Annotated in this window: 54 protein-coding genes, 1 riboswitch and 1 other annotated feature (2 of these 56 cut by a window edge); of the genes, 49 read left to right on the forward strand and 5 right to left on the reverse strand. The window is 39.2% G+C overall.

Going from position 1 to position 57,671, the window contains the following annotated elements:
• Window positions 1–47: the start of a glutamate 5-kinase gene (proB, locus tag FGQ66_RS09375; protein WP_005876906.1), read on the reverse strand. 760 nt of this gene lie to the left of the window's left edge; 47 of the gene's 807 nt are visible here — the first part of the coding sequence; its start codon is at window positions 45–47; the stop codon falls past the left edge of the window.
• Between the two features lie 206 nt (window positions 48–253).
• On the opposite strand from proB, the gene FGQ66_RS09380 reads away from it, so the two are divergent.
• The 12 genes from FGQ66_RS09380 (at window position 254) to FGQ66_RS09435 (ending at window position 10,674) form a co-directional block, all read left to right on the forward strand.
• On the forward strand, window positions 254–787 hold the full coding sequence (locus FGQ66_RS09380; protein ID WP_081135688.1) for a dCTP deaminase/dUTPase family protein: 534 nt from the start codon (window positions 254–256) through the stop codon (window positions 785–787).
• 47 nt (window positions 788–834) lie between these two features.
• A complete protein-coding gene (radA, locus tag FGQ66_RS09385; protein ID WP_138302266.1) occupies window positions 835–2,205 on the forward strand; it encodes a DNA repair protein RadA in 1,371 nt (456 codons plus the stop codon).
• Between the two features lie 36 nt (window positions 2,206–2,241).
• Window positions 2,242–3,387, forward strand: a complete 1,146-nt coding sequence (locus FGQ66_RS09390) for a PIN/TRAM domain-containing protein (protein WP_005876901.1) — start codon at window positions 2,242–2,244, stop codon at window positions 3,385–3,387.
• 235 nt (window positions 3,388–3,622) lie between these two features.
• Window positions 3,623–5,083, forward strand: coding sequence for a glutamate--tRNA ligase (gene gltX / locus FGQ66_RS09395; RefSeq protein WP_005876899.1), 1,461 nt, complete (start codon window positions 3,623–3,625; stop codon window positions 5,081–5,083).
• Window positions 5,080–5,322: a binding site (T-box leader), on the forward strand. (Overlaps the previous gene by 4 nt.)
• Before the next feature lie 82 nt (window positions 5,323–5,404).
• On the forward strand, window positions 5,405–5,941 hold the full coding sequence (gene epsC / locus FGQ66_RS09400; protein ID WP_081135691.1) for a serine O-acetyltransferase EpsC: 537 nt from the start codon (window positions 5,405–5,407) through the stop codon (window positions 5,939–5,941).
• Window positions 5,938–7,350, forward strand: a complete 1,413-nt coding sequence (gene cysS / locus FGQ66_RS09405; protein WP_138302267.1) for a cysteine--tRNA ligase — start codon at window positions 5,938–5,940, stop codon at window positions 7,348–7,350. The genes epsC and cysS overlap by 4 nt, the downstream gene beginning before the upstream one ends.
• Window positions 7,347–7,742, forward strand: coding sequence for a Mini-ribonuclease 3 (locus FGQ66_RS09410; RefSeq protein WP_005876893.1), 396 nt, complete (start codon window positions 7,347–7,349; stop codon window positions 7,740–7,742). Before cysS ends, FGQ66_RS09410 begins: the two co-directional genes overlap by 4 nt.
• Window positions 7,735–8,598 carry a 23S rRNA (guanosine(2251)-2'-O)-methyltransferase RlmB gene (gene rlmB / locus FGQ66_RS09415; RefSeq protein WP_081135696.1) on the forward strand — a complete coding sequence of 288 codons (864 nt, stop codon included), beginning with the start codon at window positions 7,735–7,737 and terminating at the stop codon, window positions 8,596–8,598. The genes FGQ66_RS09410 and rlmB overlap by 8 nt, the downstream gene beginning before the upstream one ends.
• 3 nt (window positions 8,599–8,601) lie before the next feature.
• Entirely contained in the window at window positions 8,602–9,132 is a 531-nt protein-coding gene (locus tag FGQ66_RS09420; protein ID WP_005876890.1) for an NYN domain-containing protein, read from the forward strand.
• A gap of 76 nt (window positions 9,133–9,208) precedes the next feature.
• A complete protein-coding gene (locus FGQ66_RS09425) occupies window positions 9,209–9,787 on the forward strand; it encodes an RNA polymerase sigma factor (RefSeq protein WP_005875103.1) in 579 nt (192 codons plus the stop codon).
• A gap of 113 nt (window positions 9,788–9,900) precedes the next feature.
• Window positions 9,901–10,146: a Veg family protein gene (locus tag FGQ66_RS09430; RefSeq protein ID WP_005875105.1), complete on the forward strand. Its 246-nt coding sequence runs from the start codon at window positions 9,901–9,903 to the stop codon at window positions 10,144–10,146.
• A gap of 93 nt (window positions 10,147–10,239) precedes the next feature.
• On the forward strand, window positions 10,240–10,674 hold the full coding sequence (locus FGQ66_RS09435) for a GNAT family N-acetyltransferase (protein ID WP_081135701.1): 435 nt from the start codon (window positions 10,240–10,242) through the stop codon (window positions 10,672–10,674).
• A gap of 122 nt (window positions 10,675–10,796) precedes the next feature.
• On the opposite strand, the gene mscL is transcribed toward FGQ66_RS09435, so the two are convergent.
• Window positions 10,797–11,270, reverse strand: coding sequence for a large conductance mechanosensitive channel protein MscL (gene mscL / locus FGQ66_RS09440; protein WP_081135704.1), 474 nt, complete (start codon window positions 11,268–11,270; stop codon window positions 10,797–10,799).
• 218 nt (window positions 11,271–11,488) lie between these two features.
• Between mscL and yfmF the strand changes: the two genes are divergently transcribed.
• From yfmF to rny, 7 genes are all read left to right on the forward strand, one after another.
• Entirely contained in the window at window positions 11,489–12,757 is a 1,269-nt protein-coding gene (yfmF, locus tag FGQ66_RS09445) for an EF-P 5-aminopentanol modification-associated protein YfmF (protein WP_005875109.1), read from the forward strand.
• Window positions 12,750–14,042, forward strand: a complete 1,293-nt coding sequence (gene yfmH / locus FGQ66_RS09450; protein WP_138302268.1) for an EF-P 5-aminopentanol modification-associated protein YfmH — start codon at window positions 12,750–12,752, stop codon at window positions 14,040–14,042. Before yfmF ends, yfmH begins: the two co-directional genes overlap by 8 nt.
• A 231-nt stretch (window positions 14,043–14,273) precedes the next feature.
• Complete coding sequence (locus tag FGQ66_RS09455) at window positions 14,274–15,161, forward strand: RodZ domain-containing protein (RefSeq protein ID WP_138302269.1); 888 nt, start codon at window positions 14,274–14,276, stop codon at window positions 15,159–15,161.
• Between the two features lie 788 nt (window positions 15,162–15,949).
• Complete coding sequence (gene pgsA, locus FGQ66_RS09460; RefSeq protein ID WP_005875113.1) at window positions 15,950–16,528, forward strand: CDP-diacylglycerol--glycerol-3-phosphate 3-phosphatidyltransferase; 579 nt, start codon at window positions 15,950–15,952, stop codon at window positions 16,526–16,528.
• A 323-nt stretch (window positions 16,529–16,851) separates the two neighbouring features.
• Window positions 16,852–18,099, forward strand: a complete 1,248-nt coding sequence (locus FGQ66_RS09465; protein ID WP_115234856.1) for a competence/damage-inducible protein A — start codon at window positions 16,852–16,854, stop codon at window positions 18,097–18,099.
• A gap of 104 nt (window positions 18,100–18,203) precedes the next feature.
• Window positions 18,204–19,244 carry a recombinase RecA gene (gene recA, locus FGQ66_RS09470; protein ID WP_005875116.1) on the forward strand — a complete coding sequence of 347 codons (1,041 nt, stop codon included), beginning with the start codon at window positions 18,204–18,206 and terminating at the stop codon, window positions 19,242–19,244.
• A gap of 367 nt (window positions 19,245–19,611) precedes the next feature.
• On the forward strand, window positions 19,612–21,168 hold the full coding sequence (rny, locus tag FGQ66_RS09475; protein ID WP_005875117.1) for a ribonuclease Y: 1,557 nt from the start codon (window positions 19,612–19,614) through the stop codon (window positions 21,166–21,168).
• 34 nt (window positions 21,169–21,202) lie between these two features.
• Here rny and proC read toward each other — a convergent pair whose 3' ends face one another.
• Window positions 21,203–22,006, reverse strand: coding sequence for a pyrroline-5-carboxylate reductase (gene proC, locus FGQ66_RS09480; RefSeq protein ID WP_081135001.1), 804 nt, complete (start codon window positions 22,004–22,006; stop codon window positions 21,203–21,205).
• Between the two features lie 176 nt (window positions 22,007–22,182).
• On the opposite strand from proC, the gene mprF reads away from it, so the two are divergent.
• The 9 genes from mprF (at window position 22,183) to thiT (ending at window position 33,196) form a co-directional block, all read left to right on the forward strand.
• Window positions 22,183–24,756 carry a bifunctional lysylphosphatidylglycerol flippase/synthetase MprF gene (mprF, locus tag FGQ66_RS09485; RefSeq protein ID WP_138302270.1) on the forward strand — a complete coding sequence of 858 codons (2,574 nt, stop codon included), beginning with the start codon at window positions 22,183–22,185 and terminating at the stop codon, window positions 24,754–24,756.
• A gap of 169 nt (window positions 24,757–24,925) precedes the next feature.
• Window positions 24,926–25,774: a 4-(cytidine 5'-diphospho)-2-C-methyl-D-erythritol kinase gene (ispE, locus tag FGQ66_RS09490; protein WP_005875124.1), complete on the forward strand. Its 849-nt coding sequence runs from the start codon at window positions 24,926–24,928 to the stop codon at window positions 25,772–25,774.
• A gap of 430 nt (window positions 25,775–26,204) precedes the next feature.
• Window positions 26,205–27,143 (forward strand): metal ABC transporter substrate-binding protein, encoded by a 939-nt coding sequence (locus tag FGQ66_RS09495; RefSeq protein ID WP_081135007.1) that lies wholly within the window; start codon window positions 26,205–26,207, stop codon window positions 27,141–27,143.
• 17 nt (window positions 27,144–27,160) lie between these two features.
• Window positions 27,161–27,841 (forward strand): metal ABC transporter ATP-binding protein, encoded by a 681-nt coding sequence (locus FGQ66_RS09500; RefSeq protein WP_081135010.1) that lies wholly within the window; start codon window positions 27,161–27,163, stop codon window positions 27,839–27,841.
• Complete coding sequence (locus tag FGQ66_RS09505) at window positions 27,814–28,638, forward strand: metal ABC transporter permease (RefSeq protein WP_005875130.1); 825 nt, start codon at window positions 27,814–27,816, stop codon at window positions 28,636–28,638. The genes FGQ66_RS09500 and FGQ66_RS09505 overlap by 28 nt, the downstream gene beginning before the upstream one ends.
• A 166-nt stretch (window positions 28,639–28,804) precedes the next feature.
• Window positions 28,805–29,623 carry a pur operon repressor gene (gene purR, locus FGQ66_RS09510; RefSeq protein WP_005875132.1) on the forward strand — a complete coding sequence of 273 codons (819 nt, stop codon included), beginning with the start codon at window positions 28,805–28,807 and terminating at the stop codon, window positions 29,621–29,623.
• 343 nt (window positions 29,624–29,966) lie between these two features.
• The gene (gene glmU, locus FGQ66_RS09515; RefSeq protein WP_005875134.1) at window positions 29,967–31,340 is read left to right on the forward strand and encodes a bifunctional UDP-N-acetylglucosamine diphosphorylase/glucosamine-1-phosphate N-acetyltransferase GlmU; all 1,374 of its coding nucleotides are present in this window, start codon (window positions 29,967–29,969) and stop codon (window positions 31,338–31,340) included.
• 93 nt (window positions 31,341–31,433) lie between these two features.
• Window positions 31,434–32,402 (forward strand): ribose-phosphate diphosphokinase, encoded by a 969-nt coding sequence (locus tag FGQ66_RS09520; protein WP_005875136.1) that lies wholly within the window; start codon window positions 31,434–31,436, stop codon window positions 32,400–32,402.
• A 20-nt stretch (window positions 32,403–32,422) separates the two neighbouring features.
• Window positions 32,423–32,526, forward strand: a riboswitch (TPP riboswitch).
• Window positions 32,527–32,614: 88 nt separating this feature from the next.
• Window positions 32,615–33,196, forward strand: coding sequence for an energy-coupled thiamine transporter ThiT (gene thiT, locus FGQ66_RS09525; RefSeq protein WP_138302271.1), 582 nt, complete (start codon window positions 32,615–32,617; stop codon window positions 33,194–33,196).
• 201 nt (window positions 33,197–33,397) lie between these two features.
• Here the strand turns inward: thiT and FGQ66_RS09530 are convergent, their stop codons facing one another.
• The gene (locus tag FGQ66_RS09530; protein ID WP_138302272.1) at window positions 33,398–34,174 is read right to left on the reverse strand and encodes a hypothetical protein; all 777 of its coding nucleotides are present in this window, start codon (window positions 34,172–34,174) and stop codon (window positions 33,398–33,400) included.
• A gap of 287 nt (window positions 34,175–34,461) precedes the next feature.
• Here FGQ66_RS09530 and FGQ66_RS09535 point away from each other — a divergent pair, with 287 nt between their 5' ends.
• The 19 genes from FGQ66_RS09535 (at window position 34,462) to FGQ66_RS09625 (ending at window position 53,854) form a co-directional block, all read left to right on the forward strand.
• Window positions 34,462–36,174 (forward strand): patatin-like phospholipase family protein, encoded by a 1,713-nt coding sequence (locus tag FGQ66_RS09535; RefSeq protein WP_138302273.1) that lies wholly within the window; start codon window positions 34,462–34,464, stop codon window positions 36,172–36,174.
• Window positions 36,144–36,362 (forward strand): YdbC family protein, encoded by a 219-nt coding sequence (locus tag FGQ66_RS09540; RefSeq protein WP_016177758.1) that lies wholly within the window; start codon window positions 36,144–36,146, stop codon window positions 36,360–36,362. The genes FGQ66_RS09535 and FGQ66_RS09540 overlap by 31 nt, the downstream gene beginning before the upstream one ends.
• 18 nt (window positions 36,363–36,380) lie before the next feature.
• Complete coding sequence (locus FGQ66_RS09545; RefSeq protein WP_138302274.1) at window positions 36,381–37,271, forward strand: YicC/YloC family endoribonuclease; 891 nt, start codon at window positions 36,381–36,383, stop codon at window positions 37,269–37,271.
• Window positions 37,272–37,288: 17 nt separating this feature from the next.
• On the forward strand, window positions 37,289–37,573 hold the full coding sequence (locus FGQ66_RS09550; protein WP_005875141.1) for a hypothetical protein: 285 nt from the start codon (window positions 37,289–37,291) through the stop codon (window positions 37,571–37,573).
• A gap of 305 nt (window positions 37,574–37,878) precedes the next feature.
• Window positions 37,879–38,493, forward strand: a complete 615-nt coding sequence (gmk, locus tag FGQ66_RS09555) for a guanylate kinase (protein ID WP_005875142.1) — start codon at window positions 37,879–37,881, stop codon at window positions 38,491–38,493.
• 4 nt (window positions 38,494–38,497) lie between these two features.
• Window positions 38,498–38,803, forward strand: a complete 306-nt coding sequence (gene rpoZ / locus FGQ66_RS09560) for a DNA-directed RNA polymerase subunit omega (RefSeq protein ID WP_113846349.1) — start codon at window positions 38,498–38,500, stop codon at window positions 38,801–38,803.
• Window positions 38,804–39,112: 309 nt separating this feature from the next.
• The gene (gene priA / locus FGQ66_RS09565; protein WP_138302275.1) at window positions 39,113–41,521 is read left to right on the forward strand and encodes a primosomal protein N'; all 2,409 of its coding nucleotides are present in this window, start codon (window positions 39,113–39,115) and stop codon (window positions 41,519–41,521) included.
• 13 nt (window positions 41,522–41,534) lie between these two features.
• The gene (gene def / locus FGQ66_RS09570; protein WP_005875145.1) at window positions 41,535–42,026 is read left to right on the forward strand and encodes a peptide deformylase; all 492 of its coding nucleotides are present in this window, start codon (window positions 41,535–41,537) and stop codon (window positions 42,024–42,026) included.
• Complete coding sequence (fmt, locus tag FGQ66_RS09575; RefSeq protein WP_081135031.1) at window positions 42,019–42,960, forward strand: methionyl-tRNA formyltransferase; 942 nt, start codon at window positions 42,019–42,021, stop codon at window positions 42,958–42,960. The genes def and fmt overlap by 8 nt, the downstream gene beginning before the upstream one ends.
• Window positions 42,960–44,318, forward strand: coding sequence for a 16S rRNA (cytosine(967)-C(5))-methyltransferase RsmB (rsmB, locus tag FGQ66_RS09580; protein WP_113846347.1), 1,359 nt, complete (start codon window positions 42,960–42,962; stop codon window positions 44,316–44,318). Before fmt ends, rsmB begins: the two co-directional genes overlap by 1 nt.
• A gap of 12 nt (window positions 44,319–44,330) precedes the next feature.
• Window positions 44,331–45,071, forward strand: coding sequence for a Stp1/IreP family PP2C-type Ser/Thr phosphatase (locus tag FGQ66_RS09585; RefSeq protein WP_005875151.1), 741 nt, complete (start codon window positions 44,331–44,333; stop codon window positions 45,069–45,071).
• Window positions 45,068–47,128: a Stk1 family PASTA domain-containing Ser/Thr kinase gene (gene pknB, locus FGQ66_RS09590; RefSeq protein WP_081135036.1), complete on the forward strand. Its 2,061-nt coding sequence runs from the start codon at window positions 45,068–45,070 to the stop codon at window positions 47,126–47,128. The genes FGQ66_RS09585 and pknB overlap by 4 nt, the downstream gene beginning before the upstream one ends.
• Before the next feature lie 312 nt (window positions 47,129–47,440).
• Window positions 47,441–48,331, forward strand: coding sequence for a ribosome small subunit-dependent GTPase A (gene rsgA / locus FGQ66_RS09595; RefSeq protein ID WP_113846346.1), 891 nt, complete (start codon window positions 47,441–47,443; stop codon window positions 48,329–48,331).
• Window positions 48,332–48,343: 12 nt separating this feature from the next.
• Window positions 48,344–48,994 carry a ribulose-phosphate 3-epimerase gene (rpe, locus tag FGQ66_RS09600; protein WP_113846345.1) on the forward strand — a complete coding sequence of 217 codons (651 nt, stop codon included), beginning with the start codon at window positions 48,344–48,346 and terminating at the stop codon, window positions 48,992–48,994.
• A gap of 1 nt (window position 48,995) precedes the next feature.
• On the forward strand, window positions 48,996–49,631 hold the full coding sequence (locus tag FGQ66_RS09605) for a thiamine diphosphokinase (RefSeq protein ID WP_113846344.1): 636 nt from the start codon (window positions 48,996–48,998) through the stop codon (window positions 49,629–49,631).
• A 144-nt stretch (window positions 49,632–49,775) separates the two neighbouring features.
• The gene (mreC, locus tag FGQ66_RS09610) at window positions 49,776–50,630 is read left to right on the forward strand and encodes a rod shape-determining protein MreC (RefSeq protein WP_138302276.1); all 855 of its coding nucleotides are present in this window, start codon (window positions 49,776–49,778) and stop codon (window positions 50,628–50,630) included.
• A gap of 3 nt (window positions 50,631–50,633) precedes the next feature.
• On the forward strand, window positions 50,634–51,143 hold the full coding sequence (gene mreD, locus FGQ66_RS09615; RefSeq protein WP_005875162.1) for a rod shape-determining protein MreD: 510 nt from the start codon (window positions 50,634–50,636) through the stop codon (window positions 51,141–51,143).
• A 217-nt stretch (window positions 51,144–51,360) separates the two neighbouring features.
• Entirely contained in the window at window positions 51,361–52,902 is a 1,542-nt protein-coding gene (locus tag FGQ66_RS09620; protein ID WP_053108604.1) for a C40 family peptidase, read from the forward strand.
• A 481-nt stretch (window positions 52,903–53,383) separates the two neighbouring features.
• Entirely contained in the window at window positions 53,384–53,854 is a 471-nt protein-coding gene (locus tag FGQ66_RS09625; RefSeq protein ID WP_138302277.1) for an NUDIX hydrolase, read from the forward strand.
• A gap of 637 nt (window positions 53,855–54,491) precedes the next feature.
• Here FGQ66_RS09625 and FGQ66_RS09630 read toward each other — a convergent pair.
• Entirely contained in the window at window positions 54,492–56,294 is a 1,803-nt protein-coding gene (locus tag FGQ66_RS09630; protein ID WP_005875165.1) for a M3 family oligoendopeptidase, read from the reverse strand.
• 121 nt (window positions 56,295–56,415) lie between these two features.
• Between FGQ66_RS09630 and FGQ66_RS09635 the strand changes: the two genes are divergently transcribed.
• On the forward strand, window positions 56,416–56,919 hold the full coding sequence (locus FGQ66_RS09635) for a VanZ family protein (RefSeq protein WP_016177748.1): 504 nt from the start codon (window positions 56,416–56,418) through the stop codon (window positions 56,917–56,919).
• 83 nt (window positions 56,920–57,002) lie between these two features.
• Window positions 57,003–57,671, forward strand: the 5' portion of a protein-coding gene (locus tag FGQ66_RS09640; protein ID WP_138302278.1) for a YebC/PmpR family DNA-binding transcriptional regulator. 57 nt of this gene lie beyond the right edge of the window; the window shows 669 of its 726 coding nt (coding positions 1–669); it begins with the start codon at window positions 57,003–57,005; the stop codon falls past the right edge of the window.

The following is a 57,671-nucleotide window of genomic DNA, read 5'->3' on the forward strand; positions in this document are numbered from 1 at the left end:
CCGACTTTAATAACAATTCGATTGGCTTTGATAACTTCTTTTCGCATGTGACACCTCTATAATTATTTACACTGATAGATTTCGTTCTATTCTACTTGTTTTGTACCATAAAGTCATGTTAAAAATCTAATTTTTTCAGTAGAAATGGTGATTTTCTTCAGCATAACAGAATTTCATGAAGAATTTTTAAAGAAGAGCTTTTGTTCCAATGAATATGTTAAAATAAAAATAGTTTATTCTGGGAGGAAATTCGGTGAAAAAAAGAGGATTTGAAGTTATATCAACTTATGCAGAGCAACAAATAAACTTGCCAAAAAGAGCCACACATCATGCTGCAGGCTATGATTTTGAAGCGGCAGAAGAAATTGTGATCCCAAGTGTATGGAAAGCGGGACTAAAGCAAGGAATGGCAGCAATGACTGAGGTATTGAAAAATAACATGGTGGCAGACGAAGAGAAAAAAATCAAACCCGTACTCGTGCCAACGGGTATCAAGGCATACATGGGGGAAGAGGAGTTCTTACAGTTAGCGAACCGTTCAAGTAATCCGTTAAAACGCTTTTTGATCTTGACCAATGGTGTGGGTGTGATCGACAGTGACTATTACAACAATGAAGCAAATGAAGGACATATCATGTTCCAGTTCACCAACTTCGGCTTCAAAGATGTAGTCATCAAAAAAGGTGAGCGGATTGGTCAAGGAATCTTCCTACCGTTCTTAAAAGCAGATCAAGATCAGACGGAAAATGCCCGTCAAGGCGGTTTTGGTTCATCCAACCAACATTGATTTAAGGTAGAGTTAAATTTAAAAAGATAATTTAAGGAGGCGAGACGATGGCAAAAAAAGCAAAAGTGCAATTTGTCTGTCAGAACTGTGGGTATGTTTCGCCTAAATTTTTAGGGCGATGCCCGAATTGTGGAAAATGGAATACGATGGTGGAAGAAATTGAGCAGGATACTAGCGATCGCAGAACTAGGACGAGCTTAACTGGTGAAAAAGCGAAGCCAACTAAAATTGCGGAAGTCATCCCCAAAAAAGAATCACGGGTAAAAACGAAACTTGCTGAATTGAATCGAGTATTAGGCGGCGGCGTTGTTCCAGGATCAATGATCTTGATCGGTGGAGATCCAGGTATCGGGAAATCGACGTTGTTATTACAAGTTTCACAACAACTTGCAGACATTGGTGGTAAAGTATTGTATGTATCTGGTGAAGAAAGTGCTGAGCAAATCAAGCTACGTGCGGAACGTCTAGGATCAATCAACACGGAATTTTATTTATACGCAGAAACAGATATGAATGAGATCAGCCGAGCAATTGAACAAATCTCTCCTGATTATGTCATTATTGATTCCATCCAAACAATGACACAACCGGATATCACGAGTGTAGCAGGTAGCGTGAGTCAAGTGCGGGAAACGACTGCAGAATTATTAAAAATTGCCAAAACGAACGGTATCGCTATTTTTATCGTTGGACATGTCACAAAAGAAGGGTCGATTGCAGGTCCAAGAATGCTCGAACACATGGTAGATACGGTTCTTTATTTCGAAGGAGAACAACACCATAGTTTCCGTATTTTAAGAGCGGTGAAGAATCGATTTGGTTCGACAAATGAAATTGGCATTTTTGAGATGCACGAGCATGGACTGGAAGAAGTGGCGAATCCTTCGCAGATTTTCTTAGAAGAGCGCTTAGAAGGCGCAACCGGTTCAGCCATCGTGGTGGCGATGGAAGGCACTCGTCCTATTTTAGTAGAGATCCAAGCGCTTGTGACACCCACGATGTTCGGAAACGCAAAACGAACAACGACTGGCTTAGATTTTAACCGAGTCTCACTGATCATGGCTGTCCTAGAAAAAAGAGCAGGCTTATTGTTGCAGAATCAAGATGCTTACTTAAAAGCGGCTGGTGGGGTAAAATTAAATGAGCCGGCCATTGATTTAGCTATTGCGATCAGTATTGCTTCGAGTTACAAAGAAAAAGGGACACAGCCAACAGAATGCTTTATTGGCGAAATCGGTTTGACTGGTGAGATCAGACGGGTAAGTCATATTGAGCAGAGGGTCAAAGAAGTACAGAAATTAGGATTTACAAAAGTGTATCTGCCAAAAAATAATCTTGGCGGATGGCAACCGCCTCAGGGAATCGAAGTAGTGGGCGTAGCCACATTAGCTGAAACATTAAAACGTGTGTTTCGCTAAAATCAAAAATCAAATGAATGAAATGGAGGAACGAATATGCAAAAACGTGTCATCACCTTGTTGATGGTCATTGTCGGCGCAAGCTTAGGGATTTCCTTTTTACCTACGGCTTGGCAGACAGTTGGTCAACAATCAAATGGATGGCTGAATAATACATTTACCAATAGCCTGTTAGGCGCACTTATTTTCTTTCTATTATCTTTGCTATTGGCAAAACATATTTCAGCTGTAATCAAACAGATCGAAGAAAAATTAAGTGAAGTGAGCTTGACCTATCTCTTATTTGGAGCGATCGGGGCAATCATCGGGTTAACATTAGGTGTGATTATTTCAACGCCACTGTACAATACGAATATACCAGTTGTTAATAGTGTCTTGCCGATCTTATTGATGGTCATTTTAGGCTATCTAGGCTTGAGAATGGGGACGACTCGGATCGATGAGTGGAAAAAAATCTTTGGGCCCCGAAATAAAAAAACGGAACAAGAAACAGCTAGCGAGGTAGAAAGTCAGCTATTAGAACGCAAACAAGGTGAAAACTTCCATAAATACAAAATCTTGGATACCAGCGTGATCATTGATGGACGAATCTATGACATCACGAAAACGGGCTTTTTAGAAGGCACATTGATGATCCCGAATTTTGTCTTGTATGAATTACAATATATTGCCGATTCAGGAGATAGCTTGAAGCGAGTACGTGGACGTCGCGGGTTAGATATTTTGAATGCTTTGCAAAAAGAAGAAGGAATATCTGTTGAAATGTATGATGGGGACTTCGAAGATATCACAGAAGTGGATAGTAAATTAATCAAATTAGCTAAATTACTAGACGGTGTGATCGTAACCAATGACTATAACTTGAACAAAGTCTCTGAATTTCAAAATGTCCCAGTTTTGAACATCAATGCGTTAGCAAATGCAGTTAAACCTGTTGTGATCCCAGGGGAAAACATGAATGTATTGGTAGTTAAGGCAGGAACTGAACGTCAGCAAGGAGTAGCTTATCTTGATGATGGTACGATGGTCGTTGTTGAAGACGGGCAGCATTATATGAATGAACACATTGAGGTCGTTGTAACGAGTGCGTTGCAAACTGCGGCTGGTCGAATGATTTTTGCTAAGCCAGCTCATGCTGGACGCGGGATCGACAACAAAAAAGAAACAGAAAAAAGTAAATAAGCAAAAATAATCGATAAAAATAGCCAACTGGTAAGGAATTTCAACCAGTTGGCTTTACTATTTACCTTATAAAAGGTAAAATTTGGCTGAGTGGCTTTTATTTTTTGTCGAAAAGCCTATAAAGAATTATGGAACAATTAAATGAAATAGCCTCTTGCTAAATCGTTTTGTTCATTTGTTCGTAAATGAATCAGCCCATAGCTCTTAAAGACTAGTTTGAAAGAAGAGGAAGAAAATGACGAAAGTACGCGTACGCTATGCACCAAGTCCAACCGGGCACTTGCATATTGGGAATGCTCGAACAGCATTATTCAATTATTTGTTTGCCCGCCACAATGATGGAGATTTTATTATTCGTATCGAGGATACAGACCAAAAACGAAACATTGAAGACGGTGAAAAAAGCCAGTTGGAAAATCTAGCTTGGTTAGGGATGGATTGGGATGAATCTCCTGAAAATCCTGGAGAATATGGTCCGTATCGTCAATCAGAAAGAAAAGAAATCTATCAGCCTCTAATTGATCAATTACTTGCAAGCAATCGTGCTTACAAGTGCTATTGTACAGAAGAAGAATTAGAAGCAGAACGTGAAGCACAACGCGCACGAGGAGAAATGCCACATTACGCTGGTACTTGTGCCAACCTTACACCTGAAGAACAAGCAAAAAAAGAAGCTCAAGGTTTAGAACCTGTAATTCGTTTCCGTGTTCCTCGTAACACAGAATACAAATTCACGGACATGGTCAAAGGCGATATCTCATTTGAATCAGATAATATCGGTGGCGACTACGTGATCCAAAAACGTGATGGCATGCCTACTTACAACTTCGCTGTAGCGGTAGATGACCATTTGATGAAGATCACACATGTTTTGCGTGGAGACGATCATATTGCGAACACACCAAAACAATTGATGGTCTATGAAGCGTTTGGCTGGACACCACCAACTTTTGGCCACATGACCTTGATCATCAATACAGAAACAGGGAAAAAACTAAGTAAGCGTGATGAATCGATCCTTCAATTCATCGAACAATATCGTGAACTAGGCTACTTACCAGATGCAATGTTCAACTTTATTGCTTTATTGGGGTGGTCACCAGTTGGAGAAGATGAACTATTCAACCAAGCAGATTTGATCAAAATGTTTGATCCAAACCGTTTGAGTAAGTCTCCAGCAGCGTTCGATGCTAAGAAACTACAATGGGTCAATAACCATTACATCAAAGAAATGGATTTAGATAAGCTAACAGATATGTGTCTTCCTTATTTGATTGCTGACGGACGTGTTCAAGAAAATCCTGATGAAAAAACAATCGAATGGGTGAAAAAGATCGTTAGTCTGTATCAACCTCAAATGAGTTATGCAGCTGAAATCGTGGATATGTCTGCATTGTTCTTCAATGAACATCCTGTATTGAATGATGCAGCGAAAGAAGTATTGGCTGGCGAAACAGTTCCAACCGTTCTGACAGCTTTCAAAGCGCAATTAGAACAAATGGAAGTGGTGGATGCACCAACAGTCAAAGCTGCAATCAAAGCAGTTCAAAAAGAAACAGGTGTGAAAGGGAAAAATCTATTCATGCCAATTCGTGTCGCTGTTTCTGGACAAATGCATGGTCCAGAATTACCAGAAACGATCGAATTGCTTGGACGTGAAAAATCCTTAGCACATTTAAATCAAGTTATAGATTAAACACGTTGAACAGAAAGAAGTAGGTAATCGTTGATTTCAAGAGAGGCGACGGCTGGTGAAAGTCGCTAATCAATTTTTACTGAAATGCCTCTGGGAGTGGTCTTGACGAACATTGAATCAGAAGAGTTTTTCGCTTCTTTCAGTAAGGTAGTCAGGGACGTAAACGCGAACGTTATCCGTCAAAGGTAATCGTGTTTGATTATAAAGAAAAGTGGAACCACGCAAGTAGCGTCTTTTAATAAGGAAACTTATTTAAAGGCGCTTATTTGTTTTTCCAAAAGAAAATACATACACACAAAGTGAAGGAAGGAGTGACAACAGATGGGGTGGTTTACCCGTGCCGTAGAGGCAGCCAAGAAAAATGATCCAGCTGCACGTTCGACTTTAGAAGTAGTATTGACTTATCCAGGCTTCCACGCATTGTTTTGGCACCGAGTCTCTCACTACTTATATGAGCATCGACTTTATTTACTGGCAAAAATCAACGCACAATTCTGGCGTTTCATAACAGGGATCGAAATACATCCTGGTGCAAAAATTGGACGAGGTGTGTTTATTGACCACGGGATGGGCATCGTGATCGGCGAAACAGCAGAAGTGGCTGATGACGTGGTCCTTTTCCATGGGGTTACTTTAGGTGGTACTGGAAAAGAGACAGGAAAGAGACATCCAACCATCAAACAAGGTGCGATGCTTTCTGCGAATGCGCAGATATTGGGGCCGGTCACTATCGGTAAGAATGCCAAAATCGGCGCAGGAGCAGTCGTTTTGAAAGATATTCCAGATGATGCAACAGCTGTTGGTATCCCTGCAAAAGTGGTACGGATCAAAGGTGAAAAAGTGAGGAGATCAGAATGATAAAGATTTATAATACATTAACTAGAAAAAAAGAACTATTTACACCAATCAACGAAGGGAAAGTGGGGATGTATGTCTGCGGACCGACAGTATATAACTACATCCATATCGGCAATGCACGTAGTACGATTGCTTTTGACACGATCCGTCGTTATTTTGAGTATCGAGGCTATCAAGTCGACTATATCTCCAATTTTACAGATGTCGATGATAAGATCATCCGTGTGGCAAATGAGTTAGGCGTGACAGCGCCAGAAGTAGCCGATCGTTTTATCCAGGCGTTTGAAGAAGACACGCAAGCATTGAATGTGGAGCCAGCGACACTCCATCCCCGTGTGATGGACCACATGCCTGATATTATCTCATTCATCCAAACGCTTGTTGAAAAAGGATATGGGTACGAAGCAAATGGGGATGTCTATTACCGTACAAGAAAATTCACATCTTACGGAAAACTAAGTGACCAATCCATTGATGAATTAGAGATCGGTGCAAGTCAACGTACTGGAGAAGAGCAAAGTCAAAAAGAAGACCCTCTTGATTTTGCCCTTTGGAAAAAAGCGAAAAATGGAGAGATCTCTTGGGATTCCCCATGGGGCAAAGGACGTCCAGGCTGGCATATCGAGTGCTCTGTCATGGCAACAAAACATCTTGGTGATACAATTGATATCCATGGTGGTGGACAAGATTTAGAATTCCCTCATCATGAAAATGAAATTGCACAAAGTGAAGCAAAAACAGGCAAGAAATTTGCCAATTATTGGATGCACAATGGCTTCGTGACGATCGGTGAAGAAGACCAAAAAATGAGTAAGTCACTAGGCAACTTCATTACAGTACATGAACTGATCCAGACAGTTGATCCGCAAGTAATCCGTTTCTTCATGGCAACTACCCAATATCGTCGACCGATTCGTTACAGTGAGATGACAATGAAAGAAGCAGCGACGAACTTACAACGGTTAAGAAATACGTTCGATAATGTTCAATTCCGTTTGCCAACGGCTATAGGACATTTAGAAGCAGATGCGCATCTTTTAGTGGAATTAGACCAGATCGAGCAGCGTTTCATTGAAGAAATGGATGATGACTTCAATTCAGCTAACGGGATCACTGTAGTATATGAATTAGCGAAATGGTTGAATACGTACTTAGAAAAGAGTGAAGTTTCTGCTGCAGTATTAGAAAAAGGAAAAGCTTTATTTACACAATGGCTATCGATCTTTGGTATTTTATTTACCTCCGTTGAATTATTGGATGAAGAAATCGAACAGTTGATTGAAGAACGGACACAAGCAAGAAAAAATCGTGATTTTGCCCGTAGTGATGAAATCAGAGACTTATTAAAAGAAAAGGGGATCTTGCTTGATGATACACCGCAAGGGACTCGTTGGAGAAGAGAAGCATGAAAGATTATACACAATTAAATGGACTAGCCTTAGCTTATGTAGGCGATGCTATCTATGAAATCTATGTCAGAGATTACTTGGTCGAGCAAGGAGAAACCAAGCCCAATAAACTCCACCGCGCAGCTACAAGCTATGTTTCAGCGAATGCGCAAGCTTATTTGATCAAAAAAATGTTAGAAGAACAGTTAATGACGGCAGAAGAGGAAATCTACTACCGTAGAGGAAGAAATGCCAAAAGTCACACAAGTGCGAAAAATGCAGATATTGCTACTTATCGGATTGCAACAGGTTTTGAAGCATTGATGGGGTATTTGCATTTAACAAAACAAACAGAACGAATGGAAGAATTGATTCGTTGGTGTATCCAGAAAGTCGGTGAAAAAAATGAGTAGAGAAAAAAACGAGCGCAACTACACAAAACGCAATAAAAAAAATCAACAAAAGTCACCTAAATTTGTACAGAATAAAGCAAGCAGACCCGAGTCAGTGATGAAATCAGCAGAAGAGGAATCACTAGAAGATAATTTTATTTTTGGGCATCATGCGTCGGTTGAAGCTTTACAACAAGGACGTGGCAACAAGTTGTTCCTTCAAGAAGACGCCCATGGAGAAAAAATCGATGAGCTAAAAACAATTGCTAAAGAGCAGTCAGTTCCAGTTAAATGGGTACCAAAGCAAAAATTGGATACTTTGAGTGATCATGGTGTACATCAAGGGATCGTTCTAGCCATCACGCCTTATGAGTATCTTTCACTGGATCAATTACTGATACAGGCAAAGGAGAAGACAGAAACGCCGTTCTTCTTGATTTTAGATAGTATTGAAGATCCACATAATTTTGGATCTATATTACGAACAGCAGATGCTAGTGGAGTAGATGGAGTAATCATTCCAAAGCATCGTGCAGTAGGAATCACCCCTATCGTAACAAAAACCTCTACAGGAGCTGTCGAACACGTGCCAGTTGCCAGAGTGACAAATCTTGTTCAAACGGTCCAACAGCTCAAAGAAGAAGGATTCTGGGTATTTGGTACCGATATGGATGGAACAAACTTCCAAAAATGGAATGCGCAAGGTTCAATTGCATTAGTCATTGGTAATGAAGGACGCGGCATGAGTCCAGGTCTAAAAAAAGAGATGGACGAGCTATTGACGATCCCGATGGTTGGACACGTACAAAGTTTGAACGCCAGTGTCGCAGCAGGTCTTTTGATGTACCAAGCTTTCTCTCAACGACAGGGGGAATAAGCGATGAAAAAACAGCTGTTGATCGTAGATGGATATAACATGATCGGCTCTTGGCCTGAGTTAGTGGCACTAAAAAAACAAGATAAAATGGCGGATGCCAGAGAAGCGCTCCTTCACCGATTATCTAATTACGCAAAATATGAAGGAATCGAAGTAATTATTGTTTTTGATGCACAACTAGTTCCAGGTATCCAACAAAATTACAAAAAATATCAGCTAGAGGTAGTATTCACAAAAGAAGATGAAACTGCGGATAGCTATATCGAACGAATCGCAGGCAAACTAAATGATCGATTGACCCAAGTGACAGTGGCTACCAGCGACTTGGCAGAACAATGGATGATTTTTTCGCAAGGTGCTCTACGAACATCTGCATATGAGTTGTATAAAACGATCAAGAAGACGGAAAAAAATATAGCTCAAGATAATATAAATATGCGTTTTGTGGATTTTCGTCGGAACTCTCCTTGGAATGACGAACAATTAGCAAAACTGTCCCAAAAGTTAGACGATTTAATGCGAAAAGATAAATAACATTGTTATATAGCCAATTACCACGTGAATTGATGATAAGATTCCTCCATAATCGAATGTATGGAGGAATTATTTTATGTCTGAGGAGTTATTGCATGCCGCACGTAACGGTGATGAGGAAGCATTTGCTACCCTGTATCAAAAATATTTTCCACTTTTATTGCGTTTAAAGAATATGTATTATTTACGGAATTACGTTTATGAAGATTGGGAACAAGAAGCAAGGATAGCTTTGTACCAAGCTTTGAAAACTTATGAAAATAACAAGGGTGTTAGTTTTGGGAGCTATTATAAAAGTATTATCAGTAATCAGATCTATTCATTATTGAGAAAGCAAAATGCGTTGAAACGCAGAGATCAAAAAGATGAGATTTCGATTGATCAAAAAATCGAGACGGAAGGTCCAGATTTTTTAGCTGAGATCACGATGCAAGAACCGTTAGCAGTCCAGCATTTGTTGCTGCATGAAGCGATTGAAGACTGCCACATCAAATTTTCAAAAAAGGAAGCAAAAATATTCTATTACTATATGCAGGGAGCAGATTTTACGGAAATGGCAGAAGCGCTTTCTATGGATATCAAACAAGTAAAAAGTGCATACAGTCGAGTGAAATTTAAAATAAAACAACATTTAAAAAAATATAATGAGGAATAATTCATCAAATTATTAATGTTATTTTTATTTGTTTTTATTGCTTTTCTTTTTTTTGTATGGTAAACTTGAAAATTTTTAAAACGTGTGGTATACTGGTAAATGAGGTGAACTGTATGCCAACAACTTTAGCTACAATCAAAAAAGATTTAGAAGGTCGTATCGGCAGCCCGATCATGCTGGTTGCTCAGACAGGAAGAAAGCGTCAAACAGAACGCCGAGGCGTTTTAACAGAAACCTATCCTTCAGTATTCGTTGTTGATTTGGATCCTGAAGAAAATTCTTTTGAACGAGTATCGTATAGTTACTCTGATGTACTTACTCGAACAGTCGAAATCGAATTTTTAACTGAAGCAGTTTAAAAAGCAAGCGAGCCTAATGTCGTATCAGGTTCGTTTGCTTTTTTGTTGATAAATCGGTATGCTGATGAAAAAGCAAAGTCGGAGGTAGGTCACATGAAGTATCACGTTAAACCATTTTCTGAGTTGAATACGGAAGAGTTTTATGCCATCGTCAAAGAGCGGATCGCTGTTTTTGTTGTTGAGCAAAACTGTCCATACCAAGAAGTCGATGAGATTGATGAACACGCATGGCACACCTATTTTAAAGATGATGGTGGCAAGATTTCAGCGTATACAAGGGTCTATGAAGCACAAGATGCTATTCATTTTGGGCGGGTATTAGTGAATAAGGAGCATCGTAAAGAAGGCTTGGGGCGAAAAATCCTTCAACAAACGATCGCATTTATTCAAGAGAAGTATCCAAATCAGCCAATCGTTATTGGTGCACAAGTATATCTTCGTTCTTTTTATGAATCATTTGGATTCGAAGCAATCTCTGATGTTTACTTAGAAGATGACATTCCCCATATTGATATGAAGCTTGGATGATCGAGCATTTCGCAACCTAAAAAATGGGAACAGAAGTGGGCATTTCTGCTCCCATCATTTATTCATGTTTAGAGACGGAGGTAAAAGTAAGGAATACTTTTGCCTCCGTCTCTTTTTATACATTATACTTCTGTCTTTTCGTTGCTAGTATCTACAGCTGCTTGTGCTGTAGGACGCCCGTTGTTTTCTGCTGTTTGTTGAGCAAGTAAGTCGCGGATATCGCTAAGATAATCTTCCGCTGTTGGTGTTGCAGGAACTTCCTCTTCTTCTTTGGTAGAACGTAGATTTTTCGCATGATTTGCTGCTTTTACAACTAAGAATAAGATGAAGCCGGTAATGATAAATGTAATGATTGCACTGATGACGTCACCAAAAGCGAAGGTAACTCCTTTAGTAGGTGACCAGTCTAAAATAGACAACGCCCCCTCTAAATCAGATGTGCCAGTGATCATTGCGACTACCCAACCAACAAGGGGAGTAATCAATCCTTGCACGATCTGATTGACGATACTGGTAAATGCACTACCAATAACAACCCCGACAGCTAAATCTAATACGTCTCCACGCATGATAAACTCTTTGAATTCTTTAATCATAATTTTCCTCCTCTCTTTTAATCTTAGTATAACGAAGAATAAAAAAATATAAAAACAACACGCATTTGTTGTAGAAGTCTTTAGTTAAAACACTTCTATGCTATACTATAAAGTGACTCTTAGATGCTGAAAAAGAGATTGACAGCAGAGCGTGCATATCAAATAATGCGCTAAATAAATCATGCAGGGGAACGGACTGCAAAAAAGGGGACTTTATTATGACATATCAACTAGCAGAGGGTGTCAACCTCCATGTGCTGCAAACAAAACAATATAAAACGGTTCGTATCTTTGTCCGATTCACAACACGTTTAGCAAAAGAAACCTTGACCAAACGCTCACTTTTGAGTAGCTTATTGGAAACAAACAGTCTGAATTATCCAGATCAAACACAACTCAGTGCCAAACTAGCAGATCTTTACGGGGCTAGCTTTGGATTATCTGTGAGAAAAAAAGGCAATCTTCACTGGCTGAATGCTGGAATCAGTTTCGTCAACGGCAAGTATGTGAATGATTCCGAAATTTTCAATGAAGCAGTGGACTTTCTAAAAGAAGTACTGTTTTATCCAAATATCAAGGAACAAAAATTCGATCAATTGACATTTGATCTGGAAAAAAACAATTTAAAACTTTATCTAGAAAGTCTGAACGAAGACAAACAAACCATGGCCTCACTGGCTCTGCAAGAATTGTACTTTGAACAGTCTGATGCTCAAAAAATCCCGAGTTTTGGGACAATTGAAGATCTAGAAGAATTGACTGCGGAAAGTTTGGCAACTTATTACCAAGAAATGATAGCAAACGATCAAGTCGATATCTTTGTCGTCGGGGATGTTTCGGAAGAGGAAGTTAAAGTAGCGTTAGAAAAATTACCTTTCACAGGTAGAACTTACGCACATCCAGAGATTTATTACACTCAGCCAAAAGTAAACATTATCAAGGAACGACAAATCCAAGAGCCTGTCGTACAGGCAAAGCTAAATCTTGCTTATCAAACGGACATTTATTACGACCAACCAGAGCGTTTTTCGTTGATGGTGTTCAATGGCTTATTTGGTGGATTTCCCCACTCTAAACTATTCATGAATGTTCGAGAAAAAGAAAGTTTAGCTTACTATGCTTCAAGCAGTGTCGACACTTTTCGTGGATTTATGAGTGTACAAACAGGGATCGATGGAAAAAACCGCAATCAAGTGTTACGTTTGATCCATGAACAACTAGAAAGTTTACGCAATGGTGAGGTAACGGAGCTTGAATTAGCCCAAACGAAAGCCATGCTAAGGAATCAATACTTGTTGTCCCTCGATGCACCACAGGCTACGATCGAAACAGCTTATTTAGATAACTGGTTACCAGAAACACAATTGACAGATGATGAATGGTTGAGCCGAATGGAAAACGTGACAATCCATGATATCCAAAACGTTGCGCAAAAAATCGAATTGCAAGCTATATTCTTTTTGGATGGAGGAATGACAAATGAATAAAACTGAATACCCTCAAATCAATGAAACACTCTATCATGAGGTACTGCCTAATGGTTTGACTGTTTATTTATTACCGAAAAAAGAGTACCACAAGACCTATGGACTATTTAGTACGAATTATGGCTCGATCGACAATGAATTTGTTCCATATGGCAAGTCAGAAAAAATAAAAGTTCCTGATGGGATCGCTCATTTCTTAGAACATAAATTATTTGAAAAAGAAGATGGCGATGTCTTTCAACTATTTGGACAACAAGGAGCTTCTGCGAATGCTTTTACAAGCTTTACAAAAACGAGCTATTTGTTTTCAACGACTGATCAGGTGGAAAAAAATCTCACTACTTTATTAGATTTCGTTCAAGCACCGTATTTTACGGAAGAAACAGTCAATAAAGAAAAAGGAATCATTGGCCAAGAAATCCAAATGTATGAAGATGATCCAAATTGGCGTTTGTTTTTTGGGATTTTGAATAATCTTTATCCCAATCACCCATTGCACATTGATATTGCAGGTACGGTAGAAAGTATCGATAAAATTTCAGCTGATGATCTGTATACTTGTTACCATACATTTTATCAACCAAGTAATATGGTCTTATTTGTTGTGGGAAATTTAGAACCAGAACAGTTGATGTCAGTTATCCGAACGAATCAATCAGCAAAAGATTTCCCACCAGCACAACCGATCCAACGGTATTTTCCTGAGAATACACACGAGATCATTGCAAAAAGTGAGCTAGAAGCAGCTGTGAATCGAAATAAATTTGTTTTAGGAATAAAAGGGTTAGATGTTTTGCCACAAGAAGGAAGCAAATTGCTTCGGTATAAAACAGCTATCAACTTGTTGTTCCAACTTTTATTAGGAAATACTTCACAAAATTATTTGAAAATGTACAATGAAGGACTGATCGACGACAGCTTTGGTTTTGAATTCACGTTGGATCGCGAATTCCATTTTGCCGATTTTAGTGGAGATACAGATCAACCAGAAGAAGCGGCGAAACAAGTCAAACAACTTATTCTAAACTTCGATAATGATCCAGAAATTACTGCAGAAAACTTAACACTGCTTAAGAAGAAAATGCTGGGACAATATTTCCAATCATTGAATTCAATCGAGTATATTGCCAATCAATTCACGCAAAGTCTCTTTGGAGAGCAAACGCTATTTGATCTACCTCAAATCATTGACTCTATTCAATTGGAAGATGTCCTACAGGTTGGTCGAACATTCATCAATAATGAAGCATTTAGTGAGTTTTACATGCAGCCAAAGAAAAAATAGGGAAAGTTAAAAAATTTCAATCTAACTCTTAAATTTCACTATAGAGTTAGGTGAAAGCTACCCTAGAATTGTCTGATTTGTGGTATTCTTTAGATAGATAGCCCAATCAGATGATTTCTATTGGGCAATAAGTCCTTGCTATTCTTTTGTTAGAATGGCAGACAACCAGTTTTTAAGGGACAACTGATTTGTAGAACTGGTTAGAATAAAAAGACTGGAGAAGATGAACGAGTGGCTTTTGAAACCATCGGGGAAAAATTAAGGCAAGCCCGCTTAAATAAAAAAATATCTTTAGATGAATTACAACAAATTACTAAAATCCAAAAACGCTACCTAGAAGCAATCGACAATGATGATTTTGATCAATTGCCTGGGAAGTTTTATGTTCGTGCATTTATTCGACAGTATGCCGAGGCAGTAGGAGAAGACGGAGATCATTTAGTTGATGTATTTGATGGAAAAAGCAAACTATCAGCTGGAACGATCATTGAGCGTCCTGAACCTGAAACAGTAAATGGCTCTAGAAAAGCAATGCATCAAGAAGAATCACATCCTAGTAAATTTTGGACAAGTCTGCCGGTCATTTTATTGGGATTGGTCGCGTTAGCAATCATTGTAGTTGTTGGTTATATGACATGGCAAGATCGCCAAGCAGATCCTATCATTGGAGGAAGTGCTTCCTCTGTGACTGTGGATGGTTCAGTAGAACAAACCACATCGTCTACGAAAGAAAGTACTCAAGCTTCTTCAACAGTTGAATCAACGACTGAGTCAACAGTTGAAGAGAAAAAAATGGCTATTACAGCTGGACAAGATACAGGAAGTGCTATTGCAGTATCCATTACCGATGCTACTAAGCCTGTGACGCTTGAATTCACCGCAGCAAATCGAGTGTGGATTGGCGTGATGGTGGACAATGCGTATGTTTATCAAGGCACACTAGCAGCGAATGAAACGCAAAGCACGCAGTTGCCAGAAACGGCCACGAACGCGACGATCACATTAGGGGCAGCAAGTAATGCCACGATCAAAGCGAATGGTGAAGTCGTACCTGTCAATCCGGGAGAGAATAACCGGAGTCCAAAAAATGTCACCCTCGCTTTGCAATATAAGGAATAGGTTTCAGAACTGTTCTTGATAGGTGGTGGCATGAAGACAGTAAAGTGAATAAAGACTTTAGAAATGAGAGCGATTCACGATAGGTGTTTCTCAAATTTTTGAGAATTCGGTTCGTTTTTTCGAAGTAATTGTTTCTACCGCTTACTCAAATTTAGAGGATGAGATAAAAGTGATTTTTACTTTTGTTTCATCCTTTTTTTGTCGGATAATCTGAACGGCTTTTTCACAACCTTATCTATGGTGTTCAAAGAGCTGACCTTCAACAATAAGTCAAAGCGCTCTTTTCACAACCTTTATCCGCGGTGTTCAAAGAGCTGACCTTCAACAATAAGTCAAAGCGCTCTTTTCACAACCTTTATCCACGGTGTTCAAAGGCTTGCATCTTCAACAATAAGCCTAAACAGATGAAAAACATGAAAAGCTGTTTTTCTCTGTTCATTCTTATTGCTTGATGCAGACCAGCCTTTTCACAACCTTTTCCACGGTGTTCAAAAGCCAACTCCTTGAAATAAGTCTTAATTTTTCAAAACATGGAGAGCTGTTTCGAAAAATTCATACTTATTGTCGGCGGAGCTGAACGGCTTTTTCACAACCTTATTCACGGTGTTCAAAGAGCTGACCTTCAACAATAAGTCAAAAAATCTCAAAATATGGAAAGCTATTTCGAGATTTTCCTCCTTATTGCTCAGGTCAAAGCGCTCTTTTCACAACCTTCTATAAAAACTAAACAATATCGGTGGAAAGTTTAGATAGAGTCACGTAGAATAGGGAGGAAAGGAGTCGATACTGTGAATTTACCAAATAAATTAACTGTAATTAGAATTTGTATGATCCCGATTTTTATTTTAGTTGTCGGATTGCCATTGGATTGGGGTCAATTAACTGTAGGAGATACCACACTTGAGGTGACCCAATTGGTAGGAGCGATTATTTTTGCGATTGCTAGTATCACGGATTGGTTGGATGGGAAAATTGCTCGTGCACGTGGTTTAGTGACGAACTTTGGGAAATTTGCTGATCCTTTAGCTGATAAAATGTTAGTAATGACGGCATTTATCATGTTAGTTGGTCAAGGAAAAGCACCAGGGTGGGTCATCGCGATCATCGTGTGTCGTGAACTGGCTGTAACAGGGTTGCGCCTACTATTAGTCGAACATGGTGAAGTCATGGCAGCTGCGTGGCCTGGGAAAGTGAAAACAGCTACACAAATGGTTGCGATTATTTTGTTATTCATCAATAACATTCCATTTAATCTAATCGGGCTTCCAGTTGATCAAATCATGTTATATGCTTGTTTAGTCTTTACCATCTATTCAGGAGTCGACTATTTTGCCAAAAATAGTGGCGTATTCAAAGGATCGATGTAATTGAAACCAGCAGTTAGTTTCCCTGAGAAAACAAACTGTTTAAGCAACATAAAAACCGAAAATCCTCGGAAAAGCTTACCTTGAGGATTTTCGGTTTTTATGTTGGAGAGAGTTCAAGTATAAAAATGATACGCATGATTGAAAGAAAAGACAGAAAATATTTTTTAGTAAAGAAGAATGAGTCAAAAATTTTTTACTGTTTTTGTGAAGGGGAAATGAGCAAATAATCAAAGAACCTTTTGACAAATAGCGTATACTATTTAAGTAGGGATTACTACAAGCGAGTAGACATGCAAACAGTTAAAGTTAAGGAAGCGATCAAGATGAAATCAGAAATTATTGCCGTAGGAACAGAGCTTTTATTAGGGCAAGTTGTCAATACCAACGCGACATTTTTATCAGAACAATTAGCAGATCTTGGGATCGACGTCTATTATCAAACAGTTGTGGGAGATAATCCTACACGTTTAGAAGAGTTGATTCAGTTAGCAGAAACGAGAAGTGAATTGATCATTTTGTGTGGTGGATTAGGACCGACAGAAGATGATCTAACAAAAGAAGTGACAGCAAAGCATCTTGGTAGAGAACTAATTCAAAATACAGAAGGATATAAAAAATTATTGACCTTTTTTGAAACAACGAAACGAAAGATGACAGAAAACAATTTGCAACAATCACAAATCATCGATGGGGGAATCCCGCTACCCAATCGTACTGGTCTAGCATTGGGTACATTTTTCCAAACAGAAGATCATGTGTATATCTTACTACCGGGTCCGCCAAGTGAATTGAAACCAATGTTCATCGAACAAGCGCGTCCACTATTGGAAGAAAAATTTCCATCAGAAGAAAAATTGATTTCAAAAGTGCTAAGGTTTTATGGTATTGGTGAGTCACGTCTAGTAACAGAATTAAAAGATTTGATCGAAACACAGATCAATCCAACGATCGCACCCTATGCAAAACCCAATGAGGTCACTTTGCGATTAACTGTGAAAACAAAGGATGCACATGCAGGAAATCAAGCACTACTAGCTTTAGAAGAAAGAATCCAAGAACGGGTTGGCGAGTATTTTTATGGCTACGGGGATGACAATTCTCTGCCAAAAGTTGTCGTGGATCTCTTAAAAGAAAGAAACCAAACGATTACTGCGGCGGAAAGTTTGACCGCAGGAGCTTTTCAAGCTGCATTAGGAGATATCCCAGGTGTATCTGCAGTCTTTCCTGGTGGTTTTACAACGTATTCGTTAGAAACAAAAGCAAATTTTTTAACGATTGATCGCCACTTTTTAGAAAAATATGGGACAGTTAGTCAAGAATGTGCGGAGCAAATGGCTCTTCAAGCAAGAAAACTAGCAGGAACAGATTACGGGATTTCTTTCACTGGAGTAGCTGGGCCAGATGAACTCGAAGGACAGCCTGTTGGGACAGTTTGGATTGCGTTAGCGTATGGAGACGAAGCAGTCATTTCACAGAAATATCGATTCACGAGAGACCGCGCAGCAATCCGACACAGCGCCGTAATGCAAGGATTTGATCTGTTAAGAAGACAAGTATTAAGAAAAAAATAAATGCGAATATTTGTTCGGTTTTTGCTTGCTTTTTGATAATAAAAACGATATGATTAGCTTAATGAATGTTGCACTGATTTGTGAAAATAAGGAGGATTATCGTATTGGCAGATGATCGTAAAGCAGCGTTAGAAGCTGCGTTGAAAAAAATTGAAAAGAACTATGGTAAGGGTTCGATCATGAAGTTAGGCGAAAAGATCGACCAACAGATTTCTACCATCCCAAGTGGTTCACTTGCACTAGATGTTGCATTGGGAGTTGGTGGCTATCCTCGAGGCCGAATCGTTGAAGTCTATGGACCAGAAAGTTCAGGTAAGACCACAGTTGCCTTACATGCAATTGCTGAAGTACAAAGAAATGGTGGCACAGCAGCGTTTATTGATGCTGAACATGCCTTAGATCCACAATATGCCCAAAAATTAGGCGTAAATATCGATGAATTACTTCTTTCTCAACCTGATACTGGTGAACAGGGATTAGAAATCGCTGATGCTTTAGTATCAAGTGGTGCGGTTGACATCGTTGTTGTCGATTCTGTAGCAGCTCTAGTTCCTCGTGCAGAAATTGATGGCGAAATGGGTGATTCTCACGTAGGGTTACAAGCTCGTCTAATGTCTCAAGCATTACGTAAATTGTCAGGATCGATCAATAAAACAAAAACGATCGCGATCTTTATCAACCAGATCCGTGAAAAAGTCGGCGTGATGTTTGGTAATCCTGAAATCACACCAGGGGGACGTGCGTTGAAATTCTACGCAACGATCCGTTTAGAAGTCCGTCGTGCGGAACAATTAAAACAAGGAACAGATATTGTTGGTAACCGTACAAAGATCAAAGTTGTTAAAAATAAAGTTGCGCCACCGTTCAAAATCGCTGAAGTGGATGTCATGTACGGTCAAGGTATTTCTCAAGAAGGAGAACTACTGGATATGGCTGTTGAAAAAGACATCGTTGATAAGAGCGGAGCTTGGTACTCTTATAAAGAAGACCGTATCGGGCAAGGACGCGAAAATGCAAAGATCTATATGGCAAATCATCCAGAAATGATGGCAGAAGTTTCTGCATTGGTACGTGCGGCTTATGGTATCGGCGAAGAAGTCGAAGTACCAGAAGAAGCACAGGCAGAACTACCATTAGAAGAATAATTGAATCAAGAAACAACAGGTAAACGAGTAGATGACTTGTTTGCCTGTTTTTTTATCTTTAAACCACTAATTTTCGCGTAGCGATGAGTGCAAGCCGAATATTTTTTTAACGTTCCTTATTCTGGATATTTTTGATGACAAGATTTATAAAAACACTATAATTATATGTAAAACGTCCCTTTAACGAAAAAACTGTAAACCGTTTCCTTACGTATTTAAAGTTGACACTGTGGGGTACAAACATTAGAATAAACTTGTGTACATTTTTGTACACATATGCGAGAAGCATATTGACAAGTTTAGAATACTTTATCATAGAAGTTGTACAGATGATAAAAATGAAAAAGATAGTATGGAGGTGGATTTTATGGTATTCAACATTCTCCTCGCTATCATCGGTTTAATTGTCGGTCTTGGTTTAGGGTTTATGGTTGCGAAGTCACGTCACGAGAAAGAAATTGCTGGTGCACAATCATCAGCAGCTGGAATTATCGATAGTGCAAAGAAAGAAGCAGAAACTCTAAAAAAAGAAGCATTGTTAGAAGCTAAGGAAGAAAATCAGAAATATCGTTCTGAAGTTGAAAGTGAGCTGAGAGAAAGCAAATTAGAATTAAAATCTCAAGAAAATCGATTGATTCAACGCGAACAAACATTGAATCGAAAAGATGACTCGTTGGAAAAACGTGAGAACTCACTTGAAAGTAAAGAAGAAGCACTTAGTTCAAAACAGCAATTAATTGAAGAGCGAGAAAAAGACGTTGAAAAATTGGTTGAAGATCAACAAAAAGAATTAGAAAAAATTGCTGGTTTATCGAAAGAAGATGCAAAAGAAGTCATCATGAAGTCAACCGAAGAAGAGTTGAATCATGAATTAACTCTAATGGTAAAAGAATCTGAACAGCGAGCAAAAGAAGAAGCTGATCGTAAAGCGAAAAATCTTTTGTCATTAGCAATCCAACGCTGTGCAGCAGACCAAGTATCTGAAACGACAGTATCTGTTGTCACCTTACCAAACGATGAGATGAAGGGCCGAATCATTGGTCGTGAAGGTCGAAACATTCGAACACTGGAAACATTGACAGGAATCGATTTGATCATCGACGATACCCCAGAAGCAGTTGTACTTTCTGGCTTTGATCCGATCCGTCGCGAAATCGCACGAATGACCTTGGAAAAACTGATTCAAGATGGCCGAATCCATCCAGCACGCATTGAAGAAATGGTCGAAAAATCGCGTAAAGAAATGGATGAACGAATCCGTGAATACGGAGAAGAAGCCGCATTTGAAGTTGGAGCGCATACGTTGCATCCTGATCTGATCAAGATCATGGGACGTCTACATTTCCGAACAAGTTATGGACAGAATGTATTGAAACATTCTGTTGAAGTAGCAAAACTATCTGGTATCTTAGCTGCTGAACTCGGCGAAGATATCCAATTAGCGAAACGTGCGGGCTTGCTTCATGATATTGGTAAAGCCTTGGATCACGAAATTGAAGGATCACACGTTGAGATCGGTGCTGAATTAGCAGCGAAATACAAAGAAAATCCAGTAGTGATCAATGCGATTGCATCACATCATGGCGACGTTGAAGCAACATCAGTCATCTCTGTATTAGTAGCTGCAGCGGATGCCTTGTCAGCCGCTCGTCCAGGAGCACGTAGTGAATCACTAGAAAACTATATCCGTCGTTTGAGAAGCCTAGAAAACATCTCCAATAGTTTTGCAGGAGTTGAATCAAGCTTTGCTGTCCAAGCAGGACGTGAAGTTCGGGTAATGGTCAAACCGGATGAAATTTCTGATCTAGATGCTGTTCGTTTGGTTCGTGATATCAGAAAACGAATTGAAGATGAACTAGATTATCCGGGACATATCAAAGTAATCGTCATCCGTGAAACACGGGCAACAGATTATGCAAAATAAAAAAGCGATGCAAGTTGATGCTTGCATCGTTTTTTTATTTATCTAACATTTCAAGGTCTTTTTCGATCGTTGTATTGATGCCTTTGATGATGGCAGGGATAAATCCGGCTTCTTCCAAAGCAACTACACCAGCAACCGTTGTTCCACCTGGTGAGGATACTTGGTCAACTAGTTCCCAAGGATTCTCATCGCTAGCGAGAAATTTTTGGCAAGAACCCATAATTGCTTTAGCTGCGATTTCTGTTGCCATTTTTTTCGGTAAGCCATTTAGTACTCCCGCACGTCCCATAGCATCGATCAGCATATAGATAAAGGCAGGAGAACTTCCAGCTAGTCCGATAAATGTACTGAAATCATCTTCCGCTAATTGATAGACACTACCAATTGCTTCGAAAATATCAGTTGCCTGTTTCAACTCGCTATCTGTTACAGTTCGGCTTTTACAAATTGCTGAAACCCCAGCACCAACGCTAACGTTGACATTTGGCATGACCCGGATGATTTTAGCATCAGGGTTATTTAATGATTCTGTTAAATCGCTGATCGCTTTTCCTGAGGCAATCGAAATGAATAAACGTTTTTTACTATAACTTCGCAAATCTTTCAGTACTTGGTCGATGATCTTAGGTTTGACAGCTAAAAGAATCGTTTCGACTTGTTCTGCGACTTCTTGATTGCTTTTACAAGCAGTCACGCCAATTTTATCAGCAAAGCGTTTGGCATTTTCGTAATGACCACTAGAAACGAAGATGTCTTCTTTTGCAACAGTCCCTTTTTCGAGCAATCCATTGATGATTGCTTGAGCCATGTTTCCTGTTCCGATAAACCCGATTTTCATGATATCCTCTCCTTTATTTTTAGCATATCTTTCTTTTGGATGAAGGGCAAGTAAAGAATCATGAAAATTATGTTTAGAAATAGAAGAGAGATTCCTATACAAAAGTGGAAAAAATAGGATAAATAGGCTAACATTAATTCATAGAACGAAAGTAATCGAGTTAGGAAGGGTAAAATGTGAAAAATAAACGACACTTGATGCTTCAATGGATCAAAGATCACAGTCTGGTTTTGAAATTGATTTTTTTTGGATCAGTTCTGGTATTTGTAGCAAATCAAGTAGCTAATATTGCGCATGGCATGAGTTGGCAAGATATTTGGCAAACGATGGGACAACAAAATCATTTCACCCTTGCGTTAATGATCCTTATAGGGTTGATCGGGGTTCTTCCAATGCTGCTGTATGATTGGGTGACGATTCGTGTACTTGAAAAGCAAGGAAAGCCCAAAATGAAGCGACAGGATTTTTTCTTGGCTGCTTTTATTACGAATACGATCAATAATCTAGCTGGTTTTGGCGGGATTGTTGGTGCTAGTCTTAGAGCTAGTTTTTATGGGAAAGATACAAATCGGAAGAGGGTACTTGCAACGGTTTCTAAAGTAGCCTTATTCATGCTGACAGGGTTATCTATCTGGTCCTTTATTACTTTTTTTGATGTGTTTGTTCTTCAAGAATCAACTATTTTTAGAGGATACTGGATCTGGTTATTGGGCGGAAGTTTTGTGGCACCAGCTATTTTTTTCTTTGCCTATTTAAAAAGAAAAACGCTGTTTGCGGAATTTTATCCTAAAGGCTTGTTGGGTTTGTTGATTGCCTCTTTTGGACAATGGACAGGCGCGCTGTTCGTGTTCTTGCTGATTGGTAGACTGATGAAGGTCGACATCTCCCTTTTTTCTATCTATCCAATGTTTATCATCGCGACGTTGATCGGTATGTTGACAATGGTCCCTGGTGGTATGGGAACCTTCGATGTGCTGATGATCCTAGGGATGAGTCAGTTATCTGTGCGACAGGATATTGCTGTAGTATGGTTACTTTATTATCGCTTATTTTATTATGTGATCCCTTTTGCAACAGGGCTCTTATTGTTCCTTACACAAACCGGGGTCAAAGTAAACCGTTTCTTAGATAATATCCCGCGACTGGTGTTTCAAAAACTGGCGCATTTTGTCTTAGTAAGTGCTGTTTATTTTGCGGGTATCATGATGGTTTTATTGTCCACGATCACGAATCTTTCAACGATTAGTCGGCTATTCCAATTTTTATTGCCATTTTCATTTAACTTTTTAGATCAGATGCTGAATCTGTTAGTTGGATTCTTATTATTAGGATTGGCACGGGCATTAGCGATGAAAGTGAAGAAGGCATTTTTACCAACGATCGTGTTACTTGTTTTTGGTATTATCAATACGGTGACACGAACATTGTCGTGGCAATTGATTGTAGTATATCTCTTGATCTTGTTAGTTGTCTGGTTATCCAGAAAAGAATTTTATCGCCAAAAATTTGTCTATTCTTGGGGAGCTATCGTTTTTGATGCTTGTCTATTTGGTTTTTTGTTTATCGTTTATGCGATTGCCGGCTATCACAGTGGCAGTTTCTGGGTAGGGCGGTTGACGGCAAATCACTTTATCCTGTTTCCGTCTGATGATGTTTGGTTTTCTGGATTGATTGGTCTAGGTATCTCTTTGTTGGCACTAGTCGCTTTATACCAGTATTTAGCAACTACGCCGAAGAAATTAGGAGAAAGCTTGCAAATCGAGCGATTGGAAAAGCTTTTGACGCGTTATGGCGGGACAGCAGCAAGTCACTATTTGCGATTTCCTGGCTACACTTATTTTTATTACCAAAAACATCATGAAGACCAAGTCGTCTTTGGGTTTCAAATCAAAGGAAACAAATGTTTTATATTAGGTGATCCAATCGGGAATCCTGAGAGGGTACGTGAAGCAACAGCAGAATTTATGAAAAAAGCCGATTGTTTAGGGTATCAATTAGCGTTTTATAAAGTATCCGAAAAATATGTCGTGACTCTCCATGAAGTTGGTTTTCATTTTACAAAAGTTGGTGAAGCAGGGATTGCTGATCTAACAGCTGAGGAAGTTCCTTGGATCAACCAACAATTGGAATACCAAAAACTGAATAACGAGGGATATCATTTTACATGGTATGACCAGTTGCCAGAAGAGTTGCTTTTAGCAGTAAGTGAAGTTTCTAAAGAGTGGTTACAGGGAGCACGAGAAAAACATTATTCAGTGGGACGATTTGATACTGCCTATCTTTTATCCAGCGGGGTAGGAATCGTACGCAAAGAGCAGAAGATCGTCGGTTTCATCACAGCACAACCAATAACAAACGAGCAAGCGGGTTATGATTTGTTGCGGACGTTACCAGATGAGCCTGTTGAACTGGCGGATTATTTATTGGCGAATCTCTTTGTGGTCTATCAAGAAAAAGGATATTTGGAAGCAAATCTAGGATTGGCACCTCTTGCAAAGGTGGGCGAAACAGATTTTTCTTTTGTACAAGAAAAAGTCATGCACATTGTCTATAATTACGGGAATTTCTTTTATTCCTTTCAATCTGCGTATGAAGAAAAATTGCGTTACGTAACCAGATGGGAAGGACGTTATTTTGCCTACATGAAAGGAAGTAGTTTTGTGTTTGCCACTATGCAATTGTTTATCCTTATCGGTAAAGGAAAAGAAAAAACACCAAATTTTGCCGAAGAAGTACTCACAGAATTATAGAGCAAGAAAAAGAACTGGGATAAGAAGACAAAAAGCTATTCCAGTTTTTTTCTTTATTATTGAATAAAAGCGATCATGCAAGTCCGTGAACGCATTGGGGGAAGCTATACTTTTATTTTTCCCTGTGATAGAATACTTGCGACTTAGACTTTTTGAACGGGTGAGAGGGATGGAACTGATTGAGAAAGCACCAGCTAAGATAAACTTAGGTTTGGATGTGTTGTATAAGCGCCCTGATGGTTACCATGAACTGGAGATGGTCATGTCGAGTGTTGATTTGGCAGATCATTTGTTCTTTGAAGAAATACCAGAAGATAAGATCATCGTGGAAACAAACAAAGCGTTTTTACCAGTAGACCAGCGTAATAATGTATATCAAGCTGCTTTGTTGTTGAAAAATAAGTATCATGTAAATAAAGGCGTCAAGATTTTTGTTAAAAAGAATATCCCAGTTGCAGCAGGACTTGGTGGTGGGAGTACTGATTGTGCAGCAGCTTTAAGAGGCATCAACAAACTTTGGGATTTAGGCTGCTCTTTGGAAGAGTTGGCGAGTATCGGGCTTGAAGTTGGGACAGATGTTCCATATTGTGTTTATGGGAGCACTTCTTTTGTTAGTGGTAAAGGAGAAAAAATAAACGTTTTATCCCCTATGCCACCATGTTGGGTCGTGTTAGTTAAACCAAGAATGAGCGTTTCAACGCGAACGGTCTTCAAAGAGGTGGATGCGCAACAACTCAATCATCAAGATATTGAGGGATTAGTAGAAGCTATCCAACAGCAAGATTATCAAAAGATGATTGCTAAGATGGGCAACAGCTTGGAAGACGTCACAGGCAGACGACATCCAATCATTCATCAAATCAAAGAACGAATGTTGAAATATGGTGCTGATGCAGCTTTGATGAGCGGTAGTGGTCCAACTGTTTTTGCGTTGTGTCAACATTATTCACGGGCTCAAAGAGTTTATAATGGCTTAAAAGGTTTTTGTGATGAAGTGTATTTAGTTCGTACATTATGATCAAGAGTGATGTGTACGAAAAGGCGTTTAGAATAAGCAATTGAATAAGAGAGGCTGTTTATTCGGTGGGATGTAGATGGAATGTGAGGTTCATATTTGCTTCGCATTAATAATTTCTTTTCTTCAATGCAGACTCTTTTTATGGGCAGTTTGGTTATTGAATGGGTATGAATCATTTTGTTTTGGGAAGTTGGAACAGATGGGTGTTCCACTTCCACTTTTTTTGTGTTCAAGGAAAAAACGACGTAAAACGTTTCTCTGAACCATTTGATATGAATGTAGCATCATTTATTTTCCGTTTTGAAAACAAATTTGACTGCTAAATCAGAAATTGGAGTATTTCTATTGACTCAGTTTTTTTATTCTGATAAATTAAGTTCCGTCGACAAATCGTAATTTTCCGATTTGCTTTTTATGAAAGGGGAATATAATGAAAAAATATCTTTTAGGTGTTGCCTTGGCAACTGGATTATTGTTACTAGCTGCTTGTGGAAATACAGCTCAAGATACTTCGAAAAAAGATGAATTGACAGTTGTCACTACTTTTTACCCAATGTACGATTTTACTAAAGAAGTAGTGGGTGATGAAGGAAACGTGAAATTGTTGATACCAGCAGGGACTGAACCACACGATTTTGAACCGAGTGCAAAGGAGCAGGCAGAGATTTCTGATGCAGATGTTTTTGTCTATAACAGTTCAGATATGGAATTTTTTGTTGATTCATTAAAAGATTCTGTTGATACAGATAAAACATTGATGATCGAGGCAGCAAAAGGAATCGATCGCTTAGACACGAAGGAAGAAGAACATGAGCATGAAGGGGAAACCTCAGATAGTCATTCTCATGAATATGATCCGCATGTTTGGCTAGATCCCGTTTTAGCAATCAAAGAAGTACAAACGATTGCTTCTGACCTAGGGAAAAAGTACCCAGATAAAAAAGAAACATTTGATAAGAATGCAGCTGCATATATCAAGAAATTAGAAACATTGGATCAAAAATACAATGATGAACTAAAAGGTGCTGCGAATCGCACATTCGTCACACAACATGCTGCGTTTGCTTACTTAGCAAACCAATATGGTCTGACACAAGCAGCGATCTCAGGCGTTTCGCCAGATCAAGAACCTACACCAAGCCGTTTAGCTGAACTGAAAGATTTTGTGAAGAAAGAAAATATCAAAGTGATCTACTTTGAAGAAAATGCTTCTTCTAAAGTTGCAGAAACGTTATCTAGTGAAACAGGTGTGAAATTAGAGGTATTGAATCCGCTAGAAAGCTTGACGAATGAGCAAATCAAAGCGGGAGAAAACTATATTTCTGTGATGGAAAAGAATCTAGATGCATTGAAAGAAAGTATAAAATAAGAACGGAGGTATTTCGCGTGCATTATATCGAAATATCCGATTTAACTTTTTACTATGATGATGAGCCAGTGTTAGAAGATGTTTCTTACTACGTCGATGCCGGTGAATTTGTCATTTTAACAGGAGAAAATGGTGCAGCAAAATCAACGCTGATCAAAGCGTCTTTGGGGTTGTTGAAGCCATCAAAAGGAACGATAAAGATCGCCGAAAAGAATCAAGAAGGAAAAAAATTAAGTGTTGGCTATATTCCCCAGCAGGTTGCTTCTTTTAATGCTGGATTTCCTAGTACGGTAATTGAATTAGTGAGGTCTGGCCGCTATCCAAGAGGTCGCTGGTTCAAACGTCTTTCTGAAAAAGACCATCAACATGTCAAAAGAGCGTTGGAATCAGTAGGGATGTGGGACATGCGTCATCGGCGTATCGGCGAATTATCTGGTGGCCAAAAACAGCGGATCAGTTTGGCTCGGATCTTTGCGACAGATCCTGATTTGTTCATTTTAGATGAGCCGACAACAGGGATGGATGAAGAGTCTCGGAATGAATTTTATCGTTTGCTTCGCCATAGTGCGCATGATCATGGAAAATCTGTTCTGATGATTACGCACGATCATGAAGATATCAAACAGTATGCTGATCGTCAGATCCGTTTGGTAAGAAAGGAGGATTCTCCATGGCGTTGCTTTCATATGAATTCATGAGAAGAGCCTTTTTAGCGGCTATCTTTATTGCTGGGATCGCACCTATGTTGGGGGTATTCCTAGTGATAAGAAGACAATCGCTAATGGCTGATACGCTTTCCCATGTATCATTAGCTGGGGTGGCATTAGGATTCTTTTTGAACATCAATCCAACGATGACTACGATGCTTGTTGTTGTTTTAGCAGCTGTCATTTTGGAATACTTGCGTACGATCTACCGCACTTATTCAGAGATATCGATCGCGATACTCATGGCAGGGGGCTTGGCTCTTGCATTGGTACTGATGAATCTCAGTGGTGGAAACTCAGCGACGAGTATCCAGTCCTACTTATTTGGTTCGATCGTAACCATCACATGGGAACAGGTCATTTTCTTAGGGATACTGTTCGTGGCTATCGGAATATTATTTTTCTTATTCAAACGCCCAATGTACGTTTTGACATTTGACGAAGACACTGCCCATGTCGACGGATTGCCTGTCCACTGGATGTCCATGATGTTCAATGTGATTACAGGTGTTGCAATCGCCGTGATGATCCCGATTGCGGGGGCGCTGTTGATCTCTGCAATCATGGTATTGCCAGCAGCAATCGGAATGCGATTAGGTAAAAGTTTTAATGTAGTCATCGCAATCAGTATCCTTGTTGGGTTTATCGGGATGCTTTCAGGTCTAACCAGTTCGTTTTATTTAGACACCCCCCCAGGAGCGACAATCACTTTAGTCTTTATCGTTTTATTCCTGCTGGTGAATTTGATCAAACGATTGCTTGTAGCATTTAAACGTAAAAGTAGATAAATATTAAAAAGAAAAGGCAATGAAAACGAAAAATTTTCATCGTCTTTTCTTTTTTTTAGATAAATACCGAACTATTTTCTTATTTTTTTATAAAATGCTCGAATTTTTGAGTAAAAACTTATATAATGTAAAACGATAAAATTTTTTGAAAAAGGAGCTGGAATATGTGAAAGTACGTCGCAGTGAACGACTTGTTGATATGACTCAGTATTTATTAGAACATCCACACGAATTAATTTCGTTAACAAGTTTTGCCGAACGTTACGAATCTGCTAAATCATCGATCAGTGAAGATCTAGCAATCATTAAGAAGACATTCAGAGAAAGAGGCTATGGTATATTAGAAACCATCCCAGGAGCAGCTGGAGGTGTGTTGTTCATACCAGAAATCTCTTATGAAGAAGCCAAAAAATATGTTGAGTCACTAGCTGAACGTTTGTCAGAACAAGATCGTTTATTGCCTGGCGGTTATGTTTATTTATCTGATTTATTAGGTGAACCCGAATTATTGCGCCAAGTGGGTAAAATCATTGCTTCAAAATATTTAGGTGAAAAAATCGATGCAGTGATGACCGTAGCAACGAAAGGCGTGCCGATTGCACAAGCCGTTTCTTATTATTTGAACGCACCGTTTGTCATCGTTCGTCGTGATTCAAAAATCACTGAAGGATCGACTGTCAGTGTCAATTATGTTTCTGGTTCATCTGAAAGAATCGAAAAAATGGAACTTTCAAAAAGAAGTCTTAAGAGAGGTTCACGTGTGCTAGTCGTTGACGATTTCATGAAAGGCGGAGGAACAGTGAATGGGATGAAGAGCTTGATCGAAGAATTCGAATCAGAGCTTGTCGGGATCACAGTCTTTGCTGAATCAAAATTCAATGGACATCGAGCAATCGATGATTACACCTCACTTCTCTATGTCAAAGATGTTGACACTAAGACGAAGAATATTACAGTCGTGCCAGGAAATTATTTTTCAGAATAAGAAAAAATATACGATCGTTTTAGTCCACAAGTGACTACAATAAAGAGGCCGGGTCACAAGAAAGAAGAAGGAATTCACAGAAATTGTTTTCAAAATTTTTGCGTATTTCGGCTTATTTTTTCGAAGAGGTTACTTCTGATCCCACCGTTTATTCTGATCAAGAAGGTGAGATAAAAGTGATTTTACTTTTATCTCACCTTCTTTTTTCTGATGGTTGTCAGGAAGGATTTCAGCTAGGCTATTGTCAAATGGTCTAGGTTATAATTATAGATGGTTTGGTTGAAAAAATAGGAATAGTGGGCTAAACTTAAAACCATAATATATACAATTAGGAGTGACGCAATTGGACGCACGTTATGCAATTATTTTGGCTGCGGGAAAAGGTACACGTATGAAGTCAAAATTATATAAAGTTTTACATCCAGTTTCAGGAAAGCCAATGGTTGAGCATATCATCAATCGGGTAAGTGAAACGAACCCTGATCAAATCATCACCATCGTAGGTCACGGTGCAGACCAAGTGAAAGAACAATTAGGTGAAAGAAGCGAGTACGCTTTACAAGCAGAACAATTAGGAACTGGTCATGCTGTGTTACAAGCCGCTTCTTATTTAGAAGGAAAAGAAGGAACAACTTTGGTCATCAGTGGAGATACACCGTTATTGACCACTGAAACATTGAATAATCTTTTTGAATACCACCAAGGAAAAAACGCAAGTGCAACGATTTTGACAGCACAAGCAGATGATCCTACTGGTTATGGACGGATCATCCGAGATCATATCGGGATTGTTGAAAAAATCGTGGAACAAAAAGATACTACTCCAGAAGAGGCATTAGTCCAAGAAATCAATACGGGAACCTACTGCTTCGATAATCGTGCACTGTTTGACGCACTAAGTAAAGTAGGTACGGACAATGCACAAGGCGAATATTATCTAACAGATATTATCGAGATCCTCAAAGAGGAAGGCAATACGGTAGCTGCTTACCAAACAGACGATTTTGATGAATCAATGGGGGTCAATGACCGAATTGCATTAGCTAAAGCCAATGAATTGATGCGCCAACGAATCAACAAAATGCATATGGTCAATGGAGTTAGTTTTGTTGACCCTGCAACGACATACATTGATGCTGGTGTAGTGATCGGTGCAGATACTATAATAGAAGCGGGCGTACAACTTCAAGGCAACACGGTGATCGGGAATGATTGCTTCATTGGTGCGCATTCACGCATCGTTGACAGCACGATCGAAGACCACGTAGTCGTTGAAAACTCTGTGATTGAAAGCAGTCTTGTAAAACGTCATGCTGATGTCGGTCCATTTGCGCACCTTCGTCCGAAAGCGGAAATTGGTGAAGGCGCACATATCGGGAATTTTGTCGAAGTGAAAAATGCGCAAATTGGTAAAAATACCAAAGTCGGCCATCTGACTTATGTGGGTGATGCGACATTAGGTGAAGAAATCAATGTTGGTTGTGGCGTAGTATTTGTAAATTATGATGGCAAAAACAAGCACCATACAACGATTGGCGACCATAGTTTCATTGGTTCAAACGCAAATATCATCGCGCCAGTCGAAGTGGCAAAAAATTCGTCTATTGCTGCCGGATCAACAATTACTGATGATATCCCAGAATATGCGATGGCAATTGCGCGTGCAAGACAAGTCAATAAAGAAGGATATGCTAAAAAACTCCCTTATTTAAATTAATACTTTTGCAAAAACCCTTGATTTATTCTGAAAATATGACTAGTATTTAGTAGGTAGAATTCTAGAGTTGTGAAAAAGAAAGTGGAGGTCCCCATGTCAAAACATTACTTTGACCCAAGATTAAAAATTTTTGCGTTAAATTCAAATCGCCCATTAGCAGAAAAAATCGCTGCGGCCGTCGGTGTCGAATTGGGTAAATCATCTGTTACTCAATTTAGTGATGGAGAAATCCAAGTGAATATCGAAGAAAGTATTCGTGGTTCACATGTGTATGTCATCCAATCAACAAGTAGTCCAGTAAATGATAACTTGATGGAATTATTGATTATGATCGATGCATTGAAACGTGCGAGTGCCAAAACGATCAACGTTGTGATGCCTTATTATGGTTATGCTCGCCAAGACCGTAAAGCACGTGCGAGAGAACCGATCACTGCAAAATTGGTTGCAAATATGATCCAAAAAGCTGGAGCAACAAGAATGTTGACCCTTGATTTACATGCTGTCCAAATCCAAGGATTCTTTGATATTCCTGTCGATCACTTAATGGGTGCACCATTGATCGCAAATTATTTCTTAGAAAAAGGCATTAAAGGGGACGATGTAGTCGTTGTTTCACCAGACCATGGTGGTGTAACTCGTGCGCGTAAATTAGCCGAGTTTCTAAAAGCACCGATTGCAATCATTGACAAACGCCGTCCAAAAGCAAATGTGGCAGAAGTAATGAACATCATCGGACAAGTAGAAGGAAAAACATGTGTCTTGATCGATGATATGATCGATACTGCGGGAACTATCACTTTAGCCGCAAATGCATTAAAAGAAGCTGGAGCAGTCAGTGTATATGCTTCATGTACACATCCAGTGTTATCTGGTCCAGCGTTACAACGGATTGAAGATTCAGCAATCGAACGTTTAGTTGTAACAGATTCCATCTACCTTCCAGAAGATCGTAAAATCGATAAGATCGATGAAGTGAGTGTTGGTGGTTTGATGGGTGATGCGATCAAACGTATCCATGAAAACAAACCAGTTAGTCCTTTATTTGAAACAAAAAAATAAGGGATATCTGAAAATTAAATAGAATCACAAAGGGGAGCCTGTCTGGGCTGAGATTGAATGTTATTTCTAAACCCTTCGTACCTGTTTCGGTCATGCGAACGTAGGAATTGTGACGAGTAGTAGATACTCATCTTGAAGTATCTGCTGGAGTAATGATTTTGAAATTACTTCCTCCTTTGTGGTTTTTATACTAAAAAGGAGGAAGTTTTTTTATGGAAAAGAAGTACAGCGTTTGGATTGAAGGAACGATCGTGGCTGCTTTAGCACTGGTTCTATCATTGATCCCATTGCAAATAGGTAGTAGTTTTTCAATTTCACTAGGTCAGATACCACTCACGTTGTTTGCACTAAGACGAGGTTGGAAAGCCGGTTTACTCTCGGGATTTATTTGGGGGATTCTCCATTTTCCGACCGGACAAGTTTACTATCTTAGTGTTATCCAAGTTCTGATCGAATATCCGATCGCATTTACTTTCGCAGGATTTGCTGGCATCTTTTCCAAGAGAATGCAAAAAAATGTTATAGAAGGAAATACTCGGGGAATGACCACCACTATTGTATTAGGAACAATTGTTGGTGTGGGGGCAAGATATTTTTGGCACTTCATCGCAGGTGTTGTTTTTTGGGGAAGTTATGCATTATGGGGAATGAATCCATGGATTTTTTCTTTCGTCATGAATGGGGCAAGTGGTCTTGCGACAGGAGTAGTCACTATCGTCGTTTTAATTGGGATTGAACGAACGATGCCGGCATTATTCCTAGGCCACAGCCAAAGACAAAGAAATAGTTTCTGAAAAATATGAAGTACGATCAGGAACAGTAATAAATAAAAAAGCCCATTTCTGAAAATAGAGATATCTATTCTCAGAAGTGGGTGTTTTTGTTTGAATAGGGTTCTTAAAAGATGTCCCGTTTGTTTTTGGAGTGGACAAAAGAAATGTTTCCCCTGATCTAATGCTTTTACTGAAAAAATGGAAACGTCTGTCTTGCCCGTTTTAAATCAATGTATTCGCAGTAAAATCAACTGCTTCACCTTCAAGTTTCCAATGCCGATCAGCGGCTTGGTAAACTAAAGTCCCGATTGCTTCTTCTTCACGGTAGCGTGTTCCTTTTAATTTCCAAATATAATCTTCGATCACATAAATAGGAATACGATATTCATCGTTGACCAATCCACCTTGTTCAAATGAAAAGATGATGCCTTCCTGCATTAAATTACGCATATCTTTTAATAGATCGACACTGATGTTCTCAACAGGGATATCACGACGGAAAAAGGATTTTTTCTCGTTGATTTTTTCAAATAAGATCGTGCTTAATTTATTTGCGAAAATCCGATAAAATTCGTCTAAATAGCGATAATAAATACGTCCTAATTGATCATTTAAATCGAAATAAACAAAATTATTTTGTAACTTATAAAAAAATGGAGAATGAAGATGTGTTTTCATGTGTCCAAAGTAAAGCAACTCAGAAATTTCTAAGGGTGTTAGTTCTTTTAACATCGTTAGATCACCGAAGTCGATCCATTTTAAATCGCCAGAACGATTTCTATTACGTACAGAGGCAAAAAATTGCTGGATATTTTCTGTACCACGGATAACTTTCAGACCGGTATGTGACTCGTACTCACCAGCGGTCGTTGAAGGGTCCAACAATAACAAATTTTGTGGAAAATGCACGATGCCGTTTGAAAAATCACTGATCGTCAGTCCTTTTGTTAAAACTGCATTGCTTGTCGTATCGATATGTACATAAACTGACTCAGTCATCATGCTCCTCCTCTTAGCCTTTATCTCTTTTATTTTACAACATTTATCATAAAAAAGCTTGTTTCTTTTATTTTAAAATTCCATTACAAAACCGCTTGTTATCTGAAAGCCATACCATTTTTTGGATTACTTAATAAATCCTTTGAAAAGCCATATATACTGATATTTTTGCAACAACTAATTCATTTTAGTATTTCTCAAAAAAATAGTATACTAAAAATAAAAAACAAATTCTCTAACTAGTTTATGTGTGCCGCTTGTTATAATTACCGGAAAAGGAGAAGAAAATGAATATTCAACGGGTGTATAGTTCAGAGAGGAAATGGCTCTCTCGATCACTGCAACGTTCGCTACAAGTAGTGCCATTTTACCCTACCCATCAAGAAAGTCGGCAAATGTTTTGGCAGAGTACAAAAAAACGACAGGCTTGGAGATATACTGTTGAAAACCAAACAGTTTATTTTGTAGTGGAGTTCACGGATACACGAATGATCATTTGCAATCTTCTAGCAGAAAAAATCCCTACTGATTGGTGTTCTTTCTTCATGCAACTGGAAAGCTGTGGACGGTACTTCTTCAAAAAGAGTTGTGAATTACGATTTGAAGAACCACTATCTTCTGAATGGCACGAGCGACTACTCTTGCACCAATATGAAATGACTGCTCACCAAACGGGTCAACACGTTTGGCAAAAAAAGCTGAATTATTGCAGTGGGTTAGTATTGGGCGGCGGCGGGGCACATGGAGCCTACCAAATTGGTGTATGGAAAGCATTGAAGGAAAAGAATCTTGCATTTGAAATCATTACCGGTACTTCGGTCGGGGCACTGAATGGTGTATTGATTTTACAAAATGATCTGGACCAAGCCATTTCATTATGGAAAAAACTGACCACGAGCCAAGTGATGGAATTTCCAAAAAGAACAGAAGAAAACGATCTTAGAAAAAGATTTATTCAAGAAACGAGACAGATGGCTAGGTCGGCAATTGTAGAGGGCGGTACCTCGATCGCACCGTTAGAAAATTTATTACGGCGAATGCTTGAACCACAGAAAATATTAGCCACATCGAAGCTTCGATTATTTACAGTAGCGACAAGATTACCTGATTTTACGGAAGTTGTCACACCAATCCAGCAATTATCTGCGGAAGAAATAGCAGATTGGATACTTGCTTCCGCTGCCTTTTATCCTGCCATGGCTTATCGGAAAATCAGTGGATCAAAATATATCGATGGCGGGTATCGAAATAATTTACCGGTAGATGTTGCCATCCAGCATGGGGCGACGGAGTGCTTTGTGGTTGATATCAATGGTCCCGGTATAACTAAAAAAATCACACCACCACCTGGTTTCGTCCAATGGGAATGTGGCTCATTATGGTCCTTAGGTGGCTTTTTGATCTTTGATAGTCAGAGGAATCAGATGAATATCCAGTTAGGTTACTTAGAAACAAAGAAAGTTTTAGGTGATTTCCAAGGAAAATGGTATACATTCTTTACCGCCAAAGAGGCAGAAGGTAGTTGGCGTAAATTTTTGAACTATTTGATGAAAGACGTGCAAATCGATCTATCCTTTTGGTCGGACCCAAAATTTTGGCGCGATTTGCGTAAGTTATATAAAGACAGGGTGGTCATTGAGACATGCGGACTGGCAATGCTCGAACTACTAGCAAAAAAAAGAGTTGTTTTACCGAATAAAGTGTATCATTTTAATGAAATGGTGGGGCGGATCTGTAAAGAAAACATACTGACAAAGGACAGCCTCCGATCCATCGGACAATTGAATGCGGAAGAGTGGCAAAAATTTCAGGTATATCAAAAAAAACAAAAGGTTGAACAAGCAAAGCAAGCCACACTTTTTCGACTGATAAGAAATAAAGAAAACGCTAAGCTGCAATCTTCACTTGACGCACAACCAATTGACACATTATTGATCTTGTATTTATATTATCTTAAGGAGGAACAACAATGGCACAAGAATTTTCCTATGAAATCATAGAAGAGATCGCTGTTTTATCAGAAAACAACAAAGGATGGCGCAAAGAATTGAATCTGGTTAGTTGGAACGGACGTCCACCAAAATTTGATCTACGCGATTGGGCACCAGACCATGAAAAGATGGGTAAGGGACTAACACTGACAAACGAAGAATTTGAAGCGCTCCAAAAAGCTATCGAAAATATGTAATGGAAGGGACCCTGTCGAATGAAAAGTATGACTGGTTTTGGCAAAGCCGTCCGTGAAACGAAGAAATACCAAATCGAAATAGAAATCAAAAGTGTAAATCAACGTTTTTTAGACATTCAGATACGTAGCCCAAAAGTATTGAATTTTATTGAAAATGATATTCGACAATTGATCAAACAATATCTAAGTCGCGGCCGAGTAGAGGTTTTTATCAACCTTTCCTATGTAGGGAAAAACCAAAAGCAGCTTTTTATTGACTGGGACTTGATTGATGAACTTGTTTCAAAACTTAAAGGCGGATTTGAGCAACGGTACGGCGATCAGGCCCATCTGGAAATCGGTCGGCTGATCGAAAGATTGGCAATGAACGAAGATTTTGTAATGGTGGAAGAAAAAACAGAAGATGACCTGAATGAACTTTCTGAGTTGGTTATTGCTACGGCAACAGAGGCGCTTGCTGAGATCGAAAAAAGTCGTCAATCGGAAGGACTGGCACTTACTAGTGTATTGCAACAAAATAGTGAAGAGTTCAAACAGACACTTGCAAATCTGACTCGCTTTTTCTCATTGTATGAACAGGAATACCAAGAAAAATATCAAAAGAAATTGGAAGAGTTTCTCGGAACAGTTGTTGATGAGCAAAGATTATTGACAGAACTAGCCATCTTATTGGAACGAGGCGATATCCATGAAGAACTCGATCGCTTAGTGATCCACATCCAAAAGCTCGATAGTTTAGTTGCGGCAACATATCCGGTTGGAAGAGAGTTAGACTTCTTGATCCAAGAAATGAATCGTGAAGTCAATACCATCGGTTCGAAATCAAATGCGATCGAAATCAAGACGCAAGTGGTTCAATTAAAGACAACACTAGAAAAAATACGTGAGCAGATCCAAAACATCGAATAGTAAAGGGGAATACAAAAATGAAATATTACGACATTACATTCCACGAATTAAGTGGGAAAACGATTATCAAGAGAAACATCCCATCCGAAAAGGAAGGTTTTGCTGCTTGGGAAGATGCCTGCAGTAAAGTAACCGAAAATGAATTACAACTTTTAGTGAATGACGGTACTTATGTGACGATGAATCGGAAATTTATCGTTCGGATCGATGCGGAAGAAGTCTCAGATCCAACGGAAAAAGCACTGTCCAGAAAAGATGAGATCATGGGCGTAGTGAATACACTATCGAACATGGGATTCTAGAAATACGAGATCATTTAATAATTGAGAGATGGAGACAAAAGTGTTTCTTATTTTTGTCTCACTCTCGTTTTTTTTATTCTTCTTTCTATGGAAAAATAGAGAAAAGAAGGCACGAATGATAATTGAAAGATAGAAAATAAGGTTAAAAGCACCTGAAAGATCCAGTGAATCATGAAGTAGTCCATTAGCGGTTTCTCATGCAAACGGTGCTTTTTTTTGCTATAATGAAAGATACCCTTGAAAGTTGTAGAAAAAAAGTGCAAAATAAACGTTAGTATAAAAAGACTAGTTGAAAGGACGTCGTCATGGCAGAGCGTGGATTATTAATCGTATTGTCTGGACCATCTGGTGTAGGAAAAGGCACAGTGCGAAAAGCAATTTTTGAGAGTGAGGATAATGATTTCCAATATTCGATTTCAATGACTACACGTAAGATGCGTGCAGGAGAAGTTGAAGGAGTCGATTATTACTTTAGAACCAGAGAAGAATTTGAAGCAATGATCGAAGCAGGCGAAATGTTAGAGTATGCGGAATATGTGGGAAATTATTATGGAACACCACTGTCTTATGTGAATCAAACATTGGATGAGGGAAAAGATGTATTCTTAGAAATCGAAGTCCAAGGTGCCCAACAGGTCAAAGATAAAGTACCTGATGGTGTCTTTATTTTCTTAACACCGCCCGATTTAGCAGAATTGAAATCGCGAATCGTAGGTCGTGGAACAGATGCGGATGAAGTAATCGAAGAACGAATGAAAGTCGCAAGAGCAGAAATCGAAATGATGGCTCTTTATGACTACGCTGTGGTAAATGATGAAGTGCCCCTCGCAGTAGAACGAATCAAAGATATTATTGCAAGCGAACACTTTCGCGTCGAACGTGTTATCGGTAAATATAGAAAAATGTTAAAGGAGATGTAGTCTTATGATGTTAAAACCTTCAATCGACTCATTATTAGATCGTGTCAATTCAAAATATTCTCTAGTTATTTTGGCAAGCAAACGTGCACACGAATTAGATGCTCAAGCACAACCAACAATGGATTCTTTTGAATCTGTAAAAAGTGTGGGTCAAGCACTAGAAGAAATCGAAGCAGGAAATGTGATCAATGATCCACATCCTGAATTAAAACGTGAACGTTTAAGAATGGAAGACGAAGAACGCAAAGCACAAAAAGATCGTGAACAACAAGAATTAGAATCACGTATCCGTGAAGAACAAAATCTATAAAAGCTAGTTTTTTTTAGAAATAAATAATAACTAGCGAAAGCAGTTCGAACAACCAATTGCATAAGCCGAAATTTCCGAAATTTGATTCTCAAATTTTTGTGGAATTTCGGCTTATTTTTCTCATACCCTGAGTCAAAATCTAGCAAAAAAGGTGGAAATCTAGCATTTATTCGCTTTTCGTTTATACTACTGCCGTTAATTTTTTTTTAGGATTTGCTAGAAAGTAAGACAAACACAGAAATCTCTAGTAAAATAAGCAAGAGCCATTTTGTCTATTTTAGACAAAATCAAAAAAGGAGGAAGGAACCTATGACAGTAACTGCTGAAGTTATCGTTGATGTACCAACGATGCAAACCGATCAACCATTCACTTATCAGGTTCCTTCTGAACTTGAAGAAGCTATCCAAATCGGTATGCGCGTGGAAGTGCCCTTTGGTAATGGGAACCGTCATGTCCAAGGTTTTGTGATGACGGTAAAAAAAATGGATAGGACCAACACGCAAGAATTAAAAAAAATCATCCAGATCCTAGACTTAGCGCCGGTTGTGAATGAAGAATTACTCCTACTCGCGGATTACATGAAGACAATTACGTATGCATTCAAGATCACTTGTTTGCAAACGATGCTTCCAAGTGTCATGAAAGCGGAGTATGAAAAGCAAATTTATCCGCTGGTCGCACAAAAAGACGTCTTGGATCTTTTTAATGGGCGAGAAGAGATTTCTTGGAAAGAAGCAACTGAACAAGGTATCTTGTCGCAATTGATCCGCTGGCGTCAAGAAAAACTAGTGGATATCAACTATGAAGTCCACACAAAAAACAAAGTGAAAACGATCCGAATGGTCCACTCTGATTTAACGAATGAACAAATCGACAGCGAATGGGGAAAATTGAGACAAAATGCGAAGAAACAAAAAGAATTGTTGCTTTGCTTGGCGGAACAAACACAACCAGAAACGGTTTCTTATTTCAAAGAAAGAGGGATCAGCACAGCTGTTTTGAACCAAGGAAACGAAAAGGGCTGGTTGCACTTTGAAGAAGTGGAGAGCTACCGCGATCCTTACAAACATCGTACCTTTGATCAGACAACTGCTTTAAAACTGAATGAGGAACAACAATATGCGGTGGATCGGATCATTGACGCAGGCAAAAGCACGAGTAGCCCGACTTTTCTGTTAGAAGGCATTACTGGGAGTGGTAAAACAGAAGTGTACTTGCAGGCAATCGCTGAAGTCTTGTCTCAAAAGAAAACCGCAATCATGCTTGTGCCTGAGATCGCATTGACCCCACAGATGGTCGAACGCTTCAAGGGACGGTTTGGTGAATCTGTTGCTGTTTTGCATAGCGGGCTTTCTCAAGGAGAGAAGTATGATGAATGGCGTAAGATTGAACGAAATGAAGCACAAGTCGTAGTAGGTGCCCGTTCGGCTATATTTGCTCCGTTAGAAAATATTGGATTGATCATTATCGATGAAGAACATGAATCCAGTTATAAGCAAGATGAGACTCCACGTTACCATGCGAGAGATCTAGCAATCTGGAGAGGAAATTACCATCATTGCCCAGTTGTGCTAGGAAGTGCAACGCCTTCTCTAGAGTCACGTGCTCGTGCACAAAAAGGGGTATATGAATTGTTGCGGTTGAATCAACGCGCAAAATCATCTGCGCAATTACCATCGATCGAAATCGTCGATATGCGAAAAGAGATGCAAAAAAATCATGTATCGACATTCTCTAGTCAATTACAAGAAAAAATACAAGATCGATTGGCTAAAAAAGAACAAACGGTGTTATTACTGAACCGTCGCGGTTACTCCTCCTTTGTGATGTGCCGTGATTGTGGGTTTGTCTTACCTTGTCCCAACTGTGATATCTCATTGACTTTGCATATGGACACTCATTCGATGCGTTGCCATTATTGTGGCCATGAAGAACCGATTCCGCACCGTTGTCCAAATTGTGGTGGCAATAAGATCCGTTACTATGGAACAGGAACGCAGAAAGTAGAAGAAGAGCTACAAGAACTTTATCCTCACGCCCGTATTTTGCGAATGGATGTAGATACAACAAGGAAAAAAGGAGCACACGAACGAATTCTGCAAAAATTTGGACAGAAGGAAGCAGACATTTTGTTGGGAACGCAGATGATTGCGAAAGGATTAGACTTTCCAGATGTGACGTTAGTAGGTGTACTCAATGCCGACACTTCGCTCAATCTTCCAGATTTCCGTTCAAGTGAACACACTTTTCAGTTGTTGACACAGGTTTCTGGTCGAGCAGGTCGGGCAGAAAAAGCGGGTGAAGTGATTATCCAAACGTTCAATCCGCAACATTATGCCATCGAGTTAGCAAAAGAACAAAATTATGAACGATTTTATCAGCAAGAAATGAATGTGCGGCACCGCAGCGGGTATCCACCTTATTACTTTACGGTGAAGATCACGACGAGCCACCAAGAAGAGCAAGTGGCAGCAAAAAAAATATTTGAGATCTTCAACCAGTTGAAACAGACATTAGGCCCGAAAAGTTTATTACTAGGCCCAGTACCAAGCACGGTTTCCCGTGTGAAAAACCGCTATTACTATCAATTGATCATTAAGTACAAACACGAACCTAATTTGGAAAATGTGTTAAATCAAATTTTGAATCAAAGCCAAAAAGAACAACGTCAAGGATTATTTGTTGCAATCGATAATGAACCACTACATTTTATTTAAGAGAGGTACAGACATGCGCTATCCTATATTGATCCACCCCAACGATAAATTGAAACGAGTAGCTCAGCCAATCGATGTCATCACAGATGAAACGGTTGCACTATTAGATAATCTTTATGAAACGATGGTCGCCAATGATGGTATCGGTATTGCCGCACCCCAAGTAGGAAAAAACAAACGCATTGCGGTTGTTGAAGTCGATGAAGGAGATAAGTTTGAGCTGATCAACCCAGAAATCATCGAAGCAAAAGGTGAAAGTATCGATGTGGAAGGCTGTTTAAGCATTCCACATGTATACGGAACAGTCAAACGTGCTGATGAAGTGACTGTACGCTATTATGATCGTGAAGGCGAAGAAATCGAAGTGACTGCTTTTGGTTACTTAGCACGCGCTTTTCAGCATGAGATCGATCATTTAGATGGTGTACTGTTTGTAGAGAAAATGATCGAACAAATACCAGAAGCAGAATTAGAAGACTATATGGAGGAGCATCTGAATGACTAAACTAGTATTTATGGGTACCCCTGCTTTTTCAGTACCGATCCTTGAAGGATTATTAGCAGAGGGATATGAAGTGGTAGCGGTAGTGACCCAACCAGACAGACCAGTGGGGCGAAAAAAAATAATCACGCCTTCCCCGGTCAAAGAAGCAGCTGTGAAACATGGACTACCTGTTCTTCAACCAGAAAAAATCTCCGGCTCAGCGGAAATGGAAGAAATCATTGCTTTGCGACCAGATGCCATCATTACTGCTGCATTTGGCCAATTCTTACCAGAAAAATTATTGCAAGCACCTATATTTGGCGCTATCAATGTCCATGCCTCATTATTGCCTAAATATCGAGGAGGAGCACCTGTACATTACTCGATTATAAATGGGGAGAAAGAAACAGGTGTCACGATCATGGAAATGATCAAAAAAATGGATGCTGGCGGCATCTATGCCCAAGAAAGTTTGCCAATCACAAAACAAGATGATGTCGGCACGATGTTTGAAAAACTTAGTGTTTTAGGGAAAACATTATTGTTAAAAACGTTGCCTGATATTTTAAACGGCACAATAAAGCCGCAGCCTCAAGATGAAGCGAATGTAACTTTTTCACCAAACATTACGCGCGAACAAGAAGCCATTGACTGGAATAAAACAGCGGAAGAAGTGGATAATCAAGTACGAGGCATGCGTCCTTGGCCAGTTGCATTCACGACCTATGAAGGTACACGTTGGAAGCTTTTATCTGTGGAAGTGCTTGATGAGACAACAACTGAAGCACCTGGAACGATCATCCAAAAAGACAAAAAAAATCTTTGGATCGCTTGTGGTGGAGGAACAGTTTTGGCTATCAAGGAGTTACAGCCAGCAGGTAAAGGAAAACAAGCAATTGCTGAATTCTTGAATGGTAGCGGACAGCATGTAGAGATTGGACAGCAGGTGAAATAATGGCAAAGATACCTAAAAAAATGAAAAAATCAGTACGTTACATGGCGCTGATAACACTTGAAAGAGTCAATAAAGGCGGCGCTTATTCCAACTTGTTGCTGAATGAAATGATCAAACAGAGCGACTTGAACTCGAAAGATATCGGCCTTTTTACAGAGCTGGTCTATGGGACTATCAGCCGCCAACGTTTATTAGAATTTTATGTTGCACCTTTTATTGCCAAAGCAAAGAAAGTGGATGACTGGGTCAAGACGTTGCTTTATTTATCTGTCTATCAATTGGAATTTTTAGATAAAGTACCTGCCCACGCCATTTTTAATGAGGCAGTAGAAATCGCTAAGACGAAAGGCAATCCTGGTACGGGAAAATTCGTCAATGGAGTCTTACGAAGCTACCAACGACAAGGAAAACCAGATGTTGAAGCAATTAAAGACCCCGTTGAGCGTTTAGCGACAATGATCAGTTTGCCACTATGGCTGACGAAACGATTGATTGAACAAGTGGGTTATGAGGAAACAGAAAAATTGGGGTATTCTTTGTACCAGCCTAGTCATGCGAGTGGCCGTGTGGATACGAGAAGATATGCAAGGGATCAAGCTATCTTGACGTTACAAGCAGAAGATATCTCTGCTACAGCAAGTATAGTCAGCCCTTACGGAGTAGTCGCTGAAAAAGGGCATCTAGCATCTAGCTCGCTGTTTCACGATGGCGTCATGACGATCCAAGATGAGAGCTCTATGTTGGTTGCTCCAGCAATGCAAATCGAGCCCGAACATCATGTTTTAGATGCCTGTGCAGCACCTGGCGGGAAAACAACGCATATTGCTACCTTTTTAGATCCGACTTGTGGCGGAGAAGTGACTGCTCTTGATGTCCACGAACATAAAGTAAAATTGATTGAGGAAAATGCTGAACGCTTAGGAGTATCATCTGCGGTGTATGCACAGACAATGGATGCGAGAGAAGTTAAAGAGCAGTTTTCTTCACAAGAATTTGATCGTATCTTAGTAGATGCTCCTTGTTCAGGCCTTGGTTTACTTAGAAGGAAACCCGATATCCGCTACAAAAAAAATGCCAAAGATCTAGCCAATCTTCCGAAAATCCAATTAGAGATTTTGGAAAGTTGTGCAACTGTGTTAAAATCTTCTGGAATATTGACATATAGTACATGCACCATCTTGAAAGAAGAAAACCAAGAAGTAATTGCCGCTTTTCTAGAACGGCATCCAGATTTTGAAAAGATTGATGTTTTAATTGATCCTGTGCTACAATCATCAGTCGAAGATAAAATGTTGACCTTATATCCACATCAATTCTATACAGATGGGTTTTTCATTTGTTGTTTGCGTAAAAAGTAATGAGGTGAAAGAATGCAGATTGAATATCAATCAGATGTAGGAAGACGACGTAATACGAATCAAGACTATGCTAGTGTGTTCACGAATCAAGAAGGAATCAAACTAGCGATATTAGCTGACGGAATGGGCGGCCATCGTGCGGGAGATATTGCCAGTCAGATGGCTGTGCTGAACTTAGGAAATGCTTGGGAAGAACAAGACTTAACGGACGACGAAAAAATCGCTCAGTGGTTCATCCAAGCAATCCAAGAAGAAAATGCACTTATTTATCAAAGAGGACAAGAACAACCTGAGTACAATGGAATGGGAACCACTATAGTGGCTGCAGCTTTATCTGAAGAACGATTTACGATTGCACATGTTGGCGATAGCCGTGCGTATCTCATTCGTGATGGCAAGATCATTCAGCTGACAGAAGACCACTCTTTGGTGAATGAACTCGTAAAATCTGGGGAAATCAGTGAAGAAATGGCTGTCAATCACCCTCGAAAAAATATTTTGACTCGCTCGGTTGGTATGCCGGGAACGGTAGAAGTTGATGTTTCGACATATATTTGGCAATTGAAAGATCGTCTTTTATTGTGTTCAGATGGTTTGACCAATATGTTGTCGGAAGAAATGATCGAGACGATCGTTAATCAAGAAGGAACATTGTCTGATAAAGTGACGGAACTTATCAATCAAGCAAATGAAGCAGGCGGAGCAGATAATATCACCGTTCTTCTAATCGAATTTAAGGAGGACGCAGCATGATCGAACTAGGTAAAAAGCTGAACGGTCGATATCAAATCACTGGAAATATCGGTAGCGGAGGCATGGCAAATGTCTTTTTAGCTCATGATTTGATCTTGGACCGTGATGTAGCAGTAAAAGTATTACGATTCGATTTTCAAAATGACCAAACAGCTATTCGTCGCTTTCAGCGTGAAGCACTAGCTGCGACTGAGTTGGTCCATCCGAATATCGTCAGCGTCTATGATGTAGGCGAAGAGGACGATATGCAGTATTTGGTGATGGAATATGTGAAAGGAATGGATCTAAAAAGATATATCCAGACACATTATCCTGTTCCATATGAAACAGTAGTCAACATCATGCAGCAGATTTTATCAGCGATTTCTTTAGCACACAGTCATCAAATCATCCATCGAGATCTAAAGCCACAAAATGTATTGATCGATAATGAAGGTGTAGTGAAGATCACCGACTTTGGGATTGCGATTGCTTTATCTGAAACATCAATCACGCAAACGAATACGATGCTTGGATCGGTTCATTATTTATCTCCTGAACAGGCGAGAGGAAGCATGGCCACTAAGCAGTCAGATATTTACGCGTTAGGGATCATTCTTTATGAATTACTGACAGGTAGCGTTCCATTTGATGGTGAGTCCGCGGTAACGATCGCGTTGAAACATTTTCAAGATGAATTGCCATCGATCAAAGCTTTAGATCCTGCAATACCGCAAGCTTTAGAAAATGTGGTGTTGAAGGCGACGGCTAAAGAACCAGCAGATCGCTATAAGACAGCAGAAGAAATGTCAGATGATCTTGCGACAGCATTATCACCGGCACGTGCAAATGAACCAAAATGGCAACCACAAGTCATGGATAACGAAACGAAAATACTCACACCATTGACAGAAGATACACCAATGCCAGAATCATTCAAATCCATGCCGCTACCAAAAGAAAAAACAGAGGAGCAACCTTCCGTTCCAGAAGATGAAGCTCTTCCAGATGTAAAAACAAAAAAACGAAAAAAATGGTGGATCATTCTACTTGTGATTTTAGCTTTACTAGGGATCGGTACAAGTATTTTCTTTGCTTCAGGCGGACGAGGGGAAGTTGTCATTCCTGACGTCTCTGGATTATCGGAAGCTTCCGCAAGAGAAACATTGACGAAAGCCAAATTAGTAGCAGCTACCAAGACAGAAGAGATCGCTGATGACAAGATCGAAGAAGGCGATATAGTCAAAACAGATCCTGCAGCAGGAACAACGGTCAAACAAAACCGAGAAGTAACTCTTTACGTAAGTAGCGGGAAGAAAAAAATCAAATTAGATGATTATACCGGTATGAGCTACGATGAGGCAAAAGAAAAGCTGACAAAACTTGGTTTTTCTTCTAGTTCGATTGAAAAAGAAGAAGAATTCAGCGATGAAGTCGATAGTGGAGAGATTATTTCTCAAACGCCAGATAAAGGCTCAGAAGTAGATCCAGAATCAGATACGATTTCGTTTAAGGTAAGTAAAGGGCCAGAAACAGTGTCGCTACGCAGCTATGTAGGTGAGCCTTATGAATCTGCCTTCAATTCACTTCTTGCAACAGGTTTTATTGCTAGCAATATAGGTACTAGTTATGAGCCTAGTGATACTGTGCCAAGTGGTGCAATTATCAGTCAAACACCAGAATCGGGTGAAGTCGTACCAGGACAAACGTATATTAGTTTTAGGGTCAGTCAAGGACCTGATACAAAGACGTTGGATGATATTTCAGGCTATACGAAAAGCGATGCACAAAGCTATTTAGCAGGGATTGGTGCAGAGTATATCGGACATGAAACGTATGAATATTCTCCTACAGTGGAAAAGGACAAAGTGATCCGGACTGTTCCTGGTGTAGGGGCGAAAGTCGCTAAGGGAACAATTGTCAATGTGGTATATTCAAAAGGACCTGATCCTGCATCTTCAAGTTCTAAAGAAGAATCATCTGACAGTAGTTCAAGCAGTTCAAGTAGCTCAAGTTCAAGTAGTTCAAGTTCATCAACGGAAAATAGTACAAGCAGTAGTGAAACTAGCGATAGTTAGAGCCATCTGCAAAAGAGCGTGGGACAAAAGTAAGAAACACTTTTGTCTCATTCTTTAAAAACGTATAAACGGTGGGAGCAGAAGCAACTCCTTCGGAAATAAGCCGGAATTCACAAAAATTTGAAAAGCAATTTTCGTGAATTCCTTCCTATTTCTCGGAGTTAAACACTTCTGTCCCAACCTCAATCTAGTTTTAGAGGCTGAGACATCTCCATATCTCAGCCTCTTTCTAATTTACAGAAGTTTATCAGAGGAACCCCACATGATTTTTCTTTCCTGTGGTAAAATAAGGAAAAATGGAGGTGGCATAACATCAAAGGACAAATCAGAAAAGCAATCAGCGGATTCTACTATGTATATGCTGACGGTGAAACCTATCAAACAAGGGGAAGAGGGAATTTTCGTAATCGAAAGATCACCCCATTAGTTGGTGACCAAGTGATATTTGAAAGTGAAAACAAAACAGATGGGTATTTACTAGAAGTAATGCCTCGTAAAAATCAATTGGTGCGCCCCCCAGTAACCAATGTTGACCTAGGCATCGTTGTCACTAGTTTAGTTGAACCTAATTTTTCTTATAATTTATTGGATCGTTTTTTAGTGTTGTTAGAATATGAGTCAATTGAGCCCGTCATTTATCTGACTAAAACAGACCTGTCGCCCAATGATCCTAAAATTCCTGAAATCAAGCGAGTCTACGAAAAAATCGGGTATCCGGTGATTGTGCCAAAACACCCAAATGACACAGCTGAATTGGTGCGTTATTTCCCAGAACGGCTATCTGTTTTTATGGGACAATCTGGTGCCGGAAAATCAACATTGCTAAATCAGATTTCGCCAGAATTGAATTTGGAAACTGGTGAGATCTCTGACTCATTAGGTCGAGGAAAGCATACGACAAGGCATGTAGAACTTTTGCCTTTATATGATGGTCTCGTAGCGGATACACCAGGATTCAGTTCAATCGATTTTTTGACCATTGAAGCGACGGAACTACCGAAACAATTTCCTGAGTTTGTAGAAGCAGCGCACCATTGTCGTTTTAGAGAGTGTATGCATGCCAAAGAACCAGGGTGTGAAGTCAAGAAACGTGTAGAATCAGGCGAGATTGCGCAAACACGTTATGATGATTATTTGCAGTTCTTGCAAGAAGTAGAAAATCGTAAACCAATGTATTCAAAAAAAGAAGGTAAACGAAAATAGGAGGAAATCTTGATGAAAATAGCACCATCTATCTTAAGCGCGGACTTTGCTAATTTACAAAGGGATATCGAATTAGTTGAAAAAGGAGGAGCAGATTATATCCATGTGGATGTCATGGACGGACAATTTGTCCCTAATATCACATTTGGACCGAATATCGTCCAAGCGATTCGTCCAATCACAAAATTGCCATTAGATGTCCATTTGATGATCGTTGATCCGGAAAATTATATCCCGGCATTTGCTAAAGCAGGTGCAGATATCATCACAGTGCATGTCGAAGCCACACATCATATCCATCGTGCCTTGCAAATGACGAAGGACCTAGGTGTCAAAGCAGGAGTGGTCATCAATCCAGGAACACCTGTATCAATGATCAAACACGTTTTATCCATTGCAGACCAAGTTTTGGTTATGACGGTGAACCCAGGTTTTGGCGGACAAAGCTTTATTGAGGAAACGGTAGAGAAGATTTCGGAATTAGCCGAGTTACGCCAACAAAACGATTGGCATTATACCATTGAAGTTGATGGCGGGATCGTACCAGAAACGGCTAAGATCTGCCGAGATGCAGGTGCGGAGATTTTTGTTGCAGGTTCATATGTGTATAATTCTGAAAATCCAGTAGGACAGATCGAGCAATTAAAAGAGGCGTTGAAATAAGATGGACATCTTGTTGGTAGCAGGAGGATCACCTAAAGAGTGGCCAGCATTGAAAGAAAAATATGACCAGTATATTGGGATTGATCGAGGGGCTCTTTATCTTATCCAACATGATTTTCCTTTGGATCTTGCAATCGGTGATTTTGATTCGTTGGATCCTCAAGAAAAAGAGCATGTAAAGAAGGCGGCCGTAGAACTGATCCAAGCTCCTGCGGAAAAGGATGATACAGATACGCAATTAGGTTTGTCGAAAACGCTGATGCTTTACCCTGAGGCAACGATCACGCTGATTGGGGCAACTGGCGGTCGGATCGATCATTTGTTAGCCAATCTGTGGTTGCCTTTAGAGCCGCGTTTCAAGTCTCATGCACAACAATTGGTCATAAGCGACCGGCAAAATCATCTGACTTTTTATTTGCCAGGTGAGCACAGCATTACACAACTTCCTGAAATGAAATATCTTGCATACTGTTGTTTGACACCTGTTAAGCAGTTAGCAATCAGAAAGAGCAAGTATGAGTTGGAACCGACCGATGTTTTACAGCCGACTTCCTATGCCAGTAATGAATTCATTTCAGATACGGCTGAATTCTCCTTTTTAGAGGGAGTTGTAGCAGTTATTCAAAGTAGAGATTGAGGCTAGTTCAAGTCGCTGTGATTGGAAAAATGACAGGGTAAATTAATTGCTAAAAAAAAGCTTAAGAGAGGTGTCTTACCTTTTGTTTCGCCTCGATTAGTGATAAAATTGAGCGTAAGAGTCTAATTAATTCGAGGTGTCTTTGTGAAGAAGTTCAATCCTAATAAAAATATTATAATTACCTTAGTTATTGTTATCATTGTTGTAACGATAATAAGTGTGACCGCTGCCCAACGAGCGAATGAAGGAAAGCCTAATTTCTTCCAGTCCATCGTGAATGACAGTGTATCATTCGTTGATCGTGCAATCTCAGCGCCTGTAAGATGGGTGGAAAATGGGGTTGATTCTGTCCATAACCTGTTTACTACTTATTCTGAAAATGAGCGTCTTAAAGAAAAGATCGACAGTTATGACGAAGTAGCATTAAAAAACAAAAATTACCAAAAGGAAATCGAAGCACTGAAAAAAGAACTTGAATTGAACCAGACATTGGCTAGCTACGAAAAAGTAACAGCAAATGTCATTACACGTTCACCGGATACTTGGCAAGATATGCTGATCGTTGATAAAGGATCAAAAGATGGTATTGAAGTCGATATGGCGGTCATGTCTCAAAAAGGACTGATCGGTCGTGTGATCGAAGTGAACAATGCTTCTTCTAAAATTGAGTTGCTGACTTCATCCAATGAAAGCTCTAATCATTTTCCAGTACGTGTCTCTTCTTCTAGTGGCGAGGCGTTTGGGTTGTTGAAGAATTATGATGAAAAGACACAAGCTTTAGTAGTCACTCAGCTGACAGGCGATACAAATATCAAAGAAGGTGACGTAGTACAGACTTCTGGACTAGGCGGAAACTCACCAGCAGATCTGCCAATTGGTACAGTGGTCAAAACGAAACCGGACAGTTTTGGATTGGATCGAGAAGTATACGTTAAACCTTATGCCGGTATGTATGATATATCAGTGGTGACGATCGTACAAAGGCTAGTGGAGGAATAACCGATGCTAAAAAAAGAGACAATGAAATACTACCTGCCTATCGTATTGTTCCTATTGATGTTGATTGATGGGCATTTGACACGAATGTTCGTTGAGTGGTCAAAAGGGGATTATATGGCTAGTGCGCATTTTCTGATTTTAGCTTTATTGTTTTGCAGCCAAAAATTCCCGAAACGCTATCTACTGATCACGACGATCATCATAGGAGCCATATTTGATGCGTATTATATAGGGGTGATCGGGATCTATGCAGTTGCTCTCCCTCTAATGGTATTTATCATGTATGGAATGAGTTCGGCGATCCACTTCAATATCTTTACAGAATTTTTTAGTACGATCATCTTTGTTACCAGCTATGAATTGTTTACTTTAGCTGTCCAATTGATCTTCAAATTAGTTTCTGTAAATAACACCTATTTTATCACGAGATACTTAGGACCGACTTTATTGTTGAATATGATCATTTTTGCTATCTTTGTTTTTCCTTTTAAGAAATTATTCAGTGATGAATAATTTCTTTTTTTATACTTGTTTTTTGAAATATTCTGATATTTTTTAAGATAACACTTGTAACTTACAGTTTTGTCATGTTAATAGTTTATTTTGAAATGTTTTTGTAACATAACTATTATCTCCTTGACATACTGCTATGGTACAATTTTGTTATCGTTAAGAAAGACTTAAATATATTTAGATATTTATTAAATTAAGCCAGTCGGAGGAATGAAGAGTGAAAAAAAGTTTAATATCAGCAGTAATGCTAAGTTCAATCGCTTTAACTGCCGTAGGATCACCGATCGCTGCCGCGGCGGACGATTTTGATTCACAGATACAACAACAAGATCAAAAAATTGCGGATTTACAAAATCAACAAGCAAGTGCACAATCACAAATCGAAGCATTAGAAGGACAAGTTTCTTCTATTAACGCAAAAGCACAAGATCTATTAACTAAACAAGACACATTACGTAAAGAATCTTCTCAATTAGAAAAAGAAATTGCAGATTTACAAGAACGTATTGAAAAACGTGAAGCAACAATCCAAAAACAAGCACGTGAAACACAAGTTAAAAACACAAGTTCAAACTACATCGACGCTGTATTGAATGCTGATTCATTAGCTGATGCTGTTGGTCGTATCCAAGCGATGACATCTATCGTCAAAGCGAACCAAGACTTAGTAGACCAACAAAAACAAGATAAACAAGCTGTAGAAGATAAAAAAGCTGAAAATGAAGCAAAACAAAAAGAATTATCAGCAAACCAAGCTACTTTAGAATCACAAAAAGGTGATCTATTAGCTAAACAAGCTGATTTAAATGTATTGAAAACTTCATTAGCTGCTGAACAAGCAACTGCAGAAGATAAAAAAGCTGACTTGAACCGTAAGAAAGCAGAAGCTGAAGCAGAGCAAGCACGTATCCGTGAACAAGCTCGTTTAGCAGAACAAGCGCGTCAACAAGCTGCACAAGAAAAAGCTGAAAAAGAAGCACGTGAACAAGCCGCTGCACAAGCTGCACAATCACAAGCTGCGTCTTCTGCTTCAACAACTGAAAATTCATCAACTGTTCAATCTTCAACAACTGAAAACTCATCATCATCTGCACAATCTTCAAGCTCAAGCTCAAGTGCAGTAGTGACTCCTGGGTCTTCATCAACAACTGAAGAATCAACAGTTCCAGAATCTTCAACTTCAACAACTGAAAATTCATCAACTGAGTCTTCTACTACTGATTCATCAGTAACAGAAAGTACAACAGTTCCTGAATCTTCAACACAAGAAACAACACCAGCTACGCCAACTACACCATCAACACCGGCAACATCTAACAATGGTTCAACTGGCAATGGCGGTACACCAAACAACACAGGTACTGTTGTTACACCTCCTACAACACCTTCAACACCTTCTGGTAGTGTAAATGGTTCTGCTATCGTAGCAGAAGCTTACAAATACATCGGTGTTCCTTATGTTTGGGGCGGTAAAGATCCAAGCGGTTTTGACTGTTCTGGTTTCACAAGCTATGTTTACAAACAAGTAACTGGCCGTGACATCGGTGGTTGGACAGTTCCTCAAGAAAATGCTGGAGCTAAAATCTCAGTTTCTCAAGCAAAAGCTGGAGATTTGCTATTCTGGGGTTCACCTGGTGGAACTTACCACGTAGCAATTGCTTTAGGTGGCGGACAATATATCCACGCACCTCAACCAGGTGAAAGTGTTAAAGTTGGCTCAGTTCAATGGTTTGCACCTGATTTTGCAGTAAGTATGTAAGAATTGATAAAGAGTTAGTCTATGAAAATAGATTAACTCTTTTTTTGTTGTGGATTTTATACACCAAAAAGCGCATGAAATAAAGGTGCTGATTTATCTCATGCGCTAAGTTTAAAACAACGATAGCAATAGAAGAAATCTCTTTGAAAAGATAAGTCATACTCTTAAAGATTACAGATGTTTTTTAATAGTTGTTTCTTATCTCTAGGGAGTCACTAGTGCTAGGTTTGTTTGAAAGGGTCTTTCCTTTGCTGACTGATTTTCCTTAGAAACTGTCAAACGTTAATCTGCAGGTTGATACGTTAGGTCAGTACGCCACTACTCCAAAATGATGAAATTGACTCAAGTATAAAATTGAGATAGAATGTGGACCAATAGAAACTGTCAAAGAAAGCATACATGAAAAACTGTTTGAAATAAAAATAATTTTTTAGCCAACTGGTATGACTAGAATTATTAACATGAATTGGAGGTGTAATGTGTGGAAACTAGAGATATTTCGTATACATTAAATGGCGTTACAATCAAGGTGAGAAGTTGTGGTTTTCTGATAAATGATGAGATGATATTGGTGCATAAAAAGAAATACGACGATTTTTATGCGTTGGTTGGTGGCAATGTAAAACTAGGGGAGAGTACTGAGAAAGCGATTCATAGAGAATTTGGCGAAGAATTAAATATTTCAATAGAAATAAAACAATTGATTTGGGTAGTTGAGAACTTTTACACATACGATAGTAAGAAAGTCCACGAATTTATGTTTGTATATCTTATTGATACCAATAATGAATTACCTACTGAAACTTTTGAGATGAATTCAAACATATTCTCGTGGTTTTCAAAATCAGAATTAAGCAAAGTTACTTTAAAACCTAATTTTCTAAACCATACTGATGACTTGATTCCAAATTCTACAATGCATATCATCAACGTTGATTCAAATAATGAGTGATAGCATAAAAATGAGGGAACTTTCGGAATGATGGGGACCTTTGTTTCTTGATTCTTTGTTAGATAGTGCTATTTTGAATTAAATCATGAAGAGATCGAGACAAAAATCATTTAGGTTTGAGAAATTGGAGAGAAAAATGAGCAATACGCTTTTTGTATTGCTCGTTTTTTTTGAGATTTCCGAAAAAACTGACTTTTGGATACCGTTTACTCGGGAATCTGTAGCAAAACTGATTTTTAGATTTGTCCCGCATTCTTTTTTATAAAAAAGATATTTAGCATGCTTGTGGGACAAAAGTAAAAAACACTTTTGTCCCATGCTTTAAAAACGAATAAACGGTGGGAGCAGAAGCAACTCCTTCGGAAATAAGCCGAAATTCACAAAAATTTGAAAAGCAATTTTCGTTAATTTCTTCTTATTTCTCGGAGTTAAACACTTCTGTCCCAACCTCCATGCTAAATATCATAGACTCAATACGTTTATCTCATATTCTACGTTTAAAATAGTGATAAGATTAGCAGGGAACTCTTCGGAAAAATAAGTGGCATTCTTAAAGAGTCCGTTCGGATTTTTTTGAAAGTTCTTTCTTGTTCTTAGAGATTTGCTAGTGCTAATCTGGTTTCAAGTGATAAAGTCCTTATTTTGTAAACTCTTCTGATAGGTCCATAAATTCTTGGATATCTTCTAGGACCATATCGATTCCTGCTTGCCAGAAATCTGGTTTTGTTAGATCGACATCTAAATGTTTTTGTGCTAGTTCTTCTGTTGTCATAGAAGCAGTATCACGTAGCAAGTTGATGTACTCTTGTTCAAAACTTGTTCCCTTTTTATTTGCATAGGCATAGATACCTAAACTAAACAAGTAACCAAAAGTATAAGGGAAGTTGTAGAAAGGTACGTCATCAATGAAGAAATGTAATTTAGCTGCCCAGAAATAAGGATGATAAGTAGCTAATGCATCTTGATAACCTTCTTTTTGTGCTTCCACCATCATTTTTGTGATTTCATCTTCTGAAACTAATCCAGCTTGACGGGCAGTATAGAAGTGATTTTCAAAAATGAAGCGAGAATGGATATTCATGAACATAGCTAGGGCATTTTGCAATTTCGTATCAAGCAGATTGATTTTTTCTTCTTTTGTTTTCGCTGCTTTTAAAGTTGCGTCAGCTACGATCAATTCAGCAAATGTACTAGCTGTTTCAGCAACGTTCATTGCATAATCGCGATTCAACGTTGGTAGATCCCACATCACGCTGCTGTGGAAAGCATGGCCTAATTCATGTGCCAGTGTTGAAACTTCATTGATTGAATTACTGTAAGTCATAAAGATTCTAGATTCTTGTGTTTCAGGAAGTTCCGTACAGTATCCTCCTGGGCGCTTGCCGGGACGATCCTCTGCTTCGATCCAACTCTTTTCAAAAGCTGATTTAGCAAAAACGGCCATCTTAGGACTGAATTTTTCAAAGTTTTCAATGATGAATGCAGCTGCTTCGTCAAAAGAAAAAGTTTTTTCCTCTAGATCACCCAAAATGATTGGAGCATCTTGGTCTTGCCATTCCATTTTTTCTTTACCGAAAAGGTTCGCTTTTCTTGTTAGATAGTCCGCAAGTGGTTGTTTGTTCTTTTCAATTGTTGCCCACATCACATCAAGTGTTTCTTTTTTCAGGCGATTGTACTCCAATGGTTTTTGTAAGTAATCCGTCATATCATGAAGTTTGTAAGTCGATAAGCGGAAGCCGTCTAAATGGTTCAAAGTATCTGTTAGTAATGGTGCTTTTTCCTGCCAAGCTTCTTCCCATGCGATGAATAATTTTTCGCGGACAAGAGGATCAGGATCACCCATCATTTTGTTAAAGGCTTGTCCAGCAGATAATTGTGTTATCTTGCCATCTTCTTCAAATGGGATCACAACTGTTCCAACGATTGTATCGTAATGGCTGCTCCAAGCATTCAAGCCGTCTAATGAAAGTGTATTGATGATTGTTTCTTCAGATTCAGAAAGTAAACGATCGCCATCTCTTCTAATTTCGTTCATGCGAAAGGCAATAGGAGCAATTTCAGCTGATTGTAGCAATTCTTGCCAATTATTGTCAGATATTTCTGCAAATTTATTCGATAAAATAGTTTCAGCAGATTGCCAACGAGGTAAAAATGAGTATAATTTTGCTGATAAAATTTTTGCTTTAGAATCTTTGACGTTTGCAGACAGTAAAGCGGTGATGTAGCTATTACATTGAGAAAAACCATTTGTCACAGTCTCTTGCAATTTTAATAGTGCCACTAATCCATTGTTAGAATTTGCGGAAAAATGCCATTGGCTGGTTTGTGTGTAAAATTCTTGAATCTGTGCTTCTAGTTGTTCTAATCGTGCGTTTAGTGCCTCGGAATCGCTGCCTCCAGCAAAAATCGAGTCTAAATCCCAGTTTAGTGAATAAGTCATGAAAAAACTCCCTTCGTTTTATAATACAATCATTAGTATATCATTATTTTACTGTTTAAGTCTTTAGAAAAAAATTGTTGTTTGTAAAAAAAAGAGCTATGATAAATGACAGAGGTGACTTATGAATTCAATCAAAAAGCAAATGAAGAATGGCAACTTTTATCTAGTGATTGCACTGTTGATCGTGCTTGTCCTGTTTTATAGCTCCTCACAGACTTATGGACAGCAGTCACAAGTTTCAAGAATCGATGAATGGTTGCCAAATCAACCGTTTAAAGCTGCATGGAGTGGGATAAGCTTTACTTACGGTGGAAGTATCGTTAGCATCGATCATTTAGGCTACAGTAAATTTGTTGAGTTTTTTATTCGCAAAGGGGCACACTTTGGTACTTATTTTATTTTAGGTGGTAGCTTGTTTTTAGGTGTATATCCTAAATTGAAGTTATGGGGATTGACAGCTATTTTAGCTTGGCTTTCAGCAACCGGCTATGCAGGTCTAGATGAATTCCATCAAATGATTACTGGTGGCCGTTCGCCAATGTTCCAAGATGTGATGCTTGATTCTATGGGAGCCTTAACTGCAATTGTGATCTGTCTTGTTATTGGCTTCTTTAGGAAAAAATAAGCAAAACTTGTGGCTTAGACTTTGAATTTTCAGGGAGAAAGACTAGAATAAGAGTACATGACTAGTAAGAAGGAGGAGTCAACATGTCAGGACATAGTAAATGGCATAATATCCAAGGAAGAAAGAATGCCCAAGATGCGAAGCGAGGAAAAATATTCCAAAAAATTTCTCGAGAAATTTATATGGCAGCTAAAGCAGGTGGACCTGACCCGGCGATGAATCCAGCTTTACGTTTAGTTGTGGACAAGGCGAAAGCCGCAAACATGCCGAATGACAACGTCGATCGGGCCATTAAAAAAGCAACAACTACCGCTGATGAAGCGAATTATGATGAAGTGACATATGAAGGGTATGGGCCGGGTGGCGTAGCGATTTTAGTCCATGCTTTGACGGATAATCGAAACCGAACAGCGACAAATGTGCGAGTAGCTTTCACCCGTAATGGTGGTTCATTGGGAGAAACAGGTTCTGTGGGCTATTTATTCGATCGTAAGGGGTATCTTGCTATTGAACGCGCCGGACTGACGATTGATGAAGATGCTATGTTAGAGAAGGTCTTGGAAGTTGGTGGAGAGGATTTGCAGATCTCACCAGAAGTTTTTGAGATCTATACAGCACCTGAAGATTTTGCCAGTGTACGAGATCAACTAGAAGAAACATTTACGCTTACTCAGGCGGAACTAACAATGATCCCAAAAACTACAGTTGTTTTGACTGAAGAACAACGTCAAAAGTTAGAGAATCTAATTGAA

This window comes from Enterococcus sp. BSD2780061688st2 D3, from assembly GCF_005844145.1.
Taxonomy (GTDB): Bacteria; Bacillota; Bacilli; order Lactobacillales; family Enterococcaceae; genus Enterococcus_B; species Enterococcus_B durans.

Bases quoted from the DNA above. Each gene is read 5' to 3' on its own strand.
- radA (WP_138302266.1), top strand. From the start codon at position 835: ATGGCAAAAAAAGCAAAAGTGCAATTTGTCTGTCAGAACTGTGGGTAT.
- FGQ66_RS09390 (WP_005876901.1), top strand. From the start codon at position 2,242: ATGCAAAAACGTGTCATCACCTTGTTGATGGTCATTGTCGGCGCAAGC.
- gltX (WP_005876899.1), top strand. From the start codon at position 3,623: ATGACGAAAGTACGCGTACGCTATGCACCAAGTCCAACCGGGCACTTG.
- epsC (WP_081135691.1), top strand. From the start codon at position 5,405: ATGGGGTGGTTTACCCGTGCCGTAGAGGCAGCCAAGAAAAATGATCCA.
- cysS (WP_138302267.1), top strand. From the start codon at position 5,938: ATGATAAAGATTTATAATACATTAACTAGAAAAAAAGAACTATTTACA.
- FGQ66_RS09410 (WP_005876893.1), top strand. From the start codon at position 7,347: ATGAAAGATTATACACAATTAAATGGACTAGCCTTAGCTTATGTAGGC.
- rlmB (WP_081135696.1), top strand. From the start codon at position 7,735: ATGAGTAGAGAAAAAAACGAGCGCAACTACACAAAACGCAATAAAAAA.
- FGQ66_RS09420 (WP_005876890.1), top strand. From the start codon at position 8,602: ATGAAAAAACAGCTGTTGATCGTAGATGGATATAACATGATCGGCTCT.
- FGQ66_RS09425 (WP_005875103.1), top strand. From the start codon at position 9,209: ATGTCTGAGGAGTTATTGCATGCCGCACGTAACGGTGATGAGGAAGCA.
- FGQ66_RS09430 (WP_005875105.1), top strand. From the start codon at position 9,901: ATGCCAACAACTTTAGCTACAATCAAAAAAGATTTAGAAGGTCGTATC.
- FGQ66_RS09435 (WP_081135701.1), top strand. From the start codon at position 10,240: ATGAAGTATCACGTTAAACCATTTTCTGAGTTGAATACGGAAGAGTTT.
- mscL (WP_081135704.1), bottom strand. From the start codon at position 11,270: ATGATTAAAGAATTCAAAGAGTTTATCATGCGTGGAGACGTATTAGAT.
- yfmF (WP_005875109.1), top strand. From the start codon at position 11,489: ATGACATATCAACTAGCAGAGGGTGTCAACCTCCATGTGCTGCAAACA.
- yfmH (WP_138302268.1), top strand. From the start codon at position 12,750: ATGAATAAAACTGAATACCCTCAAATCAATGAAACACTCTATCATGAG.
- FGQ66_RS09465 (WP_115234856.1), top strand. From the start codon at position 16,852: ATGAAATCAGAAATTATTGCCGTAGGAACAGAGCTTTTATTAGGGCAA.
- rny (WP_005875117.1), top strand. From the start codon at position 19,612: ATGGTATTCAACATTCTCCTCGCTATCATCGGTTTAATTGTCGGTCTT.
- proC (WP_081135001.1), bottom strand. From the start codon at position 22,006: ATGAAAATCGGGTTTATCGGAACAGGAAACATGGCTCAAGCAATCATC.
- ispE (WP_005875124.1), top strand. From the start codon at position 24,926: ATGGAACTGATTGAGAAAGCACCAGCTAAGATAAACTTAGGTTTGGAT.
- FGQ66_RS09495 (WP_081135007.1), top strand. From the start codon at position 26,205: ATGAAAAAATATCTTTTAGGTGTTGCCTTGGCAACTGGATTATTGTTA.
- FGQ66_RS09505 (WP_005875130.1), top strand. From the start codon at position 27,814: ATGGCGTTGCTTTCATATGAATTCATGAGAAGAGCCTTTTTAGCGGCT.
- FGQ66_RS09520 (WP_005875136.1), top strand. From the start codon at position 31,434: ATGTCAAAACATTACTTTGACCCAAGATTAAAAATTTTTGCGTTAAAT.
- thiT (WP_138302271.1), top strand. From the start codon at position 32,615: ATGGAAAAGAAGTACAGCGTTTGGATTGAAGGAACGATCGTGGCTGCT.
- FGQ66_RS09530 (WP_138302272.1), bottom strand. From the start codon at position 34,174: ATGACTGAGTCAGTTTATGTACATATCGATACGACAAGCAATGCAGTT.
- FGQ66_RS09535 (WP_138302273.1), top strand. From the start codon at position 34,462: ATGAATATTCAACGGGTGTATAGTTCAGAGAGGAAATGGCTCTCTCGA.
- FGQ66_RS09540 (WP_016177758.1), top strand. From the start codon at position 36,144: ATGGCACAAGAATTTTCCTATGAAATCATAGAAGAGATCGCTGTTTTA.
- FGQ66_RS09545 (WP_138302274.1), top strand. From the start codon at position 36,381: ATGAAAAGTATGACTGGTTTTGGCAAAGCCGTCCGTGAAACGAAGAAA.
- FGQ66_RS09550 (WP_005875141.1), top strand. From the start codon at position 37,289: ATGAAATATTACGACATTACATTCCACGAATTAAGTGGGAAAACGATT.
- gmk (WP_005875142.1), top strand. From the start codon at position 37,879: ATGGCAGAGCGTGGATTATTAATCGTATTGTCTGGACCATCTGGTGTA.
- rpoZ (WP_113846349.1), top strand. From the start codon at position 38,498: ATGATGTTAAAACCTTCAATCGACTCATTATTAGATCGTGTCAATTCA.
- priA (WP_138302275.1), top strand. From the start codon at position 39,113: ATGACAGTAACTGCTGAAGTTATCGTTGATGTACCAACGATGCAAACC.
- def (WP_005875145.1), top strand. From the start codon at position 41,535: ATGCGCTATCCTATATTGATCCACCCCAACGATAAATTGAAACGAGTA.
- fmt (WP_081135031.1), top strand. From the start codon at position 42,019: ATGACTAAACTAGTATTTATGGGTACCCCTGCTTTTTCAGTACCGATC.
- rsmB (WP_113846347.1), top strand. From the start codon at position 42,960: ATGGCAAAGATACCTAAAAAAATGAAAAAATCAGTACGTTACATGGCG.
- FGQ66_RS09585 (WP_005875151.1), top strand. From the start codon at position 44,331: ATGCAGATTGAATATCAATCAGATGTAGGAAGACGACGTAATACGAAT.
- pknB (WP_081135036.1), top strand. From the start codon at position 45,068: ATGATCGAACTAGGTAAAAAGCTGAACGGTCGATATCAAATCACTGGA.
- rpe (WP_113846345.1), top strand. From the start codon at position 48,344: ATGAAAATAGCACCATCTATCTTAAGCGCGGACTTTGCTAATTTACAA.
- FGQ66_RS09605 (WP_113846344.1), top strand. From the start codon at position 48,996: ATGGACATCTTGTTGGTAGCAGGAGGATCACCTAAAGAGTGGCCAGCA.
- mreD (WP_005875162.1), top strand. From the start codon at position 50,634: ATGCTAAAAAAAGAGACAATGAAATACTACCTGCCTATCGTATTGTTC.
- FGQ66_RS09630 (WP_005875165.1), bottom strand. From the start codon at position 56,294: ATGACTTATTCACTAAACTGGGATTTAGACTCGATTTTTGCTGGAGGC.
- FGQ66_RS09635 (WP_016177748.1), top strand. From the start codon at position 56,416: ATGAATTCAATCAAAAAGCAAATGAAGAATGGCAACTTTTATCTAGTG.